This is a genomic window from Methanolobus sp. (assembly GCF_016278385.1).
In the GTDB taxonomy this organism is placed as follows: domain Archaea; phylum Halobacteriota; class Methanosarcinia; order Methanosarcinales; family Methanosarcinaceae; genus Methanolobus.
The window spans coordinates 1-57,671 of sequence record NZ_JADQBY010000019.1; the positions used below are offsets into that span (position 1 = coordinate 1).

Consider the following 57,671-nt stretch of genomic DNA (forward strand, 5'->3'; position numbering starts at 1 on the left):
GCATGTTTTATGTTGTGTTGGAAAAAGATTCAAGAGACGTTTTGAAATAGGCTCAGAATAAAACACTCATCCGGTTGGAGTAGCTATGTTATAAATAAGTAGCAAGCTACATCTTCTTCTTAAGTGTGAATTTTTAATAAAGTACTCTCAACTGTGTAGCTCGTTTCTGGATAAGGGTACTGACAGAGTTACTTGTGTGGGTACACAATGTGATTATACTTTTTTGTTGAACTCTGCTTTAAACAAAAAGTTAAATCTTGCAGAAATGGAGGACCATTACTTGAATTTATTGAAAAAAGGATTCACAGAATAGAAAAGTATCATGGATTTGCAAGCGTCTGGATGGCATATATCTGGCAGAGCTTCGATTGCTGATTTTAAGCCATTTGTCAAGTCCGGGCAGGTTTGATATGTGCATTGTTTTTCACCTGTAGGTTGTATGTAGGTGCATGTTCCCTTTTCCCGTATAGTTTTCGTCCTGGCAGGCCCTACTTGTATGATTGGAACTTTTTGTCATTTGTTTACTGGTTTATGTATGCCTCATTTCCAAAATTATGTCTGAGTGTCTCAGTAGAAAATGGCTTATTCATAATGTATGCCTGGCTGAACTGTCCACCATTCACATCATATTCTCTCTGTACATCAATTCCATAATGTTCTTCCATTTCATCGTTTATTGAATCACAGAGATATACCTGCAGGTTGCCGCCAGTATCCATAAATACGGATGGTCTGACACCTGTGTTATTATATTCTTCTACAAGCCCTCTGAATACTAATGACATATAACGCATTGATTCCATCGATCATCACCATTATAATCACTTCATGGTCATACATTTAAACCTAATGTATTGATTTTACTGTGAATGTACACGTATAATCTATTTCATGTTCACAAAATAGACGTTTTAATAATCGTGATTTGTCGACAAACAATATCATTAGGAATTATGTGCATGTATATTTATATAATGAGTTATATATAGCCAACATATCCAAAGCATGAAGGTAGCTAGGAATAAGAAACGTTTTTAATCATTGATGCGATAGATGGAAGAATAAATTAGACTTAAACAATATCCAGTTGGAATAATTATGCTTGAAGACGAGTATCAGCTTGATTTTTTCTCTGAGAACGGATTTGTTCGTAAACAGTGCTCCAAATGTGGAAGCCATTTTTGGACACGTGATACTGAAAGAGCTACATGTGGAGATGCTCCATGTGATCCGTACTCTTTTATTGGCAATCCTGTTTTTAAGAAAACGTTCGACCTCGCTGAAATGAGGGAATATTTCCTGAATTTCTTTGAGGAAAGGGGTCATACAAAACTTGAAAGGTATCCTGTAATCGCAAGGTGGCGAGATGATATATATCTAACAATAGCTTCAATAGCTGATTTTCAGCCGTTCGTCACGTCAGGGCAGGTACCACCACCCGCCAACCCTTTGACCATCTCCCAGCCATGCATACGCCTGTCTGATCTTGATGCGGTAGGTAGAAGCGGTCGCCATCTTACTACTTTTGAAATGATGGCACACCATGCTTTCAACAAGAAGGACGAGGAACTATACTGGAAGGATCGCACAGTTGAGTTATGCGATGAGCTTCTAAATTCGCTAGGTGTTGATCCCATGGCTGTCACCTATAAAGAGGAGCCTTGGGCAGGTGGCGGAAACGCCGGACCATGTGTCGAAGTGCTCGTTGGTGGACTTGAAATTGCAACTCTTGTGTTTATGGACCTAAAGCAGTCAAAAGATGGCGAAATCGTGATCAAGGGCGAAAACTATCAAAAGATGGACAATTATATCGTGGACACAGGGTATGGCCTGGAGAGATTCGTATGGGCGTCGAAAGGCTCACCTACTATATATGATGCCGTGTTCCCAAACATTGTGAACGAGCTCATGAATCTTGCAGGCATTGAACATGAACTTGACAATTCCGAATATGCCAATATCCTATCCCAGAATGCCCGTCTTGCAGGTCTTATGGATGTAAGCGAAAAGGCCAATCTTTTCGAACTCAGAAAACAGGTCGCTTTCAGTATTGGGACTACAGTGGAAAAGCTTTCTTCCATAATGGAGCCTGTAGAAACCATATATGCGATAACTGACCACACCCGCTGCCTTACATTCATGCTTGCAGATGGTGTCATCCCTTCCAATGTGAAAGCTGGATACCTTGCAAGACTAGTCCTGCGCCGCACTTTGAGAATGATGAAGGACATGGGAATAACTATACCTTTATCGGATATCGTAAAGATGCATGCCCATAACCTTCCTGAGTATCCTGAATTCCAGGAAAAGCTTGATGTTATTGAGGACATACTCTACCACGAAGAACGCAAGTTTGCAGATACGCTGGAGCGTGGAAAGCGTATGATCCAGAAGTCTGCAAAGCACTACAAAGAAGCAGGTGAAAAGATTCCTCTTGACACTCTTATTGAAATGTATGACAGTCATGGGATTCCGCCTGAAATTTCTAAACAGGCAGCTTCTGAAGTTGGTGTGGATGTAGATCTTCCTGACAACTTCTATTCCCTTGTTGCTGAAGGGCATAGTAAAGCAGAGGAAAAAGAAGTCAAAGTATTCCCTTATGCAGAAAGAGTTTCAAAGCTTCCAAAAACAAAGAAGTTATTCTATGATGAACCTACAAGGATGAACTTTGAGTCAGTTGTCCTTGATATTTTCGATAATCATCTGGTTCTGGATAGTACATTCTTCTACCCTGAAGGAGGTGGACAGCCTGCTGATCATGGTACTATCACTGTTGAGGATGTTGTCCATAAAGTTATAGATGTTCAGGCAGTCGGGGGGGTGGTTGTTCACATTCTTGATGAAATAAAGGATGAATCCCATATCCGTAAAGGTGATATGGCATTCGGAAAGGTTAATGAGGAGCGCCGTATGGCCCATGCATGCCATCATACAGCAACTCACATTGTTAATGATGCGGCACGTAAAGTGCTCGGTGACCATGTGTGGCAGGCAGGTGCCCAGAAGTTTGTGGACAAAGCCCGTCTTGATATATCTCACTATAAGCGTATCTCCCAGGAAGAACTTAACCAGATCGAGCTTATTGCCAATCGTACGGTTATGGAGAACCAGCGCGTGACTGCTGAGTGGATGGACAGGATAGAAGCCGAGAAAAAATATGGCTTTGGACTCTATCAGGGTGGAGTTCCTCCTGGAAGTATTATCCGTGTATTGAAAGTGGCTGATGATATCGAAGCATGCGCTGGTACTCATTGTGTGAACACTGGTCTTGTAGGCCCGATCAAGATGCTGAAGACCGAACGCATCCAGGATGGTGTTGAGCGCATAGAGTATGCTGCAGGTCTTGCCGCAGTCAGGGCAATGCAGCAAATGGAATCATATCTCAGTCAGTCTGCTGACGCATTACGTGTCAGACCGGAGCATCTTCCCTCAACAATAGAACGTTTCTTTAACGAATGGAAGGAATTCAAGAAAGAAAACCAGAGGCTGAAAGAAGATCTTGCTCATGTTCATGTCATGCAGATGGCCAACGAAGCAGTAAATATTGGCGACGTGCGCCTTGTGGCTGCAGTTGTTCCTAACGCTGACATTGATGAACTTGTGAAGATTGCCGGTGAACTGGCAACTAACAAAGATATTGTTGTACTTCTGGCAAGTGATTCTGCAGGCGTTAAAATTGCAGGGGCTGCAGGAGTCGATTCATTGAAAGCCGGTGCAGACGCAGGGAAACTTGTAAGGAAAATGTCTGAAATAGTTGGCGGCGGTGGCGGCGGTAAGCCGGGCATGGCCCGCGGTGGCGGTGTAGATGTCGACAAGATCGATGAGGCCCTTGAAGTTGGGCGCAACCTCCTTGAAGAGCAGATAAGCAACTAATAAATAAGTAATATGAGGAATTGAAATGATACCTGGTGAGGTTAAAGAGTTCTTTTCATCCCAGTTTGGGAAGTCCCTTCTGGTAAAAGGGAAGCCTGGGACTGGAAAGACTACCTTTGTCTTTGGGATACTTGATGAGATATGTTCAGAGGGCAATTGTATCTATATCTCTCCACGTATCGATAAATCCTCTGAATATGGGAAATACCCCTGGATAGAAGGGGATTTCACCAATAATGAGGATTTCCTCAGGATGCTTGCATCCCGCATAAAAGTGATATGGGAATCAAGTGAGACCAAACCAATTATAGTTGTGGACTCAATTGACTCTTTAAGTATTGCTACAACAAGGTCTGCAGACTGGGAATCTAACAAATTCGAACTTGAGCGTTTGCTATTTGATTTCTCAAGAAAGGTAAATGCAGATCTTATTATGATCACTGAGCAGACAGATGTAACATCTCTTGATTACCTTGTGGATGGTGTGGTTTTCCTTGAAATATCGGATATATCTGATAGTGATATAAGAAAGATAAAACTCTTGAAGATGCGAGGTGTGGAGCTGTCTCAGTCAAGATATCCTTTTACTCTTGATGGCGGCGAATTCACCTGCTTTGAACCATTTCAAGTATCATATCCCGAACAAACACAGGTTCCGCCACCTTTACCGGATCCTATTGAAAGTAAGGTCTCAACTGGTATCATGGATTTTGATGCTATCCTGGGTGGCGGTTATCAGAAGGGAAGCTTCAATCTGTTTGAAATCACAAGTGGGGTGGGCGACTCGTTCTATAGTTTACTTTTGCCTACATTCATCAATCACCTGAATATGGGCAGGCCCCTTCTGAGTATGCCTACTGAAGGCACGAGCGTTGAAACTGAAAAGCGAATGATATTTCCTTTTACAGGTGATAATCATTTTCATGGACAGTTCATGGGTTTTGAAATACGCGACCTGAAAGGGAGGATACCTACCTACATTGAACCATTTTCAGGGAATGTTTATAAAGATATGGACGTATTCCATAAGATCAAAAATGATATGATGCATCAGTATGGTTCGCCAATTCTTGATTATATCGGTCTTGATAGTATGGAGTATAATTATGGATGGGAGAACATCGGATCCATAATCGGGCAGATGGCATCCATAACAAAGACCACAGAGAACATTGTTCTTGCAGTTTCAAAGTATGGGCAGAGGATTACAGAATCAGTTGCACATATGGCCACAACCCACTGGAAATTTGAAAATGTTGACAGGACACTTGTTATGTATGGTGTTGTTCCTAAAACTGGTGCTTTTGAAGTAAAGATGGAATTTGTTTCCGGCTATCCTCAGGTCAACCTGATTCCTATGAAATAAGGGCTATTTCGTGCCGCAAGTATATTTTCTGCCCAAAACTTAATAAGAAAATAAAACTAATAATATTTGGTAAACAAAATTAAAAGGTACTTGTCAATGAATGATCAAACACAGGAAATCCTTTCTACTCTCCGGAATGAATTGGTCCACAAGAATGCATTGTTCCTTGCTCCGGTTGACAGCTTTATTGAGCGGTTAGTATATTTTTATGTATCAAATATACTAAAAGAAGAATCAGATCGGACAATAGTATGGTTGTGCCTGAGTGCTTCTCGGGATAAGGTTCTTACTCGTTTTAAAGATTTTGGTTTTGATATCAATACTTCTGGACAGATGTATTTCATTGATATCGATGCATCAGGGAAACAACATTACGATGATACCTTTTATTGTAGTTCGGTAGCCGACTATACTAAAATGGCTTCGCATATATCTAACATCTTTCAGAATAGCCCGCACTCCCTGCTTATCGTAGATAACATGAATGTGCTGGCGAGCGATACAATGCAGGTGGTAGAGAATTTTATTAAATTCATCGAAAAGAAGGTCGCTGAAAACGAAGGGAGTATTCTTTCGGTGCTTTCTAAAAACATTCTGCCTTCTGAATCTGAAGTTCTTATAACTTCCTTTTTTGATGTTGTTATTGAGATTACCAATGTTGGAGAGATACATACAGAAATCGGTCTGAATGATTTTGATTTCAGGTACTCTGTTGAAGGTGGTTCCATTGAATTTGAACCCATGCAGAGGAAGACAAAAAGAGACCGCTTGAAAATACTGATTGTAGATGATGAGCCGGATATTCCAGAATTACTAAAACTTTCTCTTATAAGCGAGCCATATGATTTTCTGGTGGCTCATAATGGGGAACAGGCAATAGATCTTACTCTTAAGGAATTGCCTGATCTTATTCTTCTTGACATAATGATGCCGGATATGGATGGTTATGAAGTCGTAGAACATCTAAAAGAGAGTAAGTCTGCAAGTGACATTCCTGTTATAATGATCTCTGCCAAGACTGCTATAGAAGATAAAGTAAGGGGCATGGAACTTGGCATAGATGATTATATTTCCAAGCCATTTGACAAGCGTGAGGTCAAGGCAAGGATTAAGATGGTTATGAGGCGACTTGGTTGGGCCGACGATGAATAATATGTTCTGGTGGGATATATATATTTATATATTATAATGGCGTAAATCCATTTTCAGGAGCTGTTAAACAATTATGTATCCTAAAATTATGATAGTGGACGATGAACCAGATACAATTGACCTTGTGAAATTAATCCTTCAATCTGAAAATATGGAGGTTGTCGGGGCAAAAAGCGGTTTTGAGTGTCTTGAGTCCATTGACAAAGAAAAACCGGATGCTATTTTGCTTGATATAATGATGCCTGATATGAATGGCTGGGAAACATTTCATAAAATAAAGGAACTACAGCCGTGTTTGCCTGTAGCCATGCTTACTGTGAAAAGTCAGGAATTTGATAAGATGCTTGGTCTGCATGTGTTGAAGGCAGATGACTATATTACAAAACCTTTCAGCAGGAAAGAACTCATAAAAAGAACAAGGGAATTGCTGGAAATGGAATTTCAATAATCCAGCACTTCACATATTATTGCATTATTTTCCTTTACAAAAAGATGTGCCTTCCTTTCTCCTGAAAGCTCTTTTTCAAGAGTATTTCGGATATTCCAATATCTTTCAGGTTCAATTGATGCCCTGATAATTACTTTGCCAAATGAGTTCTGCTTCAGGTATGAGTTTACCATTTCGATATCAAACTCCATTACCTTCGCTACTTTGTAGCTATTCTTAAACAATTTACATTCGAGTGCTTTGTCAGAGCTTATCAACACTCTTTTTTCATCGATCTCAAATATATTGGTATTAGGTGCATCATTTTTGAAATATGCTGTAAGTTGTTCAAGAAGGCCTGCTTTAGTAATGCATTCTTCTGGCTCATAGGCATAAAGTCCGGGTTTAGCAGTTCTCTCTATATTTATGGTTGTATTTTTTTTACGAATAATTGCGTCACCTGGCAGAACAACAGCAGAGATATCAGTTTTCTTCAGGTCACCAAAATACAGATTCAGGCGGTTCAGTTTCCCTTCAAGGGACATATACTCTTTTTCACAGTCAAAAGGTATTTTTTCAGGTGATAACTGAGGTGGTGCTTCGAATGCGAAATTTGAGCTTTTATATGCATATGCCTTCATTACTTCCGGTATTGAAGGACTCAGGTTTTCAATGCTTCTTTCTTTTTCTGCCGGGGGTCTTGCAGGATCTGAAAAAACAACATCAAGGTTCGGTAATTTTGCGATTACATCGGGTGAAAGTGAATCACCGGGTATGAATTCAATATTATCGACTCCAATTATTTTTGCATTCTTCCTTGCGTATTCTATTTTTTTAGGGTCAATTTCAATTGCATAAACAAAATCACATTTTTGTGCAAAATATATAGCCTGGCCACCGATGCCACAGCTGATATCAGCAATCACTCTGCATTGTAATCTTTTTGCCCTGTATTCTGCAACAGGTTCAGGGGTTGCAAATCTGATTCCGTCCTTGTCGGATATCATTTCGGTTTTGAATATTTTCTTGCGTGCCAAATGAATCAATTATGTAAAGTCTGATAAATGATTTAAATTAATCTGATTCGCTATTCTAAAGGAAAACGCCAGCAACGATTTTATTCATAATTTATATATATTATTAAGGGTATAATGTGATGTAGTATAGATATTTCTATCTCATAATATAATCATCACCAGTGGAATCATGGCCGGATTTAGCGATAAAATAAAAAAGATGACTTCTGTTCTTTCAAAGAAGGACAAAAAAAAGGGAGCTGACTCCCCATTCGATTCAGGTACCCCTCCTTTTCTTCAGGGAATTCCTGATTTTGGTTCAGTTCCGGATCTATCCGCAGGATTCCCTCCGGCACCACCGTCAGGTCCTCCGGGGATGCAAACTGCTCCAGGTGCATCTGGAGTTCCTCAATTTCCTCCTGGCATGTCTCCTCCGGGAAATCCTTCTGGCGCTGACTCTCAGCAATCATCTGTGAACAATGAGATGATAGAGGAAACCAGAAAAAAAATAAAGGATGTTGAGACCAAGCTTTCAAAAGCAGATGTAACTCTTAGCATGGTCCAGAAGGAAAATGAAGAGGTCAGAAAAACTGTAGATAAAATAGATCAGAGTATTCTTGAATTATTATCTCTTTATGAAATTGTATCCAACCAGGTCAATCCTTTTGTAGGCGATGATGTTGCTTCACGTGCCACAATAGAGCGGTTTGACAAAACAGATAAAAGGATTACAGAAATGGGTGACATGCTGTTCCTCATGAAAAATGATTTTGATGCAGCTGCTCAGAAATTAAGCATGCCTCATGGTATCTCTGCAGAAGCAGAATCCCGAATGCAGAATCTTGAGTCAAAGATGGATGCCTTTGCAGATGCAATGATAATGATGCATGAAAGCATTGAAAAGTTATCCTCCAGTTCAGAAGCATTGTTCTCTAAAACAGGTATTCTTGACCAGAACATTGTTGATCTGGCTGAAACAACAGGTATTATTTCTTCTCGTCTTGATGACCTGGAAAAAAGACCTGTAGCTGTCAATGGCACAATAAAGGATGAAAGAACACTTTCCAATGATAAAGAATCTGAAGTAGAAGATGGTAATGATACCGCCATTATCCCTAAAAAGGCTTCAGTTCCCGTGGTGAGGCTGGAATGTATAAGGGCAGATCCTACTAGTGTGGTTGTGCTGCTCAACTGGATTGAATTCCTCATGGAACGCGTTGGAAGAAACAACCTGATGGATGCACTTGATTATTACGTTGATATTGGCTGGATAAATGAAGCCGTGATGTCTGAGATTATGGCTTATGCCCGTGGTATCGATTATTATGTGGAAAAACCTACATGGCGCCTCCTTCCCGAAGATCATACAAAATCCCTCCTTTTCATAGAAAGGCTGTCAGGACGCAAGATCGACAGGAACATGCTAAGTTCAATTGACAGGGAAATGGCAAAGGTAAAGCACGGTTTGGAGGAACTTTATGGGATTTGAGTTATCTGTAGTTGCAGTTATTTTTTTCATATCTGCAGTCCTTCTGGGTACCTTCTCTTACACAATGATGAGTGCTTCCAATGAAGTAGTCAGTGATGCCTCAGCAGAGCAGTATCAAATGCAACATATCAAGCTTCAGACAGATATTGAAGTAGATGACTCCATACCTGATATTTCCGGGAGTAATTACAATTTAACTTTAACTCTTTCTAACACAGGCAGTGAAGCGGTACGTTTTGATAAGTTAAATGTTCTTGTAGACGGAAATCTGGAACCATATTCATATAGCGATAGTGCTGTTACATGGACTCCTGTACAGACAAGGAACCTGACGATTACAGGTCTTTCAGGTCTTGGGATGCATCGTGTCAAGGTTGTCACAGAAAATGGCATTTCTGCTTATGATGCATATCTTGTTTAATCTGAATAGCATCTTTATATACTAATAAATATATAATACGATGTTAATTCAATTTATAAGGACTGGCAGAAAAACATGAAAAGCATGCTAAGAACGGACAGAAATAACCTACTGGAAAATACAAGCGCGGATACCGCTATTACGCACATGATATTTTTCATAGCCGCTATAATACTGGCTATTAGTGTTGTTGCTTTTGTATCTGCCGATGTCCAGTCACTGATATCTTCATCAGGTGCAAGCAGCAAGTTTCTTTCGGAGCAGCTAAGGACAGATATTACAATCGTAAATGATCCTGAGATCATCCCTTTTGATAGTACAAATAAAAAATATATATTCTATGCAAAAAATACCGGTAAAACAGAATTGACACCGGAATATGTGACTATTCTTGTTGATGGTATCCTTATAGAACCTGATGATGTTGATATTAGTCTTGTTGATGGTGATGTTGTATGGCGTCCCGGTGATGTTCTTACCCTAAATACTACTACAACCCCTTCACCACTTGAATCCGGTGATCATAGGATACTTGTTGCAGCTGAAAATGGTAAATCAGGTGCAATGAGTTTTAAAACGTAATTTGAGGTAAAAATGGCAAAGATAAATGCATTTGAGATTCCAAGGGATGATCTTAATTCGAAATTAGGCGGAGGTTTTCCTGCCGGTTCGTTAGTAGTAATAGAAGGTGGGGGTGGGGGTGGAAAAAGTTCCATTACCCAGCGCCTTGCATTTGGATTGAATGAAAATGCTGTGAGTGTGACTTTAGTTTCCACCCAGATGACAACAAAAGGATTTATCAATCAAATGTATTCCATGGATTACCCTATTGCCGCCTACTTGCTAAATGGCATGCTATTGTACATTCCGGTAATTCCTCTGGTACAGGCTGCCAAATCACGTTTTGATTTCATTGAAAGGTTAATGGCAGCAGAAGAACTTTTTGAAAAGAATGTAATAATTATCGATACTATTTCTTCTTTGATAAAATATAGTGCAAATACAGAAAAAAGCCTTGAATTGATATCTTTTTTTAAGAAGCTAAATGGAATGGGTAAAGTCATCATACTGACAATAGAACCCAATCAACTGAGTGAAGAGATTGCATCCATGTTCCGCTCTTCATGTGATGTTTACATCACCCTAAAGTCAAAACCACTTGGAAGTGAAGTTAAAAGGACTATTCTTGTAAACAAGTTTACAGGCGCCAAAGGTCCGGTAGGGCAGATGATAGGTTTCAGGATAGAACCAAAGGTAGGTCTGGTAGTAGAAATTGCTTCAGTATCATAAGTTAAAAGAGTGGTTAGATGGATCCGGAATTTCAGAAAGCTATACAGAGAAACCCACATCTTGGGGAATATGTAAAGAAATTCATGCAGGGGACCGGAACAGATGAACCAACTTTTATGGTAAGTCTTTCAAAGGATATCGATCGGGAAAATGTAAATATCATCTTGCCTGTGGGTGATCCTGTATTTGTTCATCTTTATGGCACTCCCGAACTTGGAGAGGTTAACTACTATGGTATAGAGCCTGAACTCAATAGCACTGAAAAATTAAAGTACCGTACAATTTTGGACATTGTTCTTGAAAAATCAGCAAATGAACCCGTTCCGGATACAGAGGCCGAACTAAAAGATCTTATTACTAAATTACTTAATTCATCGGTTGATGTCGGTGCAGGTGGTAAAGTAGATGAAGAGAGCAGCGGTAAATTTAAATTTATCCAGAAGTTTATTCCTGTGCAGAAAAAGGTTCCTTTGACTCAGGGGGAGTATAACAAGCTCCTTTACCACATAGAAAGGGATATTATTGGTTCCGGTCCTATCGAGCCTATTATCAGAGATCCCTATCTTGAAGATATCAGTAGTATCGGAGTTGACAATATCTTTATCGTCCATAAGATATTTGATACGATCAAAACTGATCTTACATTTGGGGATGAGCAGGGTCTGGATAACTGGCTTCGTAGTATGAGTGAGCGTATAGGCCGTCCTGTGAGTGATGCCAGGCCAATTGCTGACGGTGCACTGCCGGATGGTTCTCGTATAAATATTATTTATCCTATAGATGTCAGCAAGCGTGGTAGCAGTTTCACAATGCGTAAGTTTAGTGAAGTTCCTGTAAGTATTATCCAGCTTATTAATTGGGGCGCATTGAGTGCAGAAATGGCAGCTTACATGTGGATGTGTCTTGAAAATGGAATGAGTATATTCTTTAGTGGTGAAACGGCAAGTGGCAAGACTACGATGCTAAACGCATGTCTTGCTTTTGTCAATCCGAGGGCAAAGGTATTTTCTGCAGAGGACACAGCTGAAGTTCAGCCACCTCAACCTGTATGGCAGCAGTTGATCACTCGTGAGGAAGGTCCACCTGAGTCTAGGGTAGATACATTCGCCCTTCTTAAGGCTGCTCTTCGTTCAAGGCCAAACTACATCATTGTAGGTGAAATTCGAGGAGCTGAAGGTAATGTAGCTTTCCAGGGTATGCAGACAGGACACCCTGTACTTGCAACATTCCACGCATCTGCAGTTTCAAAGATGATTCAGCGTCTTACAGCTGATCCTATAAATGTGCCTGTAACTTTCATAGATAACCTGAATATTGCAATGATTCTTTCAGCTGTCTACCGTAAAGGTAAATTTCTAAGGCGTGCCCTTGCAATTGAAGAGATAGAAGGCTATTATGAAGAAATCGGTGGCGTCGCCACAAGAGCTGTTTTTCAGTGGGAACCGGATACTGATGTGCATAAGTTCCGAGGTCTAAACAACAGTTACATTCTGGAGGATAAAATAGCTACAAAGCTTGGTTATGAGGACAAGAGGGCTATATATCAGGATCTTTTCCTCAGGGCAAAAATACTGGAAGAAATGCGCTCAAGAGGGATTGAAGATTACTATGACGTTCTTGAGATCCTGGTTAATTTCTATAAACATGGCATAGAAGGCCTTCCATTTTCAATTTAGGTGAGTTTTATGAGCTATGATAAGGCCTTCAAGAATCTTGGCATGGAACCTGGTGCATATGGGAAAAAGTTTGCTTTACCCATAATAGTATTTGGTTTTATGATATGTATTATTATTTTAATCGTATTCCCCACACTTTTTACTGGTACTACCAAATACATACCAATATTAATACCTGTAATTTGTATCATTTTTGCTTTGTCATATCCCCTGACAATCCTTGCTGCCAAAGCTTCCCGCATAGATAATAATATGCACTATTATATCACCCAGATGGGTTCAATTGCCACGGCAGAAACTCCCAGAATCGATATTGTCCGCATCGTTTCTGAAAATTCGGATTACCAGGAACTTGCCGAGGAAACAAGGAAGATATTTGATCTTGTTACTGTGTGGCACCTTAGTCTTGCGGACGCATGCAGGTTCGTTTCAAAAAGAACTCCTTCTATCATATTTGAAGATTTCCTTGATCGTTTTGCCCATGCACTCCAGTCTGGAGAGGATGTAAAAGGCTTCCTTTTTGCAGAGCAGGGTGTGGTAATGAACGAGTATGAGTCCATGTATATGGGTGCACTTTATGTTGTTGAAATTATTAAGGAACTATTTGTATCTCTTGTAATGTCTCTTATATTCATGGCATCTTTTGCTGTTATCATGCCGGTGATCACAGGTATGAATGCAGAGCTTCTGATGAGTATGGTCGTGCTTGTCTTCCTTGTAACAGATATTGTTATGGTGATGTTCACAAAAAGTAAGATTCCAAAGGATCCGGCATGGAGTCAGTCCAAGAAGGTCACTGAGAACAAGTTAAAATTATATCGTTCAATACCTGTTTCCCTTCTTGGATGCGTTGTTGTTTTCATAGCAGTATCTCTTTATGGAAAGATTGAAACTTCAATTGCTGTAGCTATGGTTTTCACACCCCTTATTTATACAGGTCATGTCTCAAGGTCAATAGAGAAAAGTATCCGAAGGAAAGATGAGAACTTTCCTGCGTTTATCCGTTCTCTTGGAAGTTCCGCAGGTGCAAGAGGTGGTGTTATTGATGATGCGCTCAAAGCCCTTAGGGCACATGACTTTGGTCCTCTTACAAGAGATGTGAACAATCTCTATAAGATGCTTGTAACCAGGATAGATAAATTCGGTTCATGGGAATATTTTGGAGCTAACACCGGTAGTAATTTGATACAACGTTTCTCCGTGATGTTTGTGGAAGCGACCAACCTGGGTGGACAACCTGAGGTCATCGGTGATATAATAGCAACTAACTTCCATAAAATTGTAACTCTCAGGAAAAAGAGATCCCAGTCTGCAGGTAGTCTTGTTGGTGTCCTGTATGGTCTGACAGGCGGTATTGGTTTTACTATGTATATCTCGCTTGGTGTGGTTGGACTTATGCAGGATATGTTCTCAGCTGTGGAAATGCCTCCCGGAATGTCCATGGGAATGGTGTTATATACAAATGTAGGTAGCATTGAGACACTTTCAAACATGGTTATGTTAATAATGGTTGGTCATTCCCTGATGTCTGCTCTTCTTATCAGGATAGTGGATGGGGGGCATATGTTGAGTGCAACCACTGATTTTGTAATAATGGTATGGATATCCGGAGTAAGTGCAGTTGTCACTATGTCGGGTGTGGCCTCGTTGCTGAATCTAAGCTAAAAAAAGAATTTATGAGTATCCCATAGAATGAAAAGCCGGCAGGATTTTTATTCTATTCTTGTTTTTATGTATTTTGCAATATTATTGCCAACTTCTGATGTGGTATGTTTACCACCAAGGTCAGGGGTGCAGATTCCCATATTGAGTGCAGAGTCAATGGCTTCTTCAACAATTGCTGCTTCTGCAACATCACCATGCCATTCAAGGAGCATTTTCAGACTTAATATTGCAGCAAGTGGATTTGCTATGTTTCTGCCAGCTATATCTGGAGCGCTACCATGCACCGGCTCAAATAATGCATATTTCTCTCCAATGTTGGCACTGGGCAAAAGACCAAGTCCTCCAACCAAGGCACCTGACATATCGCTCAGAATATCCCCAAAGAGGTTGGTTGTTACTATAACATCGTAATTCCAGGGGGATGTGATCAGGTTGTAAGCGAAGGAGTCTACAAGTTCATCCTTGTGCATAACTCCTGCGTCGGTTGCAGTCTGCCGGCAAACATCCAGGAAGAGTTTATCAGACTTCATCACATTGGATTTATGGACAATAGCTAGCTTGTTCAGTCTGCTGCTTGCAAGCTTGCATGCATAATTTGCAATTCTTTTTGAACCTTTTCTTGTGACAACTCTCTGTGTAGTGGAAATGTCGTTTCCTATCTCTTCAATGCCTGAGTACAGTCCTTCTGTATTTTCCCTTACGATGATGAAATTGAAATCGTTACGTTCATGAATGCCTTTTACTGAGGGCAGAGGACGTATAGGCCGGATGTTTGCATACATGTCCAGTTCTTTGCGTATTGTGAGGAGCACACTCTTATAATTAGGATCAGGTGGCGTTGTAATTGCACCAAAGAATACACAATCGCATTCTTTTAGTGTCGCTATATCTTCGTCGGTTATAGCAGAACCGGTTCTCTCCCATTTTCCATAACCAAGTTCCAAAGGTATTTTTTCAATATCAAGGTTAAGTGAGTCCAGAATCTCTATTGCTGCAGGGATTACTTCTTTTCCAACCCCGTCACCTTCCACAACTGCAAGTTTCATAATACTACCTCTTTATTTTCCCTTAATTTCCTCAACAAGATCCCATACGGCTTTAGCAACGTCAAATTCCGATGCACCCCAGTGGACAACTGCTCCGCGAATACCATTAATAGTAACAATACCGGATTTCTCAGAGCGGCAGCATCGTGTGATGAATGGTCTTGATGGCTTGAATATGTCTGATTTAAAAGGACAGATATTTACAAATGAGTATTCTACTCCCGGAAATCTGGATTCAAAAAGGCTTTTTGATATTTCACAGCCTACAAGCAGTGCACCATCTTCTTCAATAACATCACAATCAAGACATTTTCCTTTAAGCCCTGATGATGAACATGGGAACACAGTGTTATCTCCTTCAAATCTCCTGAGATCGGTCAGATTATCTGAAAATTTAATTGTGAGATCACCGAAAATACCACTTTTTTCCAGCCTGTTTACAACACTTGAAAGCCAGGATGGTTCCGGGGGTACAACATCGACTATCTCGATATCAAGAATTGCTGTGAGGTCTGGTTTGTGTACAAATGTCAGGTGTTTATCTATGCCTGTGAATATGACAGTATTAACTTTTCCTTTGCAGATATTTGCTGCGATCTCTATGAGAAGTGCTCTGTCTTTTATGTTCAATTCTTTGTCATAGCGGACAATTTCCTCACATGAGGCTAGTTTTTCAAGAGATTCGACATTTCTTAGCAGATCATTTCCCAGATGCCTGACTTCGTAAAGTGAGTAACTATTTTCATTATCACAATGTTCAACGATCAGGTATTTTGTGAGGAAATAGATACGTCTGTCATCGCCGTCGGGAATCTCCCTGCTATGGCCCACATATTTGTACTCATCAGGAAATATCATATTCATACGCCTTAATGTGTGTTCTTTTTTGCTTTGTGCTGGGCCACAAGTCCGCCTTCAGTCAGCATTTCAAGAAGAAAATCCGGTAATTTGTTTCCCTTGAACACTTCACCGTTTGCTTTTACTGTTCCCTGAAGCAGGTCAATTTCCACTTCATCTCCTTCGTTGCACTGCACGTCTGCTTCCATAAGTGGAAGTCCTACATTGATGGCGTTCCTGAAAAAGATCCTTCCGAATGATTTTGCCACAACACATGCAACTCCTGCATACTTTAGTGCCAGTGCAGCCTGTTCCCTGGAGGAGCCACATCCAAAGTTGTCATCCGCAACGATTATGTCTCCCTTTTTCACTTTTTTAGGGAATTCAGGGTCTATTCCTTCCAGAACATGATCTGCAAAGACCTGCATATCTGTAGTGCGCAGGTATTTTCCGGGAATTATTACATCAGTATCGATATCACTACCGAAAATCCATGCTTTTCCCTTGATTATATTGTCCAATATATCACCTTAGAGCTAGCTTCTGCTTGATATTATTTGTAAGTGTCGGGAAATGTCCAAAAAAAAGTAAAGATAGAATGGGAAAGAAGTATTCATACTTCTATTGTGTTCCCATTCAAAACATCCAGTTCACTAACGCTGACTTCTTGTGTAGTATTTCCATAGCTTATCACATAAGGTCCTGAAGGCATTGTGTCGAACTGTGTCTCGCCTTTGATTGGTCCTTCAGTGGAATAAGGTACAGTGAAAGAATATGTTCCGTCAGATGTGGTGGATTGTGTATAGGTGAACGTCCTCATTTGACTTGTCATTATGGTGTTGCTGATGGTTACAGTCTCATTTTCAGGTGCTGTACCAGAAATAGTTACACCCTTGACATACTCGAATATTTTAACATATCCGGTATTATCTTCTGCCAGGTTCCCGCTGAAGAGTGCGTTGTATACATTCTTATAACCTGGTTCCTGCGTGCTTCCAATAGGTGACTCATGCACCAGACGGTATTGCTTGAGTCCGTTACCATCGAAGATGTGAAGCCTTGCTTCCATGGAATTAAAGTATCTTGGGCCGGGTACTGTCATGTATCCTGAGTCGGTTTGTACTTGTATGTAGTAGTCAGCTGTGTCCAGCGTCCAGGCGCTCATAGCATAGAATTTGCCCGTAGCCATTTCAACGTCTGAGACAATGTAGCGTGCTCCTGCTTTTTCAGGATCAGGATGTATTGCTTCAAGCACTTCTGTTGCTTCTGCTTCAGAAGGAGCTGTGAAGAAAGTTGATGCTCCGGGTCTGTTCTCTTCTTCCAGACTATTAGTGCGACCACCGATACCTTGTTGGAATGGATTTGCATTTGGTATGCGTCGACCTATAACTTCGATCCAGTGTCCGTAATCCCACCACGACATCACACCATATGCAGTTTCCGGGTACTGGTAACTTTCTCCTTCTGCAGGTATTTCATAGCTCTCGTAATAGTCAAGTCCTGGATCAGGTGTGTTATACCTGAGCCACTGTGTTGATTCAATCCAGTATCCATTAGGACCTCCGGTTCCCTGCACTTGTTGTATTGCAATGCCATAACTTGGATATATGAGGATGAGTACAATGAACGCTGCTGAAATTATATGCATAATTTTTATGTTTTGCACATTGAATTTTTTTGCCTTGATGCTGTCTATTAAATTCTGCCAGCCAGCAAGGTTAAGGATACTGATACCTACCCATGCGCTCAGGATTGCGGCATTAACTGAATAGTAGTAAGCGAAACGGTTCTGCTGGAGCATGGCCCATATAATCATCAGTGTCCATACTATCAGGAAAGTGTTTTCTGGTGTGTTCTTTCGGGTGAATGCCTTATAGATGAGTATTGCCAGTGCGATGAAGGAAATGTATCCCAGTGCGGCAAAATTGTACCACAGGGGTTGGAGGGAGAACTGTCCGCCAACCAGAAGAAGTGGGGAAGCTTCCGCAACAGTAAGGCCACCACCTGTTAGTGTGAAATAACTGAATACACTTGTTATCATGGAATATGCTGATTCTGAGAACAACTTTGCCGCAAGGATGCCACCGAAGAACAATATCAATGTTGATACTGGGAAATAATAGCTTTTAAATCCTCTACGGTTTGATTCCCTTGATATTGCAGTAAGTAATGGGAAGGCTACGATGCCTGCGATCATTCCCTTGATGTATAGTGATTTAATTCCACCTATGTATGGAGCAAAAAGCACCATCATCAATGCGATAACGAAAATAATAAGTCCGCTAATTGCAAGATAATCAGTAGTTTTTCCCTGCATGTGATTGACAATATGCTGGATTGTGATGTATACTCCTATAATGAAGCAGAAAAAGAGTGCCCCTTTCCATGCCAAAGAGTAGGCTCCAAGAGAAATACCTGTGAGTATCAGGTATGGGATAGCAGGTTTGATTGTATCAATGTTCCTGTTCTTCAGGTCAGCAAAAGTAAATTTACTTTCGTCTGCTCTTTTTATTGCCATTATCAGGAACATTGCTGTTACAGTACTCAACAATGTTTCAGCTATGTGGTGGTCATTAAATCCTATTATCGATCTTGAGAGATATTGACCACATGATATTGCGATAAGGAATGATGCAAGCACGCCAACTTCCCTGTTGAATAACCATTTTGCAGCAAAATATGTTGGAATAACTACAAGTGCACCCAGTATTGAAGGATAGTATGCACTAACAGTGTTCAGTAACCCCTGACTTGGATTTCCTGCTCCCAATACCCATATTATCGTTGCAAGAACCATATCGTAGAGTGGTGCAAATACCTGGTTCGTACCATTTGGGAATTGGGTGTAGGCATCGAACCAGAGCATATGTGGAAAATTATGTACAATCGATTCTACATTTCTGAGGTGGTACCATGGGTCATTTCCACCAAATCTAACAAAGTTCTCAGAGATGAAAACACCTGCTTTCGGGATGGTTCGGATATAAAATGACACTAATAAGGATAATATCAATCCTGCAATGTAGGGCAAATTATTTTTTAAATTATACGATCTTGTTTTCTCATCTTTCATGTATTCCCCTCATGAATGTCTAATATAGATCGAGATTATATCGAAGTTATTATACATTGGATTCACTTTGCTATCAATAAATACTATATAATAAATATAGGTATTGTTAAAATAACATCATATTGTTATACAAATAGATTTCATTCACGCAGTTGGCTAGATTTTATTAATAAATGGAGTGTACACAGATTGGAAGGAATGCCAGGTTTTTTGTTTTTGTGACTTTTTGAAATAGTCAATGGTCACAAACTCTTACATTTGCATTTTGAAATTCCGTCGGAGATTTTCATTTTAAAAGGAAGTTTTTTCATGAAAATATGTTTAATTGCTGATGCGGTATCTATTCATACTCAGAGATGGGCCCAATATTTTGTCCAACAGGGTGATGAAGTACACCTTATATCATATGAACCTTCAAAGCTGGATTATAGCGGTGTTAATGTCCATGTTATCGGTTCATGGTTCAAAAATCTTTATCTTTCATTCTTCCCACGCCATATAAAAATCTATTTTTTGATAAGGCGTTTGAAACCGGATATAGTCCATGCTCATTTCATTTCAAAATTTGGTTTCCATGTGGCTGCTTTGGGTTTTTCTCCGGTGATAATGAGTGCATGGGGCACAGATATTCTGGTCATACCTTATCATTCCCGTCTTCTGTGGCATTTTACAAAATTATCCCTTAAGAGCTCAAACATGGTATTTGGTGTATCGGATGATATTTCTAGGAAAATAATCTCTGAATTTGGAGTATCTCCTGAAATAGTAAAGACTGTACCATTTGGTGTAGATACCCGTTTATTCCACTCTTTGGACAAAAGCAATACGGATAGCGAAGGAAAGATAACTGTGCTTTCAAACAGGAACTTTCTTGAAGTCTATGATCTGGCAAACCTAATAAACGCCATTCCGTTGGTAATTGCCAGAAATAAGGATATACATTTCATCATAAAGGGATCCGGTCCCCTTGAAAAAGACTTAAAAGAGCTGGTTGGGAAACTGGGAATAGGGGAACATGTTACTTTTATAGGATGGCTTGAATATGAGCAAATGCCAGAACTGTTACACCAAAGTGATATATATGTTTCAACTGCCATTTCTGATGGTAGTCCTGTTTCAGTGCTGGAAGCAATGGCATGTGGCAAAGCTTGCATTGTAACCGATGTAGGTGGTGTAAGCGAATGGGTTAAGGATGGCGTCAGTGGATACTTGATCCCTCCCTGTGACCCACAGATACTCGCCTCGAAGATCCTTGAATTGGCAGATAATCTAGATATAAGAACAAACCTTGGAAAGAATGCTCTTTCGGTAATTGAACTCAAAGGTGATTGGTACCATATTATGGAAGATGTCAGGAAGCAATACGTTGAACTGGTGGGAAAATGAAATATGGCGATGCAATAGTTACAGGAGATAGTGGTTTCATAGGTTCTCATCTCTCAAAAAGGCTTATTCAGCAGGACGTTGACGTCCTTGGTGTATCCCGCTCAACCGCTGGCATAGATATAACAAAGTGGGAGCAGGTCCGGAAAATTCCGCCGAAAAACGTTCTCTTTCATCTTGCAGGGATAACCAGTATTCCCGAATCCTTCCAAAATCCTAGGGTAGTTTACGAGAACAATATATCAGGTATATTGAATATGCTTGAATGGTGTCGCATAAATGATGTGAGTAAAATGATATACTCAAGTACTTTTGTGTACGGACAGCCCATTTATCTTCCGGTGGATGAATCTCATCCAGTTTCCCCCAATAATCCATATTCCAGTAGTAAGTACTTAGGTGAACAATTGTGTGAGTCCTACTGCAGGGATTATGGACTGGATGTAGTCATTCTGAGATTTTTCAATATATACGGTCCCGGGCAGAAAGGTAATTTCCTGATACCAGTGATACTTGAACAGCTCTCTAAAGGCAATGTACTTCTTGCGGATTCCCGGCCAAAGAGGGACTATATCTACATTGATGATGTGGTTGACGCTTTTTTGTGCGCTTTGAATATCTCTTCTACGGGTTGCAATGTATTCAATATAGGGAGCGGTAAGAGTTTTTCAGTTGATGAGATTGCAAATATCATCATTGATTTATTCTCTGATATTACCGGTAGACAGACAGAAATCAAATACATGAATTCAAAAAGGGCGTGTGAGATTGCTGATACAGTTGCAAATATCGAAAAAGCAGAGCAATTTTTGAACTGGTGCCCAGCAACAGATATTAAAAAAGGTTTAGAAAAGACATTGAGGGTGTTTCTACTTGAACATAGCAAATAAAGAAGTTGTCGTAACAGGGGCCGGTGGTTTCATTGCAAGCCATCTTGTAGAGGAACTAGTACGAAGAGGAGCTAATGTAAAGGCTTTTGTCCATTACAATTCTAGAAATGACTATGGTCTGTTGAACCTGGTTGACAGTGATGTCCTTAAAGAAATAGAGGTGTCAATGGGAGATATAACAGATCCTTTTTTTGTCAGAAATGTCACTAAGGGTGCAGATGTGGTTTTTCATCTTGCGGCTCTAATAGGCATCCCTTACTCATATGTAGCTCCGGAGAATTATATCAATGTAAACATAAAAGGCACTATGAATGTCCTGCAGGCAGGACTTGATAATAACGTCGAAAAAATAGTCCACACGTCAACTAGTGAAACATATGGAACTGCCCAATACACCCCGATCGATGAGTCTCATCCACTACAAGGTCAGTCTCCATATTCTGCTTCTAAAATAGGGGCAGATAAAATCGCAGAAAGTTATTATCGTTCATTTGACCTGCCGGTAGCTACCATCAGACCCTTTAATACCTATGGTCCCCGTCAGTCTGCACGTGCAGTAATCCCTACAATTATTTCACAAGCCCTCACAAAGGATGAGATTCATATCGGTTCTCTTTCTCCTGTAAGGGACATGACTTTTGTGAAGGATACGGTAAAAGGTTTCATTTCTGTGGCTGAGTCTGAAAAGTCGATAGGTGAAGTAATCAACATCGGTTCAGGAAAGGGATATACTATCGGTGATATTTTGAACACTATACTTTCCATTCTTGGGAAAGAAGATATGAAGATTATTGAGAAACAGGAACGTATACGGCCTGAAAAGAGTGAGGTGATGGAACTTATCTGTGATAATTCAAGGGCAAAGGAATTGCTTGGATGGGAGCCTGACTTTCCCCTTTCACAAGGACTTCAACAGACTGTGGAATGGCTGAGTGCTTACACAAATCTATATAAAACTGACAAGTATATTATATAATTCATGCAAGCTATAATTCTGGCCGGTGGCAAAGGAAAACGTCTGGCACCTTACACAACTGTGTTACCAAAACCCCTGATGCCTATAGGGGATATGCCAATTCTGGAAATCGTTCTACTTCAGTTAAAGAAGCACGGTTTCAACAAAATAGTTCTTGCTGTAGGGCATCTTGCGGGTATCATTGAAGCATACTGTGGTGATGGTTCCAGGTGGGGACTGGAGATTACGTATTCTATGGAGGATGAACCTTTGGGTACTGCAGGTCCATTGTCTCTTGTTGATGGCTTGGAAGAGAACTTCCTTGTAATGAACGGTGATCTTCTTACCAATATTGATTATTCTGACCTTATGCGTTTTCATCTGGAAAAAGAAGTGCTTGCTACAGTTTCCATGTACAACAAGGATGTTCCCATAAGCCTGGGTGTTCTGGAGCTGGACAATGCAGGGAACATTGTTGATTATATTGAAAAACCTACTCTTGTTTATAAGGTAAGTATGGGAATCTATTTTTTCAATAAAAAGATACTGGATCATATCGAAAAGGGAAAGTATCTTGATTTTCCGGTGCTTATTAAGCAATTGATCGAAAAGGGTGAAAAGATAGCTGGTTATGACTTCGATGGTTATTGGATGGACATTGGAAGGCATGAGGACTACTCAAAGGTGCTTGAAGAGTTTGAGAGCATGAAGGATGAGTTATTGTAGAAAGGTAAAAACATGACAGTATTCCATAATAAAAAAATTCTTGTAACCGGTGGTACTGGTTCACTTGGTAAAGAATTGGTCCGATATCTGCTAGCAAATGAGCACCCGGAAATTGTTAGAATATTCGATGTAGATGAAACCGAGCAGTTTGAATTTCAGCAGGAACTCAAAGGACATGAGGATATAGTTCGTTTCCTTCTTGGCGATGTGCGCGATAAAGAAAGGCTTTCAAGGGCTGTAGAAAATATTGATATAATTTTCCACACAGCAGCCCTTAAGCATGTAATGGCCTGTGAATATAACCCCTTTGAAGCTGTTAAAACGAATGTTATTGGGATGCAAAATATTATTGATGTGTCAATTGATAATAATGTTAGTAAAGTTATTTTTACAAGCAGTGACAAGGCAGTGAATCCCTCTAACACCATGGGTGCAACAAAGCTACTTGCAGAAAAATTGATGACATCAGCCAATTATTATAAAGGAGCTAGGGAGTGTGTTTTCTCAAGTGTTCGTTTTGGTAATGTAATGGGTTCTAGGGGTTCAGTGATACCCCTTTTTAAGCAGCAAATAAAAGCAGGTGGACCAGTTACCATCACTGATCCGACGATGACTCGTTTTATGATGTCGATGTCACAGGCTGTGGAACTCGTTCTCTTATCTGTAGGGATGTCACATGGTGGTGAGGTTTTCATATTTAAAATGCCTACGGTTAATATCCAAGATTTAGCAGAAGTTCTGATAGAGGAATTGGCTCATAAATACGGTTATAGGCCGGAGGATATAGATATTGAGATCATTGGTTCTAAACCTGGTGAAAAGATGTATGAGGAACTGATGACAGAAGATGAAGCATCTCGTTCTTTAGAAAGGGAAGATATGTTTATTATAATTCCAGAGATAAAGGATGAATTGCTTTTATTCGATGAGTCTGCATACGGTGCTACATCTATCATTTCTCAGGATTATGTATCAAAGAATGCTGTACGTATTAGTAAAGATGGGATACGAACAATTCTTAAGAAAGACAAAATAATATAATAAGATGGGGGAAATAATGAAAATACTAGTGACAGGAGGTTCTGGTTTTATTGGGAGATGGGTTGTTAAGCGCTTACTTGATGATAAAAACCTAGTCTGGGTTTTGGATGACATGTCCAATGGAAATCTAAATAATCTTGATGATTTTAAAGAAAATTCCAATCTTATTGTAACGCTTGGTGACATAAAGGATAAAATAAAATTGCATGAGTTATTCAATAATAATTTTGATATATGCATTCACTTAGCAGCTAGCATTATTGTTCAGGATAGTATTAACAATCCTCGAAAGACCTTTGAAAATGACGTTGTGGGGACATTCAATGTTCTTGAGGAAGCAAAGCGGACAAATACAAAATTTCTTTTCATGAGTACATGTATGGTCTATGACACTGCATCGACACAGAGTGCTATCTCCGAAAAACATCCGGTAAAAGCAGCATCTCCATATGCAGGGGCGAAACTTGCAGGGGAAAATATGGTACAATCATATTACTATGCATATGGTTTACCTACTGTAATAGTGCGTCCCTTTAATACCTATGGACCTTACCAAAAATCAACTGGTGAAGGTGGTGTGGTTTCCATTTTCATTGACAAACAACTTAATGGGGATGTGCTCAATATTTATGGCGATGGTAAACAAACACGTGACTTGATGTATGTCGAGGATTGTGCCGAATTTGTAGTTGAGGCTGCGTATTCCGATAATACTAATGGTGAAATTTTGAATGCTGGCCTAGGAGAAGATATAACGATTAATGATCTTGCTTTGTTGATCTGTAAAAATGTGTCTTATATAAAACATGTTGAGCATATACATCCTCAAAGTGAGATTCCAAAATTGGTTTGTGATTATTCCAAGGCAAGAAAACTGTTGGGTTGGGAACCAAAGACATCTCTTGAAGAAGGCATTGAAAAATTCCGTAAATGGATGATGATGAAAGATGAGACGTAATTGCAGATACAATCGGAGTATCATCTTGTATGAAAGTTTGTAGCTAAGATTTTGGTGTGTTATGAGAGTTTTGTTAACTGGATCGACTGGCATGCTTGGACAGTCACTTATGAATGAAATAAAAACACGAGGTTTTGAGGTTACAGGAATTGCTCGCAACGGTGCTGATGTATCGTGCGATATTTCGAATGATGAAGAATTGGAAAGTATAATCTCATCAATTAATCCTCATATTTTAATTAATTGTGCTGCAATTGTTAATTTGACCAAATGTGAAGATAATCCCGGTCATGCATATTTGGTAAATTCACGTCCTTCTTCAATTATGTCGGAGATTTCCAGAAAAGCCGGAATCTATTTTGTTCAGATTTCAACAGATCATTATTACACAGGGGATTGCCATAAAAAACATTCAGAAAACCATCCTGTTCATCTAATGAATGAATATGCAAGAACTAAATATGCAGCAGAGGTATTTGCATTGACCAATCCCAATTCTTTAGTAGTACGTACCAATGTTGTAGGTTTTCGTCATGATTTGAAAGCACCAACATTTTTAGAATGGGTCATACAAAATCTTCAAAAAAAATCTGTCATGACACTTTTTGATGATTACTATACATCAAGTATTCATGTTAATCAATTTTCTACTGCACTGATGGATATCATTGAAACACGCTTCTGTGGGGTATTGAATTTAGCAAGCCGGGATGTTTTCAGCAAAAAAGAGTTCATATGTGCTCTTTCTGACAGAATGGCTTACTCATTGGATAATACTGTAATAGGTAGTGTTTTTGATATAGGAGGCACACCAAGAGCAGAGAGCATTGGTTTAGATGTGACTAAAGCAGAACAAATCCTTGGGTATGAGTTACCAACATTAGATGAAGTAATCACAAGTATTATTAAAGAATATGATGAGGGTTTAAATAAATGATGTATGATAGTCAGATACATATCAATGGAAGAGAGATTTCTATAGGTTCGCCTGCTTATTTCATTGCTGATATTGCCTCTAATCATGATGGGTATATAGAACGTGCTAAAGAGTTAATCTGGCTTGCTAAAGATGCTGGTGCAGACGCAGTCAAATTTCAACATTTCAAGGCAAACAGTATTGTAAGTGATTATGGTTTTAAACATCTTACTGCTAAAATGAGTCATCAGTCTTCATGGGAAAAGTCAGTTTTTGAGGTCTATGAGCAGTGTGAATGCAATCGTGACTGGACTCAAGAGTTGTCAAAAACTGCAAAAGACGCAAAGATTGATTTTATGACAACACCTTATGATTACGAGGCGGTTGAGTTACTTGCTCCGTTCATTCCGGCTTATAAGATTGGTTCGGGTGATATTACCTGGATTGATTTCATTGAAACGGTAGCAAAAAAAAATAAACCATTGATACTTGCAACTGGTGCATCAAATATGGATGACGTTGAACGTGCGGTAGATAGTGTTTTACGATATAATAGTCAACTTGTGCTATTACAATGCAATACTAATTATACCGGAAGCAAGGATAATTTCAAATACACCAATCTGAAAGTACTTGAGACATTTGCGATTAGATATCCTAATATGGTACTTGGTCTATCTGATCACACGCCGCTTCATGCCGCAGTTTTAGGGGCAATAGCATTAGGTGCAAGAGTTATCGAAAAGCATTTCACAGATGATAATGAGCGTGCTGGGCCTGATCATGCATTTTCGATGAATCCATGCACGTGGAGAGAAATGATCGATCGGAGCCGTGAACTGGAAATGGCTTTAGGTAATGGAATAAAGCGCATTGAGTCAAATGAAAAAGATACTTCGGTTGTTCAACGCCGTTGCTTACGTTTTATTCGTGACAAGGCGACAGGTGAAAGAATAAGTAAAGATGACCTTGTGTCTCTTCGTCCGGCACCCACAGGCTCTCTGGAGCCTTATATGGTACGTAAGGTTGTGGGTAAGACATTAGCCGTTCCAAAATCAAAGGGAGATGCAATTTTGATTGGAGATATTGTGGAGGAGATATGTTAAAGGGTAATTATGTTGGTCTTCGAGCTATTGAGTGCTCTGATTTGCCGAAGTTGATGTCTTTTCGTAATAGGCCAGAATATCGCCGTTTTTTTCGTGAGTATCGTGAGCTGAATAGTGAAACTCAAAAAAACTGGTACGAAAATGTAGTTATGAATGATTCCAGAACAATAATGTTTGCCATTATTGATCTTAAAGATGACCGACTTCTTGGAGCATGTGGTTTATGTTACATAGATTGGATTAATAGAAATGCTGATTTTTCAATTTATATAGGGGAAGATAACTTATATATCGATGATAAGTTTGCTCCAGATGCCGGCACAGTTATGATTAATTATGGTTTTGATGAACTTGGTCTACACAGATTATGGGCTGAGATATACAGTTTTGATGAACCGAAAAAAGCTTTCTTTGCAAAACTGGGTTTCAAACTTGATGGTATTCATCGTGAAACGCATTGGTCTGAAGGCAAGTGGTATGATTCATTGTTCTACAGTTTACTTGATAGTGAACTTTAAATGTGTATCATAGATTTTGCTCTGTATAATTGCTCATTTGAATAATTACGATAATCTTAATATACTTATTAAGGTTATGCAGTAATTATTTTAATTTGACTTATTTTGGTTGTTTCCAGTGCTTCTTGATCATGATTTCTAAATTTTTTAAATATAAGTATCGTTTCTATCAGATTTCTGTTATTATAAAATCCTTTGTCAAATATACATAACATTTTTCTGCGTTACTCTTTTGAGATTTTTTCTTTTTGTTTGTTTCAGATTTTTGTTCATTTCTAAATTATCGCTTTAGAATAAAATTAACAGTAGTTTCTACCACAGCCAAAAAGACATTATATTTCAACGTGGTATATAGATAGGATATATTATATATTAAATCCGAGGGCATGGAAATAGTAACTAAATCAGTACGTTGCACATAAAACAATGTAGTAGAGGAAGTATGTTAATTAGCAAAATAACATTGGGTACAGCTCAATTTGGAATGGACTATGGGATTAATAATCAAAGAGGAAAAATCCCAAAGAACGAAATATTTCAAATAATGGATACTTGTGTGAGTATAGGAATAAAATCTTTCGACACTGCTCGTAACTATGGAGATAGTGAATCCCTCCTCGGAACATATATAAAGACCTCATCTCATGATATAGACATCTTTTCAAAACTACCAGAGTGCAATCCAAACGAAGTTGATAAAATAGTTCATCAAAGTCTAAAAAACTTAAATATTGACACAATATATGGTTACTACATACACAGCTTTAAGAGTTTTATTGACAACCCCCAAATATGGGGAGAACTTGAAAAGCTCAAAGCTATTGGGAAAATTCAAAAAATTGGTTTTTCTCTTTATTACCCAGAAGAACTGGATAAACTAATTCATAATAATGTTTTATTTGATGTAGTGCAAATTCCGTTTAATGTGTTAGACCAGCGTTTCGAAAGATATTTTAGTATTCTAAAAAAAAAAGGAATAGAAATATCAGTTCGCTCTGTCTTTTTACAAGGATTATTGTTCAAAAGACCTTCTGACCTATCTCCTAGTTTTTTGAAAATACAAAGTAAATTATCGGATATTCAAAATTTAGCAAAAGAGAATGATATTCCTCTTGAAGCATTATTTTTTAATTTTGCGACCAATAATCAATATATTGATCATGTTGTCGTTGGTGTTGACAATTTACAAAACTTAAAAGATATTGTGGGTTCATTGAAATATTCACAACAAACCAGAAGTTTACAAAAATGTCTTGAGAGTTTTAGAGAAGATGATGAGAATATAATTTTACCTTTCAATTGGAAGTAAAAAATGAATAAAGTTGCGATTATCCAAGCACGTATGGGATCAACAAGGCTTCCTGGGAAAGTTATGAAGTTATTGTCAGGTAAACCTATGTTAGAGCATATTGTCAAAAGACTGCAAACAGTAGAGGCGATAGATCAGATTGTAATAGCAACTACATTAAAATCAGAGGATAATGTTATTTGTGACTTTGCAAAAAGACATAGTATTGAGTATTATAGAGGGAAATCAGTCGATGTATTAGACCGATATTATCAAGCTGCAGTGATGCATGATGCAGACGTTATAATTCGCATTACTGCTGATGATCCTTTAAAAGATTCACATATCATAAATGAAATCCTGCATGAATATATGGATAATTACGAAAAATACGATTATGTCAGCAACACCATAGTTCCAACTTATCCCATAGGAATTGATGTCGAAGTTTTTTCATTCAATGCACTTAGGAAAGCATGGATGGAAGCAGAAGGAACTTTTTACCGTGAGCATGTTACTCCATATATATGGACTAACACTCATCTATTCAATATAAAAAATGTTGAATATACAGGCCATAACCTTTCAGCTTTGAGATGGACTGTGGATACACAAAATGATTTTGAATTTGCAGAAGCCATATATAGTTATTTGTACAAAGAACATGAAATTTTTTTTATGGAAGATATTATTCAACTACTTGATAAATATCCTGAAATACAAACTATTAACAAATATGTTTCTCAGAAAAAATGGGATGTGTTATAATATGAGTGAAAAATTATGGCGTGTTGGCCAAAGAGAATTAGATTACATTAAAGAAGCATTAGATTTGGGTTTGACTGGGGTCATGAATCAAAAACTTGAATATGAGTTTGCAAAAAAAATGGGTGTGAAATATGCGGTTGGTGTTAATTCTGGAACATCTGCTCTTCATTCATGCCTTGCAGCAATGGGAATTGGACAAGGGGATGAAGTGATAGTTCCTCCTTTAACATTTGCATCGACTGCATTTTCAGTTTTGTATCTTGGTGGAGTTCCAGTTTTTGCAGACATTGATCCTGATACATTTAATATTAGCCATGAAGATATTGCACGCAAAATAACTTCAAGAACTAAAGCTATAATCCCGGTCTCTCTTTACGGATTATCTGCTGAGATGGATCCAATAATGGAAATAGCAGATACGTATGATATTTTTGTACTAGAAGATTGTGCACAATGTTTTTTAGGGAAATACAAAGGTAAAACTGCTGGAACAATTGGTCACATGGGAATTTTTAGTTTTGAGAGATCAAAACATATGACAACCGGAAACGGTGGAATGCTGATTACCAACGATGCAGAACTGGCAGAAAAAGCACGAAAATTTAGTATCCTTGGATATTCGACACTAAAGGCAGGAGCTTACGAAACGAAACCACCAAAAGATATTATTCAAGATCCAAACTTTGAAAGGCATCTGTTCGTTTCTCCAAACTACCGGCTACCTGAAGTTTGTGCAGCGATGGCTTTAGCCCAACTAGAGCAACTTGATATGTTTGTAGATCGTAGAATTAAAATTGCAAAAATATATTCCAATGTTTTAAGCGAATGTGAATGGTTGCACTCACAAAAAACACCAGAATATACAGTCAATACTTATTTCACATATGCTATGAAATTAGATTCTCAAAAAGCTAATGTATCATGGGAGCAATTCCGGAAAGAATACTTGGAAATAGGTGGCGATCCATATTATGCAGCTTGGAAATTGACATATACAGAGCCCGCTATTCAAGGTATGAAATTTGAAAATGGAATTGAGTACAAACCTGGATTATGTCCAATTGCTGAAAAAATACAACCACAGATAATTCAGTTAAAAACAAATTATGAAAGTTTGGATTATGCGAAAAAACAGGCCGAAATAATTAGCCAAACAATTGATAAAATCGAAAAATGATGACTTATAAAGTTCAACGGATCGGAACAGGTGCAACACCCAAATTCTAAATTTTTATTATCTCTAAGCCATGGAGCAAAGACTTGAAAAAAATCGTGTTGTTAGAGACTTCAGAGCAGGTAGTAGATTGGTTCTCACAAAGCCAACGTTTTATTGGCACAACAATCATAATTGCACTTTCACCTGATGCGATGTATGAGCTTGAAAAAAACGATGTTGAGTTTAAAGTTTTTGAAGACTATTACAAACCGGTGGAATTATATCGTGAGCAAATTTTGAATTATAGCAAAGTTGAAAATCTTTGCCAATACCTTGATAAGCGTATAGTGGAGTGTTGCCGTAAGGTTGGATCTTATTCTATTCAGCCTGCCATGTTTTCAATTCGATATATTTTGACAACTTATGCAGTAATATCAACAAGGATGTTTCAAATATCTAAACTAATATCTATAGAAAAACCAGAAGAGATTATCTATTATGATACTTTAAAATATCCGTTTGGATTTAACAAATCAGCGCCTTTCATTTCGTTTGACAACCGTGAATCAGTCTATTCCAATTTATTATCACATATAAATTGGGGAATTGTTACCAAAAAAATGGCAATGATAGGGGATGGACAAGTACTAATTTCTTTAAATGATGAAAAATTTAGGACTATTAATTTCCCGTCACATTTTAAAAAATGGCTTTTAAATCATCCTATGTGCTACAGTTGTTTATTAAATATTCAAAAAAATAGTTTTAATAATATGTGGGCTGTATTAAAACAAATCATACCAACTGCAAGAAAACCAGTCCTATTATATGGGGCTGGTTATAGCTGGGATGACTCAATTAGCTATCTGCTTAAAAATAACATAACTCCAATATACAGGACTTTGGAGGATTCTGATGTGTTCAATCAGATGTCCATTCAAAAATCAGAAATACTCGATGAATTGTGGTGCGATCTTGTGGAAGATCCAAAATTTAGGTTCTTCTTCACATGCAATGGTTTTGATTTTTTCCCTATTGTAGAAAGCCGATTTAAATTCTTAGTATTGAATTTGATTCCTCTTTGTTTAATAATAACAAAACAAACTATAGAAAGGATTAAAAAACAAAAAATAAAAGCAGTAATTGCATCAACACTTGCAACTCCAATTGCAAATTCAGTTGCATGTGCAGCTCATACCTGCAATATACCCGTAGTAACATGGCAACATGGGGGGTATGGTGCGATGAGAAACCATCCGTTTATAACATACTTAGATTTGCTTAATTCAGATAAACATCTTGTATTTGGAGAAGGAGTCAAGGATAGCTTGGTCACTGAAGCTATTAGGTTCCAAACAGAAGTAAGAGTAGTCGGATCAATGTCTCTTGAAATGCAAATCAAAGAACATTCATTTGATTTTTCAGTGCAAGAAAAAGTAATTCTATATGCAACTGATTTGTACCTTAATAACAGTCAATATATTTCAACCGATCCTCCATTTTCAGATGTCATGCTGTGGCAAACACAGAAGCAAATAATTAACCTTTTGTCGACTTATAAAGATTATACTATATTGCTCAAATTACATCCATCCCAAAAGCGAAATGAATCACTTATTGCAAAATATATAACAGATAATGATTTTGAAAACTTTAAAATCATAGGGCTTGAACAAAGTTTTACAGAACTACTCAAAGTTACGAATGCAATTATTCTTGATAGACCATTTACAACAATATTGCAAGCTCTTGTTACTAATAAGCCAGTATTTGCATTTACAGGTCTTGTTTATTATAGTGAAACAGCACAACAATTTCTTTCAAAACGTGCTATTTGTCAACAGGATATCAGTATCTTTTTATTTGAACTGAATGCGTATTTATCTGAGAATAAATATTCTCCCGATTTAAACAACAATGAGTTTTTGGTCCATTATGGTCATTCTTTAAAAAAGAACTCTGGAGAGAGTGCTGTAGAAAATTTGCTTGAAATAATCGCGGAATTTGAAACAAAAGATAATGAATTCAATTAAAATTCTACTGGTATATATATGAATCGTATTTATTATAAAATCAGACGCATTTTTTCTGATATAATGAAGGTAGGTGCTGTAAAAAGGCAAAGTTTAATTACTTTTATTTGGCAAATAATGTTTACAGTTGTTGGGTTTGTAAGTACTATGTACATTGCCCAGACAGTAGGACCTGCAATCCTTGGGGTGTATTTCTTATTTTTATCATATAATGGTATTTTTGAGCTTATTGCGGATGGAGGTTTTGGTAGTGCTGCTGTAAAAAGAATAAGTGAAAATGAAGAGCCTAATGCTTATTTTAGTGCCTATTTTATAATTCGATTGATATTTACAATAATTGTTCTAATTGGCTTATTGGTATTTAAGGAGTATTTTGTAGATTTAAATAATGCTGGAATGTTTAACTGGTTACTTCTTTCAGTAATTGTTTCTATTTTTGGAGGAATTGTATCAAATGGTGTTGCAGGATCTGGTAAAATAGGGGTGAGAATGACCTGTGCATCAATAGGTAACATTTCCAAAATAATACTACAGGTAATAGCTATTTTTTTGGGATATGAAGCAGCAGGATTGATTGGCGGAACCATTGCTGGAACTTTTATAGCAGCATTAATCGAATATAAATTTCTGAAATTGCATTTTGCTAAATTCACTAAGAAACACATTAAAAGTTTGTTGCAATTTTCATTTTGGATATTTTTATCGTCTGGAGGGCTGCTTGTGTTCTCACAGTCTGATGTTATTTTAATAGGTTATTTTATGGGTAATGCTGATATTGGTGTTTATCGAGTTGCTTTGCAGTTTACAACTATCGCCACATTTTCATCTTATGCTCTAAGAACAACTTTATGGCCAAAAGTCAGTAGATGGGCAAAAAACAATGAAATGAATGTTGTTGAAATATCACTTTCCAATGCATTAACTTATTCTTTAATATTAGCAATTCCTGCGTTTGTTGGTGGTGTATTGTTAGGAAAAGATTTGCTTAGTAATTTTTATGGAACTGATTTTGCAGATGGTTATTCTGTATTGATTATTTTATTAGGGGTACAGGTAATTACAATATTTCAATATTTTTTCACGATGTACCTTGATGCCCTTGATATGCCAAAAGAATCTTTCAAAGTTACGTCGATAGCAGTTTTTGTAAACATAATGTTGAATGTATTTCTAATTCCTGTTTACGGAATAAATGGTGCAGCAATTGCAACATTTGTCACCATGGCAGGTAATTCAATATTGTCATACATGATACTTTCTAAACATATCAATATAAAACTTCAATTAGAGTGTCTAATGCATATGGTAATGGCATCGTTTATTATGAGTATAGTGATTTTTATTTTTATAGCATTTGTACCAATAACTAACATCATTACATCTTTGCTAGCTGTGTTTGTCGGAGGAGTTGTATATGTCTATTCCATTTTGAAAATGGATCGTCAAATCCAAAAAGATTTTGAAAATATCGTTAGGTACTTTGGATAAATATTATCAGACCAATTCATTGTTAGAAAGATGTATAATATATTAGGATTCAATTTCATCTTTTATTTTTATTCGATAACTATATATTTATGTAACACTTCGAAACATCATTAAATAGATATCAGCTCTTTAATGGGAGAATCTAATTTGAATATTAGTAAAATTGATGATTTAATTTGTCCTTTTTGTCATAATAAATTGATATTGAATGATAATTTACTTGAGTGTTCAAAATGTAAAAAAGAGTACAAAATAATTGATGGAATTCCTTCTTTTAATCAAAAAAATGAATACTGGTGCAATGTTGAAAAAGATAAAATGGATTATTTGAATAAAAAGTCCAGAGAGACTGGGGATTGGTTATCAGTTGCTAAAGAAGTGATTCCAGAGTACCTAGGTCACATTGAACCTTTTGATAGGGCTGATGCTCAGTATATTTGGCCAATATCAGCAAATGCTCGGATACTTGATGCAGGCAGTATGTGGGGTGGGGTCACCCTTCCAGTTGCTCAACATTGTGGGGAAATCTATGCAGTTGATAAAACGATTGAAACGCTAACATTTTTGAAGATACGTGCTGAACAAATGGGTTTTAAAAATGTTCATACAGTAGTTTCCCCTCTTCAAAACCTCCCATTTCCTGATGATTTTTTTGATTTAGTTGTTTTAAATGGTGTGTTGGAATGGGTTGCTTTTGATCAACCTGTTGTTTTAGTGAATCACTGGGGAAAAAAGCGAGATGATACTTCTCCTCAATATTCTAAAAATCCAAGGCAAATGCAGGTAGATGTATTAAGTGAACTAAGGCGTATAATTAAACCAGGTGGGCATATTTTTGTGGCTATTGAGAATAGTATTGGTTATCAATATCTTGCAGGTTTACCTGATGATCACGTTAATCTGAAATATGTTTCATTTTTACCACGCTTTATGGCTAACATCATTACAAAAAAGAAATTGAATTGTGATTACAGAACATATACATATTCTCTCTCAGGATATAAATCATTATTAAAAGATGGTGGATACAATGACCTTGTATTTTATGGTGCTTTTCCACATTATATATCCCCATCTGAAATTATTCCTATAAAATTAATAAAAGACTGGAAAAAGCAGGTTTTACCTCTTGAAAGTCCTCTTGCACCGTCTTACGCAAAGATTCTAGCTCGTATTTTCCCGGCAAATCTTTTGAAAAGCTTATCTCCAAGTTTCATGATAATTGGTAAAAAGGGTGAATCAGAAGTACCAGAAGAACCTAGGATAATCAGATTAATTAAAAAAATAGGTCTAATTGATGAAGATGAGTTTAATATTGATGTAATAAAAGTAGCAGGTCGAAAAGGTAATTTTCATTCTGTAAATATGTTAATTAACATTCATAGTTCCGATACAAAATATTTTTGTAAAATTTGCAGAAATGAAAAATATGCTGATATTTTGTTGAATGAAGCAAGAAATTTGGAAAAAGCCAATTCTCTCCTTGAAGGAACAGAGATTAGTTCCAACATCCCAAATTTGCTATATTCAGGTGAAGTTGAAGGTATAACAATCGAGGTTATGACTTTCATTGAAGGCTATTATACGGATATTGGTAGCCATACAAGTTTAGATTCAAGTAACTTAAAAAAGCTTGATGTTGATATCCGAAATTCTATTGAATTCTTGGTAAAATATCAAAAATCTACTCATGTAAAAGATGTGGACATGCATACGCATCTTTCATCCCTTCTTGATGAGTATGTTGGTATCCTTGATAAAAACGGGGATTTGCCATCGGAAATTAGTCTGAAAATTGACGATTTGAGAAACGAAATTCTTTCTTTAGGTGCGGTTTTGATTCCACTTTGTGCAGTTCATGGAGATTTTGATTTTTATCACAATATTCTTTTTTCTGATGAGGGTGTAAATGCCATAGATTTTGAGCATTTTGAATTAGAAGGGTTGCCATTTTTGGATCTTGCAACTCTTATATTCAATCCAATACTTATGAACGACTCGTTCAATAACAGTGATATGGACCTTATGGATTTCATGGATAAACACAACATTAGTTCTTATGTTACTGATTGGCTACGTTTATATTCAAAGTTGTCTGGTATCGATATAGAAGTAGTTAATTTATTTGTCAGACTTGCTTCTTTAGAACAGAAAACAAAAATTTATCCTTATTTCAGGAATCCATTTTCATTTCCAATGTACAAAAACAAAAATTTTCTGCAGCTCTTATCACTAAAGTTTGACTCCAAGGAATAATGATGAATCACAAAATATCTCGCTGTCTTCTTTTTGCCCCTCCAGTAGTCACAATGAAGAACAGGATCGATGTCAATCCCCTACCTCCTATGGGTCTTGGCTACATTGCCTCAGTAATGGAAAATCTGGGGATCGATGTGAAAATAGTAGATTGTATGATGGAAGGTTGGCACACCCGTAAAGACATTGGTGGCGGTTTGATAAAGATTGGTATTTCTGATGAGGAAATACGCACTATCATTTCTGAATTCCAACCAGATATGGTATGCGTAAACAATCAATTTTCAAAACAGTATAAAAACGCTCATAAAATATATGAAATCACAAAGTCTGTTGATAACAGCATATTAACTCAGGCAGGAGGTGCGCATCCTACAGTTATGCCTGAATTCTGTTTAGAAGACCCAAATCTTGATTTTGTTGTTATTGGGGAAGGTGAAATAGTCATTGAAAAACTCATTAAAGTTCTGGAGGCATCTTCTCTGGATTTGAGTGGTATAGATGGCCTGGGCTACAAAAAAGAAGGACAGATATTTGTCAATGCAAAGACTTCCTATATCGAAAATCTTGACAGTATTTCCTATCCTGCTTATCACTTGATGAATCTTCAAAATTACTTTGGACAGGACATGTCTCATGGAAAAAGACATCATAAAAGATTCAGTCCTATTATTACTTCTCGCGGTTGTCCTGCAAAATGCACATTCTGCACAGCATACAAGGTATGGGGCAGAAAATATCGCTACCGTTCTCCGGAGAATGTTATCGGAGAAATGAAGCTATTAAAGGAAAATTATGGTATTGAGGAACTTCTTATAGAAGATGATAACTTCACTGCAAATCCCCAAAGAGCGGAAAAGATTTGTGATTTGATGGTAAAGAATAATTTCGACTTTAAGTGGGATACTCCTAATGGGGTTGCTGCATTTGCTCTTACTGATCAACTTCTCCGCAAAATGCAAAAGGCTGGGTGCTACAAAATAAATATAGCAGTGGAAAGTGGAAATCAGAACACTTTAAATAATATTATAAAGAAACCATTGAATCTATCCAAGGTCGAACATATAATTGATGTTTGCAGGGAGATCAAACTTGATTTCGGCGTATTTCTAATAATGGGAATGCCTGGCGACACATTGGATGGAATGTGGGATAACTACAGATTTGCTCGTAAAATAAAAGTATTTGATCCCTTTATCTCAGTGGCAACGCCTTATCCGGGAAGTGAACTTTATGATGTATGCAACGAAAAAGGATATCTTTCAGATAATTTTTCATTAGAAGACCTTTTTATTCGTAGTTTTCCAATTTCCACAGAAGACTGGACACCACGTGAAATTAAAAGACTGATGTTAAGAGGCTACCTCTATCTGAAATTCTATCAACTTTTGGATAATCCCATATTATTTGGAAAATTATTTGTCAACCGACTTTCCCAGATTTTGCGCCGAAAATAATTATAGACATATGGGAATGATACTTATTAATATAAATACATCTATAAAAGTGGCATATGGTGGAAATCGAAACATTGAATGACAATATTTGTTTTCTTGACACCTATCGTAACAAGAAGGTGCTAGTAACAGGAAACACAGGATTTAAAGGTTCGTGGTTATGTGTATGGCTTTCAATCCTTGGTGCGAAAATATCTGGAATTTCAAATGGAATTCCTACTTCTCCTTCTCACTTTGAAAGTCTGCAATTGAAATCAGAAATAGATTGCTACGATGAAGATGTTCGTGACCTTTGCAAAGTCAAAGAAGTAATTGATAAGTTTAAACCGGATTTCATATTTCATCTGGCAGCTCAGCCCTTGGTACGGGAATCTTATTCTGATCCCGTTACCACGATTGAAACTAATGTAATGGGAACAATGAACGTTCTTGAAGCTCTGCGCCAAGCAAATCATAAATGTACTGCTATTATGATAACCAGTGACAAATGTTATGATAATGTTGAGTGGCTATGGGGTTACAGAGAAACGGATCACCTTGGTGGTAAGGATCCATATAGTGCTTCTAAAGGCGCAGCAGAATTGATTATAAAAACATATTCTGATTCCTTTTTTGATAAAGATGAAAGTAATGTAAAAGTGGCTTCTGTACGAGCAGGCAATGTTATTGGTGGTGGTGACTGGGCGAAAGATCGTATTGTTCCTGATTGTATTAGGTCATGGTCTTCAGACAGAGTTGTTGAGATTAGAAGTCCTAATGCAACAAGGCCATGGCAGCATGTACTTGAGCCATTGAGTGGTTATCTATTATTGGGTCAGATACTAGCAAATGATCGTGATTTGAACGGTGAGCCTTTCAATTTTGGTCCGAATGCCAATCAGAATTTTACAGTTAAAGAACTGGTTAGCAGGATGCAAAGATACTGGTCAGGAACAAAAGTCAACTATGCAGAAAATTCTGATAGATCTAAAAAAGAATCCGGTCTGTTAAAACTCTGTTGCGATAAAGCATTGCATCAGTTGGGATGGCAGCCAACTCTCACATTTGATGAAACTGCACGCTTTACAGTCGAATGGTATCGGAACTTTTATTCCGAAAAAAAAGATGTATATGAGATGAGTTCTAAACAGGTAGAAGAATATATCCAAAAGGCATCTGAAAGGGGTCAGATATGGGTGAATTCATGCTAGAAGGTGTGAAACTCGCTCCTTTGAAAATCATCACTGGAGATCAAGGTAATGTAATGCATGCTATGAAGTGTACAGACCTTGAGTTCTCTGGTTTTGGAGAAGTTTATTTCTCTACTGTTAAGAAAGGTTCAGTGAAGGCATGGAAGTGCCATAAAAAAATGACGCTTAATCTTGTTGTTCCATGTGGCAGGATCAAATTTGTTCTATGGGACAATCGCAAGGATTCCTCAACATATTCTCGTTTCTACGAGATTGTTTTATCACCTGATAATTATCAAAGATTAACAATACCTCCACTAGTGTGGATGGGTTTTCAAGGCATGGATGAAGGATTGAATATACTTATGAACCTTGCTAATATTCCTCATGATCCTGATGAGGCAGAAAGGCTGGAAATTAATAATGACAAAATAAATTACAAGTGGGATGATCTGTAACAATGAAAGTAGTTATCCTTGCAGGTGGGTTTGGTACAAGACTTGCCGAATATACTGATGTAATTCCAAAACCGATGGTTGATGTAGGTGGGAGACCCATTCTGTGGCATATTATGAATATATATGCGAGTTATGGTTACAATGAATTTGTAGTGGCTCTCGGATACAAGGGAGAAGTGATCAAAGAATATTTCCTCAATTATTATTCTTTGAATTCGGACTTTACTGTTGATCTCAAGAATGGTTATATTGAACACATACATAAAAAGCCTGTAGACTGGAAAGTCACACTAATCGATACCGGACTCAGTACAATGACCGGTGGCAGACTGAAACGATTAAAGGAATACATAGGCAACGAAACTTTCATGCTTACTTATGGTGATGGAGTTGCAGATGTAGATGTCGGAGAACTGGTGAAATATCACCGGGAACATGGCAAAATAGCAACAGTCACCGCAGTTCACCCTGCTGCAAGATTTGGTGAACTTGTTGTATCCGATGAGCAGAACGTTATGTCCTTTAAAGAAAAACCACAAACAACATTGGGTTGGGTAAATGGTGGTTTTTTTGTACTGCAACCTGAGTTCCTTGATTTGATAGACTCTGATTCGACTGTACTCGAAGAAACTCCCCTTGAAAAAGTTGCTGAGATGGGTGAATTAAAATGTTATTATCATGAATCTTTCTGGCAATGTATGGATACTGTAAGGGATCGGAATCTTCTTGAGAGTATGTGGAAGAAGAATATAGCTCCATGGAAGGTTTGGTAGACTTGCAAAAGAGAAGTATCAGGCTTTCAAAGTCGGTTATTGGGGAGGAGGAAAAGAAAGCTGTTTCCAATGTTCTGGATAGTGAGTACTTGGGTATGGGGCGGGATGTCCAGCTTTTTGAAAAAAACCTTACTTCGTTCTTCAGAAGAGAGGCAGTATGTGTGAATACGGGAACTTCAGCCCTTCATCTGGCACTCCAGGCACTTGGTGTGGGTCCGGGAGATGAGGTTCTTGTTCAATCTTTGACATATGTGGCGTCGTTCCAGGCAATATCAGCAACTGGTGCTCGTCCAGTACCTTGTGAAATCGATTCCGGGTCAATTACTTTGGATGTCAATGACGCAAAAAAGAGATTGACTGAACATACTCGTGTAGTAATGCCTGTACATTACGCAGGTGGTATGGGGGATTTGGATGAGATTTATGATTTTGCATTGGAAAATGGATTGCGTGTAGTTGAAGACGCAGCTCATGCATTTGGTTGTAGTTATAAGGGTAAAAAGGTTGGCAGTTTTGGAGATATTGCATGCTTTAGTTTTGATGGCATCAAAAATATAACTTCTGGAGAAGGAGGGGCTATCGTTACCGATGACGACGAAATTCTTCAGAAGGTAAGGGATGCTCGTCTTCTAGGGGTGGAAAAGGATACTCATAAAAGGTATAGTGGTGAAAGAAGCTGGGATTTCGATGTCAAAATGCAGGGGTGGCGTTATCATATGAATAATATTATGGCGGCTATTGGAAATGAGCAATTGAAAAAGTTCCCTGTATTTGCGGAAAAAAGAAAAGAACTTATGAAACGCTATTATCATCATCTGCTAAATCTTGATTCTATTGAATTGTTGAACCATGATCCTGATTATATAGTTCCTCATATTTTTGTGATAAAATTAAAAAAGCATGATAGAGCACGTGTAAGGGAATATCTTGAGATGGTTGGCATTCAAACGGGAGTTCATTATAAGTCCAATCATCATCTAAGTTTCTATTCAAATGAAGTTCTCCTTCCTGTTACAGATGAGATTTCTTCACAGTTATTAACTCTTCCTATGCATCCTGATCTTACATTGTCAGATGTAGACTATATTTGTACCCAGCTGAAAAGCTGTCTGGTATCCTGAACCAAAAATAGATATCTTCTTTATTCATCATGAAAGGTTGTTTTATGGAAATATCAGATAATATTGAATCCCCTGTTGTTAGCATAATAATGAATTGCTATAATTGTTCCACATATCTAAAAGAGGCTATTGATAGTGTTTATACCCAAACATATGGTGACTGGGAAATCATCTTCTGGGATAATGTATCCACTGATAATAGTGCTGAGATTGCAAAAAATTATGATTCAAAATTGAGGTATTTTTGCGGTGACAAAAATGTTCCTCTTGGTAATGCAAGAAATCTTGCAATAGAAAAAGCACAAGGTCAATATATAGCATTCCTTGATTGTGATGATATCTGGTTGCCATCAAAACTGGAAAAGCAAATATCTTTATTTGAAGCAAATTCCAATATAAAACTTGTATTTTCTGATTGCAATGTCATTAACTCTCAACATGAGATTCTATACAGGCTATTTTCCGTGCAAAAGCCATCAAGGGGGTTTGCGTTCAATGAATTATTGTTATCAAACAATTTTATTTCTTTAGTAACTGTGGTTATTGAGAGATCTGTATTTTATGACATTGGCACTTTTAATGATGAGTTTAAAATAGCTGAAGAATATGACCTTTTTCTGCGTATAGCCCATAAACATCCTTTGGATTATGTCGATGAAGCCCTTGCTGAATACAGGATTCATGAAAATAATTGGAGCCATAGACAGGATATTGGTATCAAAGAGCAGCTCAAGATTATAGAATTCTGGCTTAACAAAGATATCCTTATTAAAAACAAATTGAGAACAAAAAAGATTAAGCGTAAGATTGCATTATGTCTTTATTATATTGTAAAGTATATGAAATTTCCCAAAAAATGGTCTGCGTTTTATAAGACACAATGAGCTAATATGACTATAATATTACTTATCCTTATAGCAATTACATTTATTCCTCTTTCAGTCTATGCTATTTACATAATTGCAGCTGTAACTTCACGCATTCCTCTTTCTGAATCACTAGAATCACTTCCCTATATTAGTGTTGTTGTTCCTGCTTATAACGAGGAAAAGGTAATTGAATCTCGTCTCAAAAATCTTGCAGAATCTTACCCTCATGAAAAAATAGAAATTATAATTTCAAACGATGGTTCATCTGACAATACGAAAGAGATAGCCTTGAAAGCCTTAGATAAATACTCTCTGACAGGAAAAGTTATCACTCATGATAGAAGTGGTGTCAACAAGGCTATAAATCGTGGGATTGAACAGTCATCCAGTGAAATTGTAGTCATTACAGGTTCAGATGGACTGTTTGACAAAAACACAATTCCTGATCTTATGGGTGTGCTCATGAGCAGTGATGAAATAGGTGCAGTTTCCGGTGACATGGTTACCTATGCAGAAGGAGATACGCTGTTTTCAAAATCAGAAAGTGCATATCGTTCAATATATGGGAAAATCTGCATGTGGGAAAGCAATCTTCATTCTACTTATTGTTTAAATGGAGCAGTTGTTGCCTTCAAGAAAAAAGCTTCTTCGACTCTAAATACTCGCAGGGGTGCAGATGATGCCAGCATGGCACTTTCTGTTATAAGGAATGGTTACAAGTGCAAGTATGTACCATCGGCTAAGTTCTATGAACTTGTTCCTCACGAATTCAGTGAGCAGCGGAGACAAAAGATACGCCGGGCTACAAGACTTCTAGAAGCAACTATTTTCAACAGGGATGTGTTTTCTCCAAAATACGGAAAATTCGGTATGGTAGTTTATCCTCTTAGGCTTTTGATGTTTGCTGTAGTACCATCAACCTTTTTCCTTTCACTGATTTTGTGGACTCTGGTGTTGAGTTCTTTTAGTATTTATTATGGAATTGCTTTCATTGGAATTATGTTATGTTTGGTTTTCATGGGTACTATTAAGGCTAATGTTATTTCTTCATTCATTATTTACCAGAGCTATCTTTTGCTGGGACTGTTTAATATGCTCAGAGATGTACATATATGGGAACCCAATAAAAGAACAAAAATCTAACTTTTGTTTTGTTATGTTCGTAATACACCTACAAATATGGCATATCTAAAGATTATAACAAGTTCTGAAGAGGATTGAATGCTTTCAAAGCAGCAGTATTTTTATATCTTCCTGAGAATGTTATTTCAATGTCACAAGTTGCAGTCTTGAAAACATCGCCAAATACCGTAATCGAAGATTACAGTAAGCTGATGCACAGCATTGATTATTAGCAATATTTTCCTAAAGATAAAAAAACTATAATTAAACTCAATTTATCCTGGTCACTTTATTTTCCTGCTTGTTCAACTGAACCATGGCAACTGGAAGCAGTTCTAAAAACAATGAGGGAAGATGGGTACAAAGACATCGTAGCCATGGAAAATAAGACTGTTGTAACAAAAGCCAATGAAAGGAGCCAAACAAAACAAGTGGCTTCCGATTCTTGAAAAATATGGTGTTGAATTTATTCCGCTGACTGAAGTTGAATGGGTAGACTATATACATAAATCAGAAATGCTGTCTATGAATAAGGTTTTCCCGGATGGTTTCAAAATACCAAAGCCCTTCATAGGTGCTAATATTGTTCATTTGCTACCCTGAAAACCCATGGTCATACCACTATGACCGGTGCACTGAAAAATGCTTTTGGTGGTCTTGGGGTTGCAGAGGGAAGTATTGTTGGAATACTTCAGACTGCAGGGATTTCAAAGGCGATAGCAGCTGCTTCTGCTTTGTTAATTCGATTTGGAACCTTGTGGTTTGGTGTTTTTGTTGGAGTATTTACTCTTATACTAAACAGGAAGAAGTTTGAAAATAATAGTGATGATTCAGATATATCCGGAATGGAATAGGAATAATAACCTAATAGTAATGTAATAACGTATTCAAAAAACTCTTATCGTCATATCTAAATATATTAATCATCCTGTACTTATACAGACATTTTACTCAATTTTTAAGTACTATTAACTTAATCATATCTCAAAAATTCGAATAATTCCACCTCAATTCTGTAACGTGATTACATGCCATACACAATTATCGAAAAAAAGGAAATAGCATCTTCTGTGCACATGATGAAAATACTCGCGCCTGATGTTGCCAAAGCTGCAAAGGCAGGACAGTTCATTATAGTACGTATTGATGAAACCAGCGAAAGGGTACCGTTGACAATTGCCGATTTTGATGCAACAGAAGGTACCGTGACCATAATCTTCCAGGAAATGGGCAAGACTACAAAGCAGCTTGCAAAGATGGCAGCTTCAGATGAGCTACAGGATTTTGTTGGTCCCCTGGGAACTCCTGCTGATGTAAGGGAACTGGGTACAGTTATTCTTGTAGGTGGCGGAGTAGGTATTGCCCCGGTGTATCCGCAAGCTAAGGCATATAGTGAAGCAGGGAACAAAGTAATATCTGTGATTGGAGCAAGGAACGAAAGCCTGCTTATCCTTGAGGATGAGATGAGGGCCGCAAGTGATGAACTTCACGTCGCAACAGACGATGGCTCTAAAGGTCACCACGGTTTTGTAACAGATGTTGTGAAGAATATCCTTGACAGCGGTGAAAAGATCGCAAGGGTAGTTGTAATAGGCCCTCCGATTCTTATGCGTGTGGCAGCAGGTATGCTGGAGCCTTATGGTGTGGAAACTCTTGTAAGTCTGAATCCTATCATGATCGATGGTACAGGTATGTGTGGCGGATGCAGGGTCTCTGTGGGTGGAGAGACAAAGTTTGCCTGTGTGGATGGTCCGGAATTTGATGCTCATAAAGTTGATTTTAACCTTCTCATGAGTCGTCTGGCTCTTTACAGAAACGAAGAATCAAAGTGTCTTGATAATCACAACCATAAATGTACATGTAAGGGTGATAACTAATGGTTGACAGACAGGCAATGCCACTGCAGGATCCTAAAGAGAGGGCACACAATTTCAATGAGGTGGCACTTGGTTATAGTGGTGAGCAGGCACTTGCTGAAGCTTCAAGGTGTCTTGAGTGCAAAAGCCCTAAATGTGTAGAAGGTTGTCCTGTGAATATCGATATACCTGGCTTCATCTCCTGTATAAAGAAAGAGGACTTTGACGGGGCAATCGATACAATAAAACTTACCAACACACTTCCTGCAGTATGCGGACGTGTCTGTCCTCAGGAAGTTCAGTGTGAACTACACTGTATACTTGCAAAGAAGGGTGAACCTGTTGCTATCGGAAGACTTGAGCGCTTCTGTGCAGACTATGAAAGGGAGAAGGGTGTAACTCCTCCTGTCCGCACCACATCTTCAGGTAAGAAGGTTGCAGTGATCGGTGCCGGTCCTGCAGGTCTTACGGCAGCAGCTGATCTTGCAAAAGCAGGTCATGCAGTCACAATGTTCGAATCACTTCACGATACTGGCGGTGTACTTACTTATGGAATTCCTGAATTCAGGCTTCCAAAAGCAATCGTCAGGGATGAAGTGGAATACATTAAACAACTTGGTGTTGATGTCAAGGTTGATTACGTCATCGGTAAAATAAAGACCCTCGATGAGCTCAGAGAGGATTTTGATGCGGTTTTCCTTGGAACAGGCGCTGGATTGCCTAAATTTATGGGCATAGAAGGTGAGAACCTCAATGGTGTTTACTCTGCAAACGAGTTCCTGACACGGGTTAATCTGATGAAAGCCTACCTGTTCCCTGACTACGATACTCCTATCAAGAGAGGGAAGCATGTCATTGTAGTTGGCGGCGGCAACGTTGCAATGGATGCCGCACGCAGTGCACTCCGTCTTGGTGCAGATGAGGTAAGCATAGTCTATCGTCGTAGTGAGGATGAACTCCCTGCAAGGAAAGAAGAAGTTGAGAATGCAAAGGAAGAAGGTATTGTTTTCAGGCTCCTTACTAACCCGACCCGAATACTTGAAGGTGAGAACATGACAGTAAATGGCGTTGAATGCATAAGGATGGAACTTGGAGAACCCGATGAGTCAGGACGCAGAAGCCCTGTTCCAATAGAAGGCTCTGAGCATGTAGTAGATGCTGATGTCGTTGTCATTGCCATAGGCACATCACCCAATCCTATGATATTTTCCGGATCAGAGGGTCTGGAAACAAATTCCAGGGGCACTATAATTGTCGACGATTCCGGAAAGACTTCCCTTGCAAATGTCTATGCCGGTGGGGATGCTGTGACCGGTGCTGCAACTGTTATCAGTGCAATGGGCGCAGGTAAGATTGCTGCACAGGCCATTAATGAATATCTTAGCAACTAATTTTGTTATCTGGCATCGTCCGGATCTCCTATTTTTTTCGGACATCTTTTTAAGCTGGTGCATGCTAAATGGTACCAATGAAAAAAGGCAGGTATTTTTCCACTAAATCCGGTAACTCACATGTAGTAAGTGTGAACGCTTCTTCTGCCAGACATAAAAGTTCTAAAAACAATATGTCGAGGAAAGTCCCGCCTCATAACAAACCTGTTCAGAGGTATGCGAGTAACGAAAAGGACTATATTTTCTGGTGCACTAAATGTAATGTTCCTCTTATGGAAAAAGGCTGTAATACCTGTGAGGAAGAAGGAAGGAAGCTCGATCTTTCACAACCTGCAGATGTGAGGTTTTGTTCCCCTTATGAAAGGGGTGTTCTTCATGAGCTCTTGATATCACTTTTTGAAAGTGATCCATTTGGAGAACGTGTCATTCTGCTGAATAAGATTCCTGGGGACGATAAGGTTGACGAGGTCATAGTTGACAGTCTGGTTGTTGGAATACTTCGTTTTGATATGCAAAAAATGGACTATATTTTAGAGCCATCTGTTTCCGGTGCTCAGATTCTTCTGGAACATACTAACCTGAAAACCGTAGTCTTGAAAAAGACTTCCAAACACCTTAACGGTAAAAAAGTCAATTATGATATTGTTGAATCAATTTCTTCTGATGTTCGGGAAAGTGATATTGTTCTTGTAAAGTCTGGCAACCTTGTGGGTTTTGGGATTGCATATTGTGATTCAATGAATGCGTCTTCTGTAAATGGTCCAATGCTAAGGGTCAGGAAAATAGATTCCAGGCAGATCTCATTGAATCCGAAGGTTTCCACCATGGATGATGTGATAGCTGCCAATGTATCTCATATACGTACTATTGGTAAGAATGCAATCAACACGATAAAAGGTATTGCTAACCAGAAAGACTACAAAAATCTCCCGGTGAATGTGTCTTTCAGTGGTGGTAAGGATAGTCTTGTAGTACTTGATCTGACTCTGAGTGCGCTTAAGAACAGGAAAGTTCAGGCATTTTTCCTCAATACTGGTATTGAATTCCCTGAAACCGTGGAATTTGCTCATAAGTATTGCAAAGAAAATAACGTTGAATTAATTGAAAAAAAGGCAGTGTCCGATTTCTGGGACAATGTAGATGCATTTGGTCCTCCTGCGAAGGATTTTCGCTGGTGCTGCAAGATATGTAAGCTTGCTCCGGCAAATGCTGCCATAGAAGAGTGTCTTGCAGAGGCTCCCACATGTATAACCGTGGACGGAAAAAGAAGATACGAGTCATTTTCAAGGGCAAATATCTCGACAAGTGAAAAAAATCCGTTTGTTCCGGGTCAGCTTAATATTTTCCCTGTCAAGGACTGGAAAGCGATAGAGATCTGGTTGTATATCTATTGGAGAAAACTTGAATATAACCCGCTTTATGATCTTGGTTTTGAGAGAGTTGGATGTTATTTGTGTCCTGCTGCTCTTTCAGCGGAATACCAGCGTTTGAAGGTTCTGCATCCTGAGCTGCATAGCAAGTGGGAATCGTTCCTTATGCAATGGGCAAAAAAGAATGGTCTGTCAGATGAGTTTATAGAGCATGGTTTGTGGAGGTGGAAAGAACTCCCTCCTAAGATGCTAAAACTCTGCGATGATCTTGGAATATCTTCATCTGCAATCGCCAGTGATTCATCATTCACTGTAAACATAACTTCTGGGATATCTCCATGCAAGGCAGGGGGCTATAGTATTGAAGCTTCCATACAGGGTTTTTCAATGAAAAGAACCATGGATTTCATGAATATCATTGGAGAGATGGTTTTCTCAGAAGAGCTTGGTCTTCTCATAGTCAGGACAGATTCATCCTCTATTAAAATATTTTCGACCGGTAGCATTGTTGTCAATTCTGAAAACCGGGAAACAGCTGATTCTGTTTTCGGGGAAGTTTCACGTCAGTTATTAAAGGCTCATAAATGCACGGGCTGTGGCATATGCCTCAAAGTATGTCCTGTAAATGCTATTGTGCTTGAAGATGGTCATGTCCGCATAAATGAAAGCTGTATCAGGTGTGGAAAATGCACTGATTCATGTGTGGTGCTAAAATATGCGAAGAAATTCTCTTGAAGCCAATATTTTATCTTTTATGGTGAATTATTAATAGGTTAATATATTATATCTAGGAAAAAGAATATCAGAAGGGTAAAAATGGTTACAACCGGAAGAGATGGAATTTCACGTATAATTAATGCAAAATGGGCGATAGCCTCCTTGGCTGGTATTTTTCTTCTATTCTTATTATTCGTCTACATACTTTTCCCGCTTGCAGACGGTCTGGTTCTTGGCCTTGTTTTTGCCTACATTGCCCGCCCGATTTTCATGAAGCTTAAAAGGTTCAGGAAATTAGGGGCCCTTGTAGCAACAATGTGTATAGTTGTTCCTGTTGTTTTCATAATAGGTTCTGGAATGATTGAAATACTTCGCCAGATCATCTGGGTCATTGAGAATCAGGCAGATGTCATCAATTCAGCTCTTGACCTTTTAAGGTCTATAGACGTACCTGCGAAATATAGTGATGATGTACAGCAGATGATATGGAATATTTCTACATCCTTCTTCCCTCTTCTAAGCAAGATAGGGATAGTATCATATGCCCGCAATCTTATGATGTTTGGCATAAACCTGCTTTTAGCAATTTTCCTGTGTTACTTTTTACTTGCAGACGGAGATGGTTTTTATCGAGCAACATTGAGGTTAGTTCCTGAGAAACACAAGTCCGTTTTTACGCGGTTCTTATTGCATCTTGATGTGATATTGCAAGGTGTTTTTGTAGGGAATGCCTCTGCTGCATTGATAGTCAGTGTTCTTTCTCTGATAGTTTTCTATGCATTTGGTTTCAGCCATGTTCTTGCGCTAGCAGCCCTAATATTTGTGGCATCTGTTATCCCCATGTTTGCCGGATACATGGTTCTTCTTATTATGTCTTTATACCGTTATCTGGACCAGGGACTTGAAAGTGCAGCTGTGTTCTTTGTAGTTGCCTCTATAGTCATCTATGCTCCTCCAGAACTTGTCCTTCGTCCTTATCTTGCAAGTATCAAATCTCAGATACATCCTTTCCTTATTCTCCTCGCATTTCTGGGTGGTGCATTTGTAGGTGGTCTTGCAGGTTTCTTCCTGGCTCCTATCGTATTGGGTGCTATAATTGCAGCATACAGGGTCCACACGGATGATGACAGGCTAATTTGTTCACATACGGATGCTTCTTTCTGTGACAAGGAGGTTGCAGAATGAAAATACTTTATTTCTATTCCTGAACTCTGTTTTGCTTTGGTTAATTGAAAAAACTTAATTAAGGATTGGTCTAATTAGGTAGCAGATATCTTTAAGGTGAATTTATGCAATTATTACTGATCCATTCTGATTATATTGAATATGAAGTGAAAAAAAGCACACCTGTTGCTGAAAAAATAGAAGACTCCTTCAAACAGGGAAGGCTTGAAGAAGCTCTTACTGCATTTATTGCAGTGGAAAAAATTGATGAGTCTAATGTTGAAGGTGCTATTTCCAAAGCGGTGGAAGAGATAAAAAGTGTAGCTTCACAGGTCAAGGCCGAAAATATAATGGTCTATCCGTATGCCCATTTAAGTTCAGATCTGTCTTCTCCAAAAGCCGGTGTTACTGTCCTGAAGGGAATTGAGGAAGCACTGTCCGGTGAATTTAATGTTAAAAGAGCACCATTTGGCTGGTACAAGGCTTTTAAGATCAGCTGTAAAGGGCACCCTCTTTCCGAACTCTCACGTTCCATAGTGCCTGATGAGTCCGTCTCCGGTTCAGAGCCGCCTGCATGTATTGCACCCATGAAGGAAGAAGTGGTTTCTGAAGCTCTCAAGGCTGAAAGCACTGCCAAGTCCTACTGGCATGTTCTGACTCCTGATGGTACTTTGCATGATGCAGCCAGTTTTGATTTCACAGGTCACGAAAATCTTGGAAAATTCGTGGATTACGAGATCTCTAAAAAGAGAGCTGTTGAAAAGGCACCCCCACATGTTGAGCTCATGCGCAGACTGGAAATAGCTGACTATGAACCGGGGTCTGATTCCGGTAACATGCGTTATTATCCAAAAGGTCGTCTTATGAAATCACTCCTTGAGAATTACGTACTTGAGGAATCCTCAAAGGTCGGGGCAATGGAGGTAGAGACTCCTATTATGTATGACATGAACCACCCAACCCTTAAGAAATACCTTGATAGATTCCCTGCCCGTCAGTATTCTATTGAATCTGACAAGAGGCAGCTTTTCCTGAGGTTTGCGGCATGTTTCGGCCAGTTCCTTATGAACCACGATATGACAATTTCTTATAAGAACCTGCCACTCAAGATGGTTGAAATGACCAGGTACAGCTTCAGGAAAGAGCAGCGTGGAGAGCTTGTTGGTCTGAGGCGTCTTAGGGCTTTCACAATGCCTGATATGCACAGTCTGTGTGCTGACATGGAGCAGGCAATATCACAGTTTGAAGATCAGTATAACATGTGTATTTCTGTTCTGGATAAGATAGGCATTAAATTGGATGATTTTGAAGTTGCCATCAGGTTTACCAGGGATTTCTATAATGAGAACAAGGATTTCATCACAAACCTTGCAAAGACTGTGGACAAGCCGGTACTTATTGAAATGTGGGATACTCGCTTCTTCTACTTTGTACTTAAGTTCGAGTTCAACTTCGTTGATGCTCTTGCAAAGGCAAGTGCTCTTTCAACTGTGCAGATAGATGTAGAGAATGCTGAACGGTACGACATTAACTACATTGATTCCAATGGAAATGCAAACAAGCCAGTGATTCTTCACTGCTCACCAAGTGGAGCAATTGAACGCTGTATCTACGGTCTCCTTGAGAAAGAGGCAATGAAGGCTGAAGAAGGTGGAGTTCCAATATTGCCGCTATGGCTCTCTCCTACTCAGGTAAGGGTTATACCAATAGCTGACAAGCACCTGGAATATGCCATAAAAGTATCTGAACAACTTAACTGTCGTGTTGATATTGATGACAGAGAAGATACTGTAGGTAAAAAGATACGTGAAGCTGGTCGTGAATGGGTTCCATATGTTGTGGTTGTCGGTGACAGTGAAGTTGAAAGTGGTACTGTCAATGTAACCATCCGTGCAGAGTCAGAACCTAAGAAACCATTAAAGGTGGAGATGACTCCTGAAGAACTTAATTCGAAGATATCTTCCGAAATTGAAGGAATGCCTTACAAAGGTCTCAGTCTTGCAAAAATGCTAAGTGTGAGGCCAAAATTCTTATAAGCCTGCCAGACAAATTAACCTATATGCAGAACGAGATGTCCAATGCAGAGGAGCTTTCCTCTGCAACTATTCTTGTAAGGGGAAGCGTTCAGGGTGTCTATTTCCGCAAATTCACAGTGGAAAATGCCCGTAACCTGGGTCTGACCGGATTTGCGCAGAACCTGCCTGGTGGGATGGTTAAAGTTTTCGCTGAAGGGAGAAGGGCTTCTGTTCAGCAACTCATTGATTATTTGCATATAGGTCCGACTATGGCAAACGTTCAGGAAGTGAATATTGAGTGGTCCGATCCAACGGGTAATTTTTCGGATTTCACTATCAAGCGTTGATTTAATTGAATTTTTTTAATCTTATTTTCACTGCTTCCTATTTTTAATATCTTATGTATTCTTGTTTTTATGTCGTTGAAGAGAAGAAGTCCTTTATCCAGATTCACATGTGCTGCATCGAACTGAGTGAGATGTGTCTTTGACCAAATCACGGATATTCAGGTTTCATGGTTTTCTTGTTCTTCTAAGTATTCTGGCTCACTGTAGTGGAATAATTATACTGTAGCCGTTATGTTTGTTTTGCCTCTTCCGATTAACTTTAATAGTTCTATTACTGATTTCTAATTGATGGAAAACGTAATTATTGTAAGATATGGTGAACTTGCTTTGAAGAGCACAGGTGTTCGTAACTTGTATGAAAGAACCCTGGTGAAAAATATCTCCTCCATGCTGGAACACCGTGGTGTGCCTTATTCCCGTATAAACCGTGAATGGGGGAGAATATTTATTGAAACTGATGATTTCAGGGCTGCAAAAGCAGCGGCAGACGTTTTTGGGGTTGTATCTACTTCTTTTGCACAGGTGACTGATGCTACCATCGAGGCAGCAGGATCATTGTGCGCAAAGCTTGCTGATGGGTTTATTACTGAAGGTCAGTCATTTGCTATCAGGGCCAGACGTACTGGTAACCATAGTTTTTCTTCACGTGATATTGGTATGAAGTGTGGTGATTCAGTCTGGACAATGCTTGAATCTAAAGGTATTACACCTTCTGTGGACCTGACAAATCCGGACAGGGAAATATTTGTAGAAATGCGTCAGAGCAAATCATATGTTTTCACAGAAGCGGTAGAAGGTGTAGGTGGACTTCCCCTGGGAACTCAGGGCAAGATGATCTCCCTTGTGTCAGGTGGGATTGATTCCCCAGTTGCCACATGGCTTATGATGAAGAGGGGAGTTGAGGTGATATCTGTTTATTGTAATAATTTCCCTTACAATGATGATCGTGCCCCTAAACGTACAATGGATTCTATTAAAGCCCTTCAGGAATGGTGCCCGGGTCGTCCTTTAAAGATATATGAAGTTTCGCACGGGGAGAGTCTTGGTGCCTTTATAGATAAATGTTCCAGAAACAAGACATGTCTTTTGTGTAAAAGAACTATGTACCGGGTAGCTGCTGAGGTTATGAAAAAAGAAGGTGCTTCAGGTATAATTACCGGTTCATCTCTTGGTCAGGTGGCTTCCCAGACTACTGCTAACATGTATGCTGAATTGTATGGGCTTTGTGTCCCACTGTACCATCCGGTTATAGGTTTTGATAAGAATGAGATTATCAATATTGCAAGAAAGATAGGTACTTATGATATTTCCATCCGTGAGACCGGTGGATGTGGTGCTGTACCAGTACATCCTGAAGTTAAAGCTGCTTTTGATTCCATGCTTGCAGAAGAATCAAAGATTGACATTGATGTTCTTGTTAGGAAATCTGTTGAAAGTGCCAGGATAATGTATCCTGACTTTTAACTTTCATTTTTAATTATTTATTGTGCATGGGTTTGCACATTTATAAATGTCAAAAATTATATATCACTCTATTTTTTCTTCAATACCATTAGTATTGATATCGATTTCATTATGATGGCCTGATGTGGTTGTCTTTAGACTGTTGTGCAAAAGCTTTATATGTGTTTATCAACAATGCACAATTAGCCGCACAAACTCACAGCAAATGAATTTTTAGCACAAATTTCATCCTTTATCTCTCGTCCATTCCCTCAATTATTCCCGTGCGCCTAAACTCTTTTAATTATTTCTATAATTGTGTTTATATCCTTACTACTTTTTGTTGTTGATGGTAACTCTTATATAAATCTCGAGCATATAATATTCTTGGATTTATAATAATCATTTTGGATCAATAGTTGGTTTTTATGAGCGAGCTTCCATGGGAAAATAAAAAAGTAGCAGATATTATGTCATCGGCAGGTGAAGAGGCTAAGATATCTGATGGTTCTGCCCCTGGCACAACTAAAAGTTTCCATCCTCCAATTCCTGATATATTGGCAAATGCATTTGCAGATATACCGATGGAAGAGGCTACAATAGAGCTTTCAGATTCTACGCCAGATGCAAAAGATGTTCAGATGCCTAATCTGGGTGTCCCATCATTTGGGGATTTACCTGATTTGTCCCTTATGGGTGGGAGCAGCAATAAAGAACCTGAATTAAATTCAGGTAATTCTCTTTCACAAGGTATCCTTCCACCTTTCATGAGCAATTCTAATATCCCTAACTCTTCGGTTCAAAAAGAAGAAAATGCATTTGTTCCAAAACCTCTTTTTGATCCTTTATCATCTGACAATGCTGGAGCTAATGCTATAGGTGCTTTAGATGCACCTGCTAAGAAGCGTTCTCCTCCTCCTTTATTTGAACCTTTGATCCAATTGGATGATGCGGTCAATGGTGCTGATGTTGTAGTTCCATTTCCAATTCAAGAAAGCGAATCCATGTCTTTCCCATCAAATGAATTCCTGGTTGAAGGGCGCCCGGCTCCAGAGATGCCTCCATTTGGTGAACCTTCATCTGATAGTGTAAATCCATTCGCTTCACCCAATTCCAGTGTTGCTCCTCCATTTAATGAACCTCCTTCTGGTAGTGTAAATCCATTCGCCTCCCCTAGTTCCAGTGCTGCTCCTCCATTTAATGAACCTCCTTCTGGTAGTGTAAATCCATTCGCCTCCCCTGGTTCCAGTGCTGCTTCTCCATTCTCTGAACCTTCTTATGCTAGTGTTAATCCTTTTACTCAGGCACCTGTGGGTATGGAAAGCTCCTCCGTTAAAAACGGTTCAAAATCAGAAGGTTCAAAGGTCAACATTAATTTGGATTCATTAAAAAAGAATATTGAAGGGATATCTGTTGTAGCCATAGATTTTTTAAGGAACCTAACAAAGGGAAAAAGCTTGATTGATAGAATGGAGGATATGAGTTATTCTACACGGGATGATGTAAGTTCTGCTAATACAGTATCAACAATTTCTTCACCATTTGACAGCGAGTCTACATCCCCACTTGACCAACCTTCAATCAATCCGTTCTCTCCATTACAAGAAGGTCCAAATGAAACAGAACCTCCTTTACAGTCTAATCCTTTTGAATCAATTACCGGGTCCTCAGATGCAGGCGACATAAGGAAAGTAACATCTATAGAGAATCCAATATTGGAAGCTATAAATCCGTTTGATGAAAATGAGACTGATTTTTTAGAACCGGATTCCATTTCAGATGAAAATGATGTTTTATCACTTTTTGATTCTGATATTGTAGGGATCACACCAATTGGTGGGGAAGGGGATCAGGATATTGTTGATGATGTGGACGTTGCTTTGCCGGAAATCCTGGACTCAGAGATAAACGTTATTGAAAAAACAGTATTTTCATTTGAAAAAGAAACTCATGCCAATGCTGCAGAAGGTTCTGCTGTATCACCGGTACTTTCTTTAGAGTTAAAAGCTATGAAGGAAAGTTCAGATAAAAGATTCAACATTCTTGAGAACGATATTATTAACTTTAAGGATGATCTTACAAGTATTGATATGCAGTTTAGTTTTGTTAAGGAGGAAGTTATAAGTTTCTCCGGCAAAGTTTCAGAAATGGAACAGGCATTCTCTTCTTTTGTAATATCGAATGAAGAGTCCACTTCCTTAAATAATGCTAAATTTGATGGCCTTGAAGAAAAGATAAGTTCAGTGGGAGGAAGGATTGGTAATTTTGAATCAAATCTTTCTTTTTTGCAATCAGACAATGTTTCCATTAAGTCTGACTTGTCTCGGATAGAGGACAATGTTTCAGAACTTGTGAATTCTTATACTGCACTTCTTGCACAGTTGCATGAATCCTTCCAAGAAAACGAATCTAATTTTTCACGTATCGATGTTATTTCAGCAAAACTTGATGAAATAGGATCAAAGATAAGTTCAATTGAGAAAACCCAGGAAGGTTCCAAATCAACTTCTATGGAGTTTTCAAGATCCATATCTGCTATGCTTGACAATCTTGGCAAGACCTCTTCTGCATTTTCTGACTTTAAACAGGAATCAGAGACGAAAAATGCTGCTATGATCAAAAAAATAGATTCTGTAACTGAGTACGTGGAAAGTGAATTGCAGAAAGTGGGTGCCAGAAGTTACAAAGGTTTTGGACAGAATGTACACCTTTCCAATATTGTCAAGAATTCCGGTAATATGAAACTCTGCATGGAATGGCTCGAGTTTTTGATGGAGCTTGTAGGTCGCAATAATCTTCCGGAGATACTCTCTTATTATGAGGAGCTTGGCTGGATAACTGATAAGATAAGGATGGAACTGTTGCAATATGCTGACGGTATTGATTTCTATATGGAAAAGCCAGACTGGAAACTCACACCGGATGACCACGTTAAATCTATCTGGTTCATTGAAAGTCTTGCAGGTATAAAAGTTGACAAGAACAGGCTTTCAGTTATCGAAAGGGATATTGAGAAGGTCAAAAAAGGCTCTGAGATCTACGGGATATAATGTTGACCTGAAAAAAGTAAAAATAAATGCTTGGGGCCGGGTAGGCCTGCAAACATTTCATTCTTTTCTTAAAGTGGAATAATTGTTTAGAACATTGCTTCAAGTTTGTCTGCAAAGTCTGCAAGAACTGGTAGTCTGTACATGTTACCTTTGTAGGCCATGAATATCAGGTAAAGCCAGAGTACAAATCCAATAAGGGGCAAAAACAATAATATTAACCATCCAATAATTGGTATGAACCCCATAATAATACTCAATACGAAAAGCCCACCAAACACTACAGTGGACTGTGCTGCATGGAAGCGTACAAATTTGTTTTCCTTTTCAATAACCAACAAAAGTATGCCAGTAATGAAACCCAGTGCATAGGCTATTACTCCTGCTATGTTTTCATCGACACCTAATTTTGTTTCGCTCATAATATCTCTCCTTATAATAAAACAAAAAAATATAAGAATGTTTGAGGTCAGATTACTCCGCAAACATTTTATGATTTTGTCCAGGCCAAATATTGGTCTTAGAATTTCTGCTCCAGT

At 38.4% G+C, this 57,671-nt stretch carries 50 protein-coding genes (1 of these 50 running past the window's edge); 42 read left to right on the forward strand and 8 right to left on the reverse strand.

Going from position 1 to position 57,671, the window contains the following annotated elements:
- Nucleotides 1-521 precede the first annotated feature (521 nt).
- Nucleotides 522-803 carry a hypothetical protein gene (locus tag QZZ23_RS08210; RefSeq protein WP_292468744.1) on the reverse strand — a complete coding sequence of 94 codons (282 nt, stop codon included), beginning with the start codon at nucleotides 801-803 and terminating at the stop codon, nucleotides 522-524.
- 295 nt (nucleotides 804-1,098) lie between these two features.
- Between QZZ23_RS08210 and alaS the strand changes: the two genes are divergently transcribed.
- The 4 genes from alaS to QZZ23_RS08230 all read left to right on the forward strand — a co-directional run bounded on the left by alaS (nucleotide 1,099) and on the right by QZZ23_RS08230 (nucleotide 6,839).
- The gene (alaS, locus tag QZZ23_RS08215) at nucleotides 1,099-3,873 is read left to right on the forward strand and encodes an alanine--tRNA ligase (RefSeq protein ID WP_292468747.1); all 2,775 of its coding nucleotides are present in this window, start codon (nucleotides 1,099-1,101) and stop codon (nucleotides 3,871-3,873) included.
- A gap of 25 nt (nucleotides 3,874-3,898) precedes the next feature.
- Nucleotides 3,899-5,239: a gas vesicle protein GvpD P-loop domain-containing protein gene (gene gvpD / locus QZZ23_RS08220; protein ID WP_292468751.1), complete on the forward strand. Its 1,341-nt coding sequence runs from the start codon at nucleotides 3,899-3,901 to the stop codon at nucleotides 5,237-5,239.
- Between the two features lie 96 nt (nucleotides 5,240-5,335).
- Nucleotides 5,336-6,391 (forward strand): response regulator, encoded by a 1,056-nt coding sequence (locus tag QZZ23_RS08225; RefSeq protein ID WP_292468754.1) that lies wholly within the window; start codon nucleotides 5,336-5,338, stop codon nucleotides 6,389-6,391.
- Nucleotides 6,392-6,464: 73 nt separating this feature from the next.
- Complete coding sequence (locus QZZ23_RS08230; protein ID WP_292468756.1) at nucleotides 6,465-6,839, forward strand: response regulator; 375 nt, start codon at nucleotides 6,465-6,467, stop codon at nucleotides 6,837-6,839.
- On the opposite strand, the gene QZZ23_RS08235 is transcribed toward QZZ23_RS08230, so the two are convergent.
- A complete protein-coding gene (locus tag QZZ23_RS08235; protein WP_292468759.1) occupies nucleotides 6,833-7,855 on the reverse strand; it encodes a methyltransferase domain-containing protein in 1,023 nt (340 codons plus the stop codon). The genes QZZ23_RS08230 and QZZ23_RS08235 overlap by 7 nt on opposite strands.
- A gap of 169 nt (nucleotides 7,856-8,024) precedes the next feature.
- On the opposite strand from QZZ23_RS08235, the gene QZZ23_RS08240 reads away from it, so the two are divergent.
- The 6 genes from QZZ23_RS08240 to flaJ all read left to right on the forward strand — a co-directional run bounded on the left by QZZ23_RS08240 (nucleotide 8,025) and on the right by flaJ (nucleotide 14,375).
- Nucleotides 8,025-9,323 (forward strand): FlaD/FlaE family flagellar protein, encoded by a 1,299-nt coding sequence (locus tag QZZ23_RS08240; RefSeq protein WP_292468761.1) that lies wholly within the window; start codon nucleotides 8,025-8,027, stop codon nucleotides 9,321-9,323.
- Nucleotides 9,313-9,744, forward strand: a complete 432-nt coding sequence (locus QZZ23_RS08245) for a hypothetical protein (RefSeq protein WP_292468764.1) — start codon at nucleotides 9,313-9,315, stop codon at nucleotides 9,742-9,744. The genes QZZ23_RS08240 and QZZ23_RS08245 overlap by 11 nt, the downstream gene beginning before the upstream one ends.
- 84 nt (nucleotides 9,745-9,828) lie before the next feature.
- On the forward strand, nucleotides 9,829-10,326 hold the full coding sequence (locus QZZ23_RS08250; protein WP_292468766.1) for a flagellar protein G: 498 nt from the start codon (nucleotides 9,829-9,831) through the stop codon (nucleotides 10,324-10,326).
- 12 nt (nucleotides 10,327-10,338) lie between these two features.
- Complete coding sequence (locus QZZ23_RS08255; protein ID WP_292468770.1) at nucleotides 10,339-11,034, forward strand: ATPase domain-containing protein; 696 nt, start codon at nucleotides 10,339-10,341, stop codon at nucleotides 11,032-11,034.
- 17 nt (nucleotides 11,035-11,051) lie between these two features.
- Complete coding sequence (locus QZZ23_RS08260; RefSeq protein WP_292468772.1) at nucleotides 11,052-12,710, forward strand: type II/IV secretion system ATPase subunit; 1,659 nt, start codon at nucleotides 11,052-11,054, stop codon at nucleotides 12,708-12,710.
- Between the two features lie 9 nt (nucleotides 12,711-12,719).
- Nucleotides 12,720-14,375, forward strand: a complete 1,656-nt coding sequence (gene flaJ / locus QZZ23_RS08265) for an archaellar assembly protein FlaJ (protein WP_292468775.1) — start codon at nucleotides 12,720-12,722, stop codon at nucleotides 14,373-14,375.
- 47 nt (nucleotides 14,376-14,422) lie between these two features.
- Here flaJ and QZZ23_RS08270 read toward each other — a convergent pair whose 3' ends face one another.
- The 4 genes from QZZ23_RS08270 to QZZ23_RS08285 form a co-directional block, all read right to left on the reverse strand.
- Nucleotides 14,423-15,421: an isocitrate/isopropylmalate family dehydrogenase gene (locus tag QZZ23_RS08270; protein WP_292468777.1), complete on the reverse strand. Its 999-nt coding sequence runs from the start codon at nucleotides 15,419-15,421 to the stop codon at nucleotides 14,423-14,425.
- A 12-nt stretch (nucleotides 15,422-15,433) separates the two neighbouring features.
- On the reverse strand, nucleotides 15,434-16,279 hold the full coding sequence (locus QZZ23_RS08275; RefSeq protein ID WP_292468779.1) for a hypothetical protein: 846 nt from the start codon (nucleotides 16,277-16,279) through the stop codon (nucleotides 15,434-15,436).
- A gap of 11 nt (nucleotides 16,280-16,290) precedes the next feature.
- Complete coding sequence (locus tag QZZ23_RS08280) at nucleotides 16,291-16,782, reverse strand: 3-isopropylmalate dehydratase (RefSeq protein ID WP_292468986.1); 492 nt, start codon at nucleotides 16,780-16,782, stop codon at nucleotides 16,291-16,293.
- Nucleotides 16,783-16,871: 89 nt separating this feature from the next.
- On the reverse strand, nucleotides 16,872-19,331 hold the full coding sequence (locus QZZ23_RS08285) for an oligosaccharyl transferase, archaeosortase A system-associated (RefSeq protein ID WP_292468782.1): 2,460 nt from the start codon (nucleotides 19,329-19,331) through the stop codon (nucleotides 16,872-16,874).
- Between the two features lie 309 nt (nucleotides 19,332-19,640).
- Here QZZ23_RS08285 and QZZ23_RS08290 point away from each other — a divergent pair, with 309 nt between their 5' ends.
- The 32 genes from QZZ23_RS08290 (at nucleotide 19,641) to QZZ23_RS08445 (ending at nucleotide 57,135) form a co-directional block, all read left to right on the forward strand.
- Nucleotides 19,641-20,717 (forward strand): glycosyltransferase family 4 protein, encoded by a 1,077-nt coding sequence (locus QZZ23_RS08290; protein ID WP_292468783.1) that lies wholly within the window; start codon nucleotides 19,641-19,643, stop codon nucleotides 20,715-20,717.
- Nucleotides 20,714-21,604, forward strand: a complete 891-nt coding sequence (locus tag QZZ23_RS08295; protein WP_292468785.1) for an NAD(P)-dependent oxidoreductase — start codon at nucleotides 20,714-20,716, stop codon at nucleotides 21,602-21,604. The genes QZZ23_RS08290 and QZZ23_RS08295 overlap by 4 nt, the downstream gene beginning before the upstream one ends.
- Nucleotides 21,588-22,580, forward strand: coding sequence for a GDP-mannose 4,6-dehydratase (locus tag QZZ23_RS08300; protein ID WP_292468787.1), 993 nt, complete (start codon nucleotides 21,588-21,590; stop codon nucleotides 22,578-22,580). The genes QZZ23_RS08295 and QZZ23_RS08300 overlap by 17 nt, the downstream gene beginning before the upstream one ends.
- 3 nt (nucleotides 22,581-22,583) lie before the next feature.
- Nucleotides 22,584-23,285, forward strand: coding sequence for a sugar phosphate nucleotidyltransferase (locus QZZ23_RS08305; protein ID WP_292468789.1), 702 nt, complete (start codon nucleotides 22,584-22,586; stop codon nucleotides 23,283-23,285).
- A gap of 12 nt (nucleotides 23,286-23,297) precedes the next feature.
- Nucleotides 23,298-24,326 carry a UDP-N-acetylglucosamine 4,6-dehydratase family protein gene (locus QZZ23_RS08310; RefSeq protein ID WP_292468791.1) on the forward strand — a complete coding sequence of 343 codons (1,029 nt, stop codon included), beginning with the start codon at nucleotides 23,298-23,300 and terminating at the stop codon, nucleotides 24,324-24,326.
- Between the two features lie 16 nt (nucleotides 24,327-24,342).
- Nucleotides 24,343-25,284 (forward strand): GDP-mannose 4,6-dehydratase, encoded by a 942-nt coding sequence (locus QZZ23_RS08315; protein WP_292468792.1) that lies wholly within the window; start codon nucleotides 24,343-24,345, stop codon nucleotides 25,282-25,284.
- A 61-nt stretch (nucleotides 25,285-25,345) separates the two neighbouring features.
- Complete coding sequence (locus QZZ23_RS08320; protein WP_292468794.1) at nucleotides 25,346-26,221, forward strand: SDR family oxidoreductase; 876 nt, start codon at nucleotides 25,346-25,348, stop codon at nucleotides 26,219-26,221.
- Entirely contained in the window at nucleotides 26,218-27,306 is a 1,089-nt protein-coding gene (locus QZZ23_RS08325) for an N-acetylneuraminate synthase family protein (protein WP_292468796.1), read from the forward strand. Before QZZ23_RS08320 ends, QZZ23_RS08325 begins: the two co-directional genes overlap by 4 nt.
- Nucleotides 27,300-27,824, forward strand: coding sequence for a GNAT family protein (locus QZZ23_RS08330; RefSeq protein ID WP_292468797.1), 525 nt, complete (start codon nucleotides 27,300-27,302; stop codon nucleotides 27,822-27,824). Before QZZ23_RS08325 ends, QZZ23_RS08330 begins: the two co-directional genes overlap by 7 nt.
- Nucleotides 27,825-28,266: 442 nt before the next feature.
- Nucleotides 28,267-29,133, forward strand: a complete 867-nt coding sequence (locus QZZ23_RS08335; protein ID WP_292468801.1) for an aldo/keto reductase — start codon at nucleotides 28,267-28,269, stop codon at nucleotides 29,131-29,133.
- Nucleotides 29,134-29,136: 3 nt separating this feature from the next.
- A complete protein-coding gene (locus tag QZZ23_RS08340; protein ID WP_292468803.1) occupies nucleotides 29,137-29,880 on the forward strand; it encodes a glycosyltransferase family protein in 744 nt (247 codons plus the stop codon).
- A 1-nt stretch (nucleotide 29,881) separates the two neighbouring features.
- Nucleotides 29,882-31,057, forward strand: a complete 1,176-nt coding sequence (locus tag QZZ23_RS08345; RefSeq protein WP_292468806.1) for a DegT/DnrJ/EryC1/StrS aminotransferase family protein — start codon at nucleotides 29,882-29,884, stop codon at nucleotides 31,055-31,057.
- Between the two features lie 83 nt (nucleotides 31,058-31,140).
- Nucleotides 31,141-33,069, forward strand: a complete 1,929-nt coding sequence (locus QZZ23_RS08350; protein ID WP_292468808.1) for a hypothetical protein — start codon at nucleotides 31,141-31,143, stop codon at nucleotides 33,067-33,069.
- Nucleotides 33,070-33,132: 63 nt separating this feature from the next.
- Entirely contained in the window at nucleotides 33,133-34,557 is a 1,425-nt protein-coding gene (locus QZZ23_RS08355) for a flippase (RefSeq protein WP_292468810.1), read from the forward strand.
- Nucleotides 34,558-34,689: 132 nt separating this feature from the next.
- Nucleotides 34,690-36,813 carry a methyltransferase domain-containing protein gene (locus QZZ23_RS08360; RefSeq protein ID WP_292468812.1) on the forward strand — a complete coding sequence of 708 codons (2,124 nt, stop codon included), beginning with the start codon at nucleotides 34,690-34,692 and terminating at the stop codon, nucleotides 36,811-36,813.
- A gap of 53 nt (nucleotides 36,814-36,866) precedes the next feature.
- Entirely contained in the window at nucleotides 36,867-38,270 is a 1,404-nt protein-coding gene (locus QZZ23_RS08365; protein ID WP_292468815.1) for a radical SAM protein, read from the forward strand.
- A 56-nt stretch (nucleotides 38,271-38,326) separates the two neighbouring features.
- Nucleotides 38,327-39,460 carry a CDP-glucose 4,6-dehydratase gene (rfbG, locus tag QZZ23_RS08370; protein ID WP_292468818.1) on the forward strand — a complete coding sequence of 378 codons (1,134 nt, stop codon included), beginning with the start codon at nucleotides 38,327-38,329 and terminating at the stop codon, nucleotides 39,458-39,460.
- Complete coding sequence (locus QZZ23_RS08375; RefSeq protein WP_292468820.1) at nucleotides 39,442-39,897, forward strand: dTDP-4-dehydrorhamnose 3,5-epimerase family protein; 456 nt, start codon at nucleotides 39,442-39,444, stop codon at nucleotides 39,895-39,897. The genes rfbG and QZZ23_RS08375 overlap by 19 nt, the downstream gene beginning before the upstream one ends.
- A 2-nt stretch (nucleotides 39,898-39,899) precedes the next feature.
- Nucleotides 39,900-40,670: a glucose-1-phosphate cytidylyltransferase gene (gene rfbF / locus QZZ23_RS08380; protein WP_292468822.1), complete on the forward strand. Its 771-nt coding sequence runs from the start codon at nucleotides 39,900-39,902 to the stop codon at nucleotides 40,668-40,670.
- Nucleotides 40,634-41,791, forward strand: coding sequence for a DegT/DnrJ/EryC1/StrS aminotransferase family protein (locus tag QZZ23_RS08385; RefSeq protein WP_292468825.1), 1,158 nt, complete (start codon nucleotides 40,634-40,636; stop codon nucleotides 41,789-41,791). Before rfbF ends, QZZ23_RS08385 begins: the two co-directional genes overlap by 37 nt.
- A gap of 44 nt (nucleotides 41,792-41,835) precedes the next feature.
- On the forward strand, nucleotides 41,836-42,675 hold the full coding sequence (locus QZZ23_RS08390; protein ID WP_292468827.1) for a glycosyltransferase: 840 nt from the start codon (nucleotides 41,836-41,838) through the stop codon (nucleotides 42,673-42,675).
- 6 nt (nucleotides 42,676-42,681) lie between these two features.
- On the forward strand, nucleotides 42,682-43,803 hold the full coding sequence (locus QZZ23_RS08395) for a glycosyltransferase (protein WP_292468829.1): 1,122 nt from the start codon (nucleotides 42,682-42,684) through the stop codon (nucleotides 43,801-43,803).
- A 387-nt stretch (nucleotides 43,804-44,190) separates the two neighbouring features.
- On the forward strand, nucleotides 44,191-44,385 hold the full coding sequence (locus QZZ23_RS08400) for a hypothetical protein (RefSeq protein ID WP_292468832.1): 195 nt from the start codon (nucleotides 44,191-44,193) through the stop codon (nucleotides 44,383-44,385).
- Nucleotides 44,386-44,405: 20 nt separating this feature from the next.
- Nucleotides 44,406-44,636 (forward strand): hypothetical protein, encoded by a 231-nt coding sequence (locus tag QZZ23_RS08405; protein ID WP_292468834.1) that lies wholly within the window; start codon nucleotides 44,406-44,408, stop codon nucleotides 44,634-44,636.
- 174 nt (nucleotides 44,637-44,810) lie between these two features.
- Nucleotides 44,811-45,659, forward strand: coding sequence for a sulfide/dihydroorotate dehydrogenase-like FAD/NAD-binding protein (locus tag QZZ23_RS08410; RefSeq protein WP_292468836.1), 849 nt, complete (start codon nucleotides 44,811-44,813; stop codon nucleotides 45,657-45,659).
- On the forward strand, nucleotides 45,659-47,029 hold the full coding sequence (gltA, locus tag QZZ23_RS08415; protein WP_292468838.1) for an NADPH-dependent glutamate synthase: 1,371 nt from the start codon (nucleotides 45,659-45,661) through the stop codon (nucleotides 47,027-47,029). The genes QZZ23_RS08410 and gltA overlap by 1 nt, the downstream gene beginning before the upstream one ends.
- Before the next feature lie 68 nt (nucleotides 47,030-47,097).
- Nucleotides 47,098-49,134, forward strand: coding sequence for a phosphoadenosine phosphosulfate reductase family protein (locus QZZ23_RS08420; protein WP_292468841.1), 2,037 nt, complete (start codon nucleotides 47,098-47,100; stop codon nucleotides 49,132-49,134).
- A gap of 81 nt (nucleotides 49,135-49,215) precedes the next feature.
- Nucleotides 49,216-50,301, forward strand: coding sequence for an AI-2E family transporter (locus QZZ23_RS08425; protein WP_292468842.1), 1,086 nt, complete (start codon nucleotides 49,216-49,218; stop codon nucleotides 50,299-50,301).
- Between the two features lie 104 nt (nucleotides 50,302-50,405).
- Nucleotides 50,406-52,316 (forward strand): threonine--tRNA ligase, encoded by a 1,911-nt coding sequence (locus QZZ23_RS08430; RefSeq protein ID WP_292468844.1) that lies wholly within the window; start codon nucleotides 50,406-50,408, stop codon nucleotides 52,314-52,316.
- Between the two features lie 23 nt (nucleotides 52,317-52,339).
- Nucleotides 52,340-52,642, forward strand: a complete 303-nt coding sequence (locus QZZ23_RS08435; protein WP_292468847.1) for an acylphosphatase — start codon at nucleotides 52,340-52,342, stop codon at nucleotides 52,640-52,642.
- A 288-nt stretch (nucleotides 52,643-52,930) separates the two neighbouring features.
- A complete protein-coding gene (gene thiI / locus QZZ23_RS08440) occupies nucleotides 52,931-54,106 on the forward strand; it encodes a tRNA uracil 4-sulfurtransferase ThiI (protein ID WP_292468850.1) in 1,176 nt (391 codons plus the stop codon).
- A gap of 407 nt (nucleotides 54,107-54,513) precedes the next feature.
- Complete coding sequence (locus QZZ23_RS08445; RefSeq protein ID WP_292468852.1) at nucleotides 54,514-57,135, forward strand: FlaD/FlaE family flagellar protein; 2,622 nt, start codon at nucleotides 54,514-54,516, stop codon at nucleotides 57,133-57,135.
- A gap of 86 nt (nucleotides 57,136-57,221) precedes the next feature.
- Here the strand turns inward: QZZ23_RS08445 and QZZ23_RS08450 are convergent, their stop codons facing one another.
- Both QZZ23_RS08450 and QZZ23_RS08455 read right to left on the reverse strand, forming a co-directional pair.
- A complete protein-coding gene (locus QZZ23_RS08450) occupies nucleotides 57,222-57,554 on the reverse strand; it encodes a DUF4870 domain-containing protein (RefSeq protein WP_292468854.1) in 333 nt (110 codons plus the stop codon).
- 98 nt (nucleotides 57,555-57,652) lie between these two features.
- A protein-coding gene (locus tag QZZ23_RS08455) for a DUF4870 domain-containing protein (protein WP_292468856.1) crosses the window boundary here: on the reverse strand, nucleotides 57,653-57,671 show its end. 332 nt of this gene lie beyond the right edge of the window; only the last 19 of its 351 coding nucleotides appear in the window; the start codon falls outside the window, past its right edge; the stop codon is at nucleotides 57,653-57,655.

Bases quoted from the DNA above. Each gene is read 5' to 3' on its own strand.
- QZZ23_RS08210 (WP_292468744.1), bottom strand. From the start codon at position 803: ATGGAATCAATGCGTTATATGTCATTAGTATTCAGAGGGCTTGTAGAA.
- alaS (WP_292468747.1), top strand. From the start codon at position 1,099: ATGCTTGAAGACGAGTATCAGCTTGATTTTTTCTCTGAGAACGGATTT.
- gvpD (WP_292468751.1), top strand. From the start codon at position 3,899: ATGATACCTGGTGAGGTTAAAGAGTTCTTTTCATCCCAGTTTGGGAAG.
- QZZ23_RS08225 (WP_292468754.1), top strand. From the start codon at position 5,336: ATGAATGATCAAACACAGGAAATCCTTTCTACTCTCCGGAATGAATTG.
- QZZ23_RS08230 (WP_292468756.1), top strand. From the start codon at position 6,465: ATGTATCCTAAAATTATGATAGTGGACGATGAACCAGATACAATTGAC.
- QZZ23_RS08240 (WP_292468761.1), top strand. From the start codon at position 8,025: ATGGCCGGATTTAGCGATAAAATAAAAAAGATGACTTCTGTTCTTTCA.
- QZZ23_RS08245 (WP_292468764.1), top strand. From the start codon at position 9,313: ATGGGATTTGAGTTATCTGTAGTTGCAGTTATTTTTTTCATATCTGCA.
- QZZ23_RS08250 (WP_292468766.1), top strand. From the start codon at position 9,829: ATGCTAAGAACGGACAGAAATAACCTACTGGAAAATACAAGCGCGGAT.
- QZZ23_RS08255 (WP_292468770.1), top strand. From the start codon at position 10,339: ATGGCAAAGATAAATGCATTTGAGATTCCAAGGGATGATCTTAATTCG.
- QZZ23_RS08260 (WP_292468772.1), top strand. From the start codon at position 11,052: ATGGATCCGGAATTTCAGAAAGCTATACAGAGAAACCCACATCTTGGG.
- flaJ (WP_292468775.1), top strand. From the start codon at position 12,720: ATGAGCTATGATAAGGCCTTCAAGAATCTTGGCATGGAACCTGGTGCA.
- QZZ23_RS08270 (WP_292468777.1), bottom strand. From the start codon at position 15,421: ATGAAACTTGCAGTTGTGGAAGGTGACGGGGTTGGAAAAGAAGTAATC.
- QZZ23_RS08275 (WP_292468779.1), bottom strand. From the start codon at position 16,279: ATGATATTTCCTGATGAGTACAAATATGTGGGCCATAGCAGGGAGATT.
- QZZ23_RS08285 (WP_292468782.1), bottom strand. From the start codon at position 19,331: ATGAAAGATGAGAAAACAAGATCGTATAATTTAAAAAATAATTTGCCC.
- QZZ23_RS08290 (WP_292468783.1), top strand. From the start codon at position 19,641: ATGAAAATATGTTTAATTGCTGATGCGGTATCTATTCATACTCAGAGA.
- QZZ23_RS08295 (WP_292468785.1), top strand. From the start codon at position 20,714: ATGAAATATGGCGATGCAATAGTTACAGGAGATAGTGGTTTCATAGGT.
- QZZ23_RS08305 (WP_292468789.1), top strand. From the start codon at position 22,584: ATGCAAGCTATAATTCTGGCCGGTGGCAAAGGAAAACGTCTGGCACCT.
- QZZ23_RS08310 (WP_292468791.1), top strand. From the start codon at position 23,298: ATGACAGTATTCCATAATAAAAAAATTCTTGTAACCGGTGGTACTGGT.
- QZZ23_RS08315 (WP_292468792.1), top strand. From the start codon at position 24,343: ATGAAAATACTAGTGACAGGAGGTTCTGGTTTTATTGGGAGATGGGTT.
- QZZ23_RS08320 (WP_292468794.1), top strand. From the start codon at position 25,346: ATGAGAGTTTTGTTAACTGGATCGACTGGCATGCTTGGACAGTCACTT.
- QZZ23_RS08325 (WP_292468796.1), top strand. From the start codon at position 26,218: ATGATGTATGATAGTCAGATACATATCAATGGAAGAGAGATTTCTATA.
- QZZ23_RS08330 (WP_292468797.1), top strand. From the start codon at position 27,300: ATGTTAAAGGGTAATTATGTTGGTCTTCGAGCTATTGAGTGCTCTGAT.
- QZZ23_RS08335 (WP_292468801.1), top strand. From the start codon at position 28,267: ATGTTAATTAGCAAAATAACATTGGGTACAGCTCAATTTGGAATGGAC.
- QZZ23_RS08340 (WP_292468803.1), top strand. From the start codon at position 29,137: ATGAATAAAGTTGCGATTATCCAAGCACGTATGGGATCAACAAGGCTT.
- QZZ23_RS08345 (WP_292468806.1), top strand. From the start codon at position 29,882: ATGAGTGAAAAATTATGGCGTGTTGGCCAAAGAGAATTAGATTACATT.
- QZZ23_RS08355 (WP_292468810.1), top strand. From the start codon at position 33,133: ATGAAGGTAGGTGCTGTAAAAAGGCAAAGTTTAATTACTTTTATTTGG.
- QZZ23_RS08360 (WP_292468812.1), top strand. From the start codon at position 34,690: ATGGGAGAATCTAATTTGAATATTAGTAAAATTGATGATTTAATTTGT.
- QZZ23_RS08365 (WP_292468815.1), top strand. From the start codon at position 36,867: ATGAAGAACAGGATCGATGTCAATCCCCTACCTCCTATGGGTCTTGGC.
- rfbG (WP_292468818.1), top strand. From the start codon at position 38,327: ATGGTGGAAATCGAAACATTGAATGACAATATTTGTTTTCTTGACACC.
- QZZ23_RS08375 (WP_292468820.1), top strand. From the start codon at position 39,442: ATGGGTGAATTCATGCTAGAAGGTGTGAAACTCGCTCCTTTGAAAATC.
- rfbF (WP_292468822.1), top strand. From the start codon at position 39,900: ATGAAAGTAGTTATCCTTGCAGGTGGGTTTGGTACAAGACTTGCCGAA.
- QZZ23_RS08390 (WP_292468827.1), top strand. From the start codon at position 41,836: ATGGAAATATCAGATAATATTGAATCCCCTGTTGTTAGCATAATAATG.
- QZZ23_RS08395 (WP_292468829.1), top strand. From the start codon at position 42,682: ATGACTATAATATTACTTATCCTTATAGCAATTACATTTATTCCTCTT.
- QZZ23_RS08400 (WP_292468832.1), top strand. From the start codon at position 44,191: ATGAAAGGAGCCAAACAAAACAAGTGGCTTCCGATTCTTGAAAAATAT.
- QZZ23_RS08405 (WP_292468834.1), top strand. From the start codon at position 44,406: ATGACCGGTGCACTGAAAAATGCTTTTGGTGGTCTTGGGGTTGCAGAG.
- QZZ23_RS08410 (WP_292468836.1), top strand. From the start codon at position 44,811: ATGCCATACACAATTATCGAAAAAAAGGAAATAGCATCTTCTGTGCAC.
- gltA (WP_292468838.1), top strand. From the start codon at position 45,659: ATGGTTGACAGACAGGCAATGCCACTGCAGGATCCTAAAGAGAGGGCA.
- QZZ23_RS08420 (WP_292468841.1), top strand. From the start codon at position 47,098: ATGGTACCAATGAAAAAAGGCAGGTATTTTTCCACTAAATCCGGTAAC.
- QZZ23_RS08425 (WP_292468842.1), top strand. From the start codon at position 49,216: ATGGTTACAACCGGAAGAGATGGAATTTCACGTATAATTAATGCAAAA.
- QZZ23_RS08430 (WP_292468844.1), top strand. From the start codon at position 50,406: ATGCAATTATTACTGATCCATTCTGATTATATTGAATATGAAGTGAAA.
- QZZ23_RS08435 (WP_292468847.1), top strand. From the start codon at position 52,340: ATGCAGAACGAGATGTCCAATGCAGAGGAGCTTTCCTCTGCAACTATT.
- thiI (WP_292468850.1), top strand. From the start codon at position 52,931: ATGGAAAACGTAATTATTGTAAGATATGGTGAACTTGCTTTGAAGAGC.
- QZZ23_RS08445 (WP_292468852.1), top strand. From the start codon at position 54,514: ATGAGCGAGCTTCCATGGGAAAATAAAAAAGTAGCAGATATTATGTCA.
- QZZ23_RS08450 (WP_292468854.1), bottom strand. From the start codon at position 57,554: ATGAGCGAAACAAAATTAGGTGTCGATGAAAACATAGCAGGAGTAATA.